Origin of the sequence: Pseudorhizobium endolithicum (assembly GCF_902153245.2) — a bacterium.
Classification (GTDB): Bacteria; Pseudomonadota; Alphaproteobacteria; order Rhizobiales; family Rhizobiaceae; genus Neorhizobium; species Neorhizobium endolithicum.
Genome location: NZ_CABFWF030000014.1, coordinates 330,001 through 387,671, shown reverse-complemented (window position 1 = coordinate 387,671; position 57,671 = coordinate 330,001). Strand labels below are relative to the sequence as shown.

At 61.9% G+C, this 57,671-nt stretch carries 43 protein-coding genes, 1 tRNA gene, 2 rRNA genes and 1 pseudogene (2 of these 47 only partly in view); 28 read left to right on the top strand and 19 right to left on the bottom strand.

The window, feature by feature from the left end:
• From cas3 to RTCK_RS16960, 7 genes are all read left to right on the top strand, one after another.
• Positions 1-761, top strand: partial view of a CRISPR-associated helicase Cas3' gene (cas3, locus tag RTCK_RS16990; RefSeq protein ID WP_142593651.1) — the end only. The gene continues 1,489 nt to the left of window position 1, outside the view; 761 of the gene's 2,250 nt are visible here — the last part of the coding sequence; its start codon lies off the left edge, out of view; it ends in the stop codon at positions 759-761.
• A gap of 350 nt (positions 762-1,111) precedes the next feature.
• Positions 1,112-2,104: a type I-C CRISPR-associated protein Cas5c gene (cas5c, locus tag RTCK_RS21260; protein ID WP_456239061.1), complete on the top strand. Its 993-nt coding sequence runs from the start codon at positions 1,112-1,114 to the stop codon at positions 2,102-2,104.
• A 126-nt stretch (positions 2,105-2,230) separates the two neighbouring features.
• Entirely contained in the window at positions 2,231-3,181 is a 951-nt protein-coding gene (bcsN, locus tag RTCK_RS16980; protein ID WP_235988738.1) for a cellulose biosynthesis protein BcsN, read from the top strand.
• A gap of 70 nt (positions 3,182-3,251) precedes the next feature.
• The gene (gene bcsA, locus RTCK_RS16975; protein WP_142593650.1) at positions 3,252-5,432 is read left to right on the top strand and encodes a UDP-forming cellulose synthase catalytic subunit; all 2,181 of its coding nucleotides are present in this window, start codon (positions 3,252-3,254) and stop codon (positions 5,430-5,432) included.
• Positions 5,429-7,888 carry a cellulose biosynthesis cyclic di-GMP-binding regulatory protein BcsB gene (locus tag RTCK_RS16970; RefSeq protein WP_142593649.1) on the top strand — a complete coding sequence of 820 codons (2,460 nt, stop codon included), beginning with the start codon at positions 5,429-5,431 and terminating at the stop codon, positions 7,886-7,888. The genes bcsA and RTCK_RS16970 overlap by 4 nt, the downstream gene beginning before the upstream one ends.
• Complete coding sequence (locus RTCK_RS16965; protein WP_235988737.1) at positions 7,885-8,934, top strand: glycosyl hydrolase family 8; 1,050 nt, start codon at positions 7,885-7,887, stop codon at positions 8,932-8,934. Before RTCK_RS16970 ends, RTCK_RS16965 begins: the two co-directional genes overlap by 4 nt.
• 11 nt (positions 8,935-8,945) lie before the next feature.
• Positions 8,946-11,174 (top strand): cellulose synthase, encoded by a 2,229-nt coding sequence (locus tag RTCK_RS16960; protein WP_408004559.1) that lies wholly within the window; start codon positions 8,946-8,948, stop codon positions 11,172-11,174.
• 130 nt (positions 11,175-11,304) lie between these two features.
• Here RTCK_RS16960 and RTCK_RS16955 read toward each other — a convergent pair whose 3' ends face one another.
• The 4 genes from RTCK_RS16955 to RTCK_RS16940 are packed head-to-tail and all read right to left on the bottom strand — an operon-like array spanning position 11,305 to position 15,139.
• Positions 11,305-12,450 (bottom strand): Gfo/Idh/MocA family protein, encoded by a 1,146-nt coding sequence (locus RTCK_RS16955; protein ID WP_142593647.1) that lies wholly within the window; start codon positions 12,448-12,450, stop codon positions 11,305-11,307.
• Positions 12,451-12,507: 57 nt separating this feature from the next.
• Positions 12,508-13,695 (bottom strand): NAD(P)/FAD-dependent oxidoreductase, encoded by a 1,188-nt coding sequence (locus RTCK_RS16950; protein WP_142593646.1) that lies wholly within the window; start codon positions 13,693-13,695, stop codon positions 12,508-12,510.
• Positions 13,696-13,698: 3 nt separating this feature from the next.
• Positions 13,699-14,013 carry a MocE family 2Fe-2S type ferredoxin gene (locus RTCK_RS16945; RefSeq protein ID WP_142593645.1) on the bottom strand — a complete coding sequence of 105 codons (315 nt, stop codon included), beginning with the start codon at positions 14,011-14,013 and terminating at the stop codon, positions 13,699-13,701.
• A 31-nt stretch (positions 14,014-14,044) separates the two neighbouring features.
• Positions 14,045-15,139, bottom strand: coding sequence for a fatty acid desaturase family protein (locus RTCK_RS16940; protein WP_408004563.1), 1,095 nt, complete (start codon positions 15,137-15,139; stop codon positions 14,045-14,047).
• A 144-nt stretch (positions 15,140-15,283) separates the two neighbouring features.
• Between RTCK_RS16940 and RTCK_RS16935 the strand changes: the two genes are divergently transcribed.
• The 12 genes from RTCK_RS16935 to iolB all read left to right on the top strand — a co-directional run bounded on the left by RTCK_RS16935 (position 15,284) and on the right by iolB (position 28,610).
• A complete protein-coding gene (locus RTCK_RS16935) occupies positions 15,284-16,315 on the top strand; it encodes a LacI family DNA-binding transcriptional regulator (protein ID WP_142593644.1) in 1,032 nt (343 codons plus the stop codon).
• 121 nt (positions 16,316-16,436) lie between these two features.
• Positions 16,437-17,270 carry a TIM barrel protein gene (locus tag RTCK_RS16930; protein ID WP_142593643.1) on the top strand — a complete coding sequence of 278 codons (834 nt, stop codon included), beginning with the start codon at positions 16,437-16,439 and terminating at the stop codon, positions 17,268-17,270.
• A gap of 173 nt (positions 17,271-17,443) precedes the next feature.
• Complete coding sequence (locus RTCK_RS16925; RefSeq protein WP_142593642.1) at positions 17,444-18,388, top strand: sugar ABC transporter substrate-binding protein; 945 nt, start codon at positions 17,444-17,446, stop codon at positions 18,386-18,388.
• 92 nt (positions 18,389-18,480) lie between these two features.
• The gene (locus RTCK_RS16920; protein WP_142593641.1) at positions 18,481-19,557 is read left to right on the top strand and encodes an ABC transporter permease; all 1,077 of its coding nucleotides are present in this window, start codon (positions 18,481-18,483) and stop codon (positions 19,555-19,557) included.
• A gap of 11 nt (positions 19,558-19,568) precedes the next feature.
• On the top strand, positions 19,569-20,348 hold the full coding sequence (locus RTCK_RS16915; RefSeq protein ID WP_142593640.1) for an ATP-binding cassette domain-containing protein: 780 nt from the start codon (positions 19,569-19,571) through the stop codon (positions 20,346-20,348).
• On the top strand, positions 20,335-21,114 hold the full coding sequence (locus tag RTCK_RS16910; RefSeq protein WP_235988736.1) for an SDR family oxidoreductase: 780 nt from the start codon (positions 20,335-20,337) through the stop codon (positions 21,112-21,114). The genes RTCK_RS16915 and RTCK_RS16910 overlap by 14 nt, the downstream gene beginning before the upstream one ends.
• 10 nt (positions 21,115-21,124) lie before the next feature.
• Positions 21,125-22,111 (top strand): inositol 2-dehydrogenase, encoded by a 987-nt coding sequence (gene iolG, locus RTCK_RS16905; protein WP_142593639.1) that lies wholly within the window; start codon positions 21,125-21,127, stop codon positions 22,109-22,111.
• Between the two features lie 7 nt (positions 22,112-22,118).
• Positions 22,119-22,946, top strand: coding sequence for a MurR/RpiR family transcriptional regulator (locus RTCK_RS16900; RefSeq protein ID WP_142523630.1), 828 nt, complete (start codon positions 22,119-22,121; stop codon positions 22,944-22,946).
• Positions 22,947-22,969: 23 nt separating this feature from the next.
• Positions 22,970-24,925: a bifunctional 5-dehydro-2-deoxygluconokinase/5-dehydro-2-deoxyphosphogluconate aldolase gene (locus RTCK_RS16895; protein ID WP_142593638.1), complete on the top strand. Its 1,956-nt coding sequence runs from the start codon at positions 22,970-22,972 to the stop codon at positions 24,923-24,925.
• A complete protein-coding gene (gene iolD, locus RTCK_RS16890; protein ID WP_142593637.1) occupies positions 24,922-26,757 on the top strand; it encodes a 3D-(3,5/4)-trihydroxycyclohexane-1,2-dione acylhydrolase (decyclizing) in 1,836 nt (611 codons plus the stop codon). The genes RTCK_RS16895 and iolD overlap by 4 nt, the downstream gene beginning before the upstream one ends.
• A gap of 70 nt (positions 26,758-26,827) precedes the next feature.
• The gene (gene iolE / locus RTCK_RS16885) at positions 26,828-27,730 is read left to right on the top strand and encodes a myo-inosose-2 dehydratase (RefSeq protein ID WP_142523627.1); all 903 of its coding nucleotides are present in this window, start codon (positions 26,828-26,830) and stop codon (positions 27,728-27,730) included.
• Between the two features lie 61 nt (positions 27,731-27,791).
• Positions 27,792-28,610: a 5-deoxy-glucuronate isomerase gene (gene iolB, locus RTCK_RS16880; protein ID WP_142523626.1), complete on the top strand. Its 819-nt coding sequence runs from the start codon at positions 27,792-27,794 to the stop codon at positions 28,608-28,610.
• A gap of 137 nt (positions 28,611-28,747) precedes the next feature.
• On the opposite strand, the pseudogene RTCK_RS20955 reads toward iolB, so the two are convergent.
• Positions 28,748-28,968, bottom strand: a pseudogene (locus RTCK_RS20955) (peptidase); the annotation flags it as partial.
• Here RTCK_RS20955 and RTCK_RS16875 point away from each other — a divergent pair.
• A complete protein-coding gene (locus RTCK_RS16875; protein WP_142523625.1) occupies positions 28,916-29,338 on the top strand; it encodes an FCD domain-containing protein in 423 nt (140 codons plus the stop codon). The pseudogene RTCK_RS20955 and the gene RTCK_RS16875 sit on opposite strands and share 53 nt — an antisense overlap.
• Before the next feature lie 22 nt (positions 29,339-29,360).
• Here RTCK_RS16875 and urtE read toward each other — a convergent pair whose 3' ends face one another.
• The 5 genes from urtE to urtA all read right to left on the bottom strand — a co-directional run bounded on the left by urtE (position 29,361) and on the right by urtA (position 35,068).
• Positions 29,361-30,056, bottom strand: coding sequence for an urea ABC transporter ATP-binding subunit UrtE (gene urtE, locus RTCK_RS16870; RefSeq protein ID WP_142593636.1), 696 nt, complete (start codon positions 30,054-30,056; stop codon positions 29,361-29,363).
• Positions 30,057-30,080: 24 nt separating this feature from the next.
• On the bottom strand, positions 30,081-30,842 hold the full coding sequence (urtD, locus tag RTCK_RS16865; protein WP_142593635.1) for an urea ABC transporter ATP-binding protein UrtD: 762 nt from the start codon (positions 30,840-30,842) through the stop codon (positions 30,081-30,083).
• 3 nt (positions 30,843-30,845) lie between these two features.
• On the bottom strand, positions 30,846-32,006 hold the full coding sequence (gene urtC, locus RTCK_RS16860) for an urea ABC transporter permease subunit UrtC (RefSeq protein WP_142593634.1): 1,161 nt from the start codon (positions 32,004-32,006) through the stop codon (positions 30,846-30,848).
• Positions 32,003-33,610 carry an urea ABC transporter permease subunit UrtB gene (gene urtB, locus RTCK_RS16855; protein WP_142593633.1) on the bottom strand — a complete coding sequence of 536 codons (1,608 nt, stop codon included), beginning with the start codon at positions 33,608-33,610 and terminating at the stop codon, positions 32,003-32,005. Before urtB ends, urtC begins: the two co-directional genes overlap by 4 nt.
• Positions 33,611-33,778: 168 nt before the next feature.
• On the bottom strand, positions 33,779-35,068 hold the full coding sequence (urtA, locus tag RTCK_RS16850; protein ID WP_142593632.1) for an urea ABC transporter substrate-binding protein: 1,290 nt from the start codon (positions 35,066-35,068) through the stop codon (positions 33,779-33,781).
• 207 nt (positions 35,069-35,275) lie between these two features.
• On the opposite strand from urtA, the gene RTCK_RS16845 reads away from it, so the two are divergent.
• From RTCK_RS16845 to RTCK_RS16810, 8 genes are all read left to right on the top strand, one after another.
• On the top strand, positions 35,276-35,713 hold the full coding sequence (locus RTCK_RS16845) for a DUF488 domain-containing protein (RefSeq protein ID WP_142593631.1): 438 nt from the start codon (positions 35,276-35,278) through the stop codon (positions 35,711-35,713).
• A gap of 86 nt (positions 35,714-35,799) precedes the next feature.
• Positions 35,800-39,180, top strand: coding sequence for a hybrid sensor histidine kinase/response regulator (locus RTCK_RS16840; RefSeq protein WP_142593630.1), 3,381 nt, complete (start codon positions 35,800-35,802; stop codon positions 39,178-39,180).
• Positions 39,173-40,093: a response regulator transcription factor gene (locus tag RTCK_RS16835; protein ID WP_142593629.1), complete on the top strand. Its 921-nt coding sequence runs from the start codon at positions 39,173-39,175 to the stop codon at positions 40,091-40,093. Before RTCK_RS16840 ends, RTCK_RS16835 begins: the two co-directional genes overlap by 8 nt.
• Positions 40,094-40,551: 458 nt before the next feature.
• The gene (locus RTCK_RS16830) at positions 40,552-42,273 is read left to right on the top strand and encodes an FAD-dependent oxidoreductase (protein WP_235988735.1); all 1,722 of its coding nucleotides are present in this window, start codon (positions 40,552-40,554) and stop codon (positions 42,271-42,273) included.
• On the top strand, positions 42,270-44,054 hold the full coding sequence (locus tag RTCK_RS16825) for a thiamine pyrophosphate-binding protein (protein ID WP_142593627.1): 1,785 nt from the start codon (positions 42,270-42,272) through the stop codon (positions 44,052-44,054). The genes RTCK_RS16830 and RTCK_RS16825 overlap by 4 nt, the downstream gene beginning before the upstream one ends.
• A gap of 27 nt (positions 44,055-44,081) precedes the next feature.
• Positions 44,082-44,447: a cupin domain-containing protein gene (locus tag RTCK_RS16820; RefSeq protein WP_142523614.1), complete on the top strand. Its 366-nt coding sequence runs from the start codon at positions 44,082-44,084 to the stop codon at positions 44,445-44,447.
• A gap of 38 nt (positions 44,448-44,485) precedes the next feature.
• Positions 44,486-45,943, top strand: coding sequence for an aldehyde dehydrogenase family protein (locus tag RTCK_RS16815; protein ID WP_235988734.1), 1,458 nt, complete (start codon positions 44,486-44,488; stop codon positions 45,941-45,943).
• Between the two features lie 20 nt (positions 45,944-45,963).
• Positions 45,964-46,815, top strand: a complete 852-nt coding sequence (locus RTCK_RS16810) for a sugar phosphate isomerase/epimerase family protein (RefSeq protein ID WP_142593626.1) — start codon at positions 45,964-45,966, stop codon at positions 46,813-46,815.
• 12 nt (positions 46,816-46,827) lie between these two features.
• Here RTCK_RS16810 and RTCK_RS16805 read toward each other — a convergent pair whose 3' ends face one another.
• The 9 genes from RTCK_RS16805 to RTCK_RS16765 form a co-directional block, all read right to left on the bottom strand.
• Positions 46,828-47,784, bottom strand: a complete 957-nt coding sequence (locus RTCK_RS16805) for a LysR substrate-binding domain-containing protein (protein WP_142593625.1) — start codon at positions 47,782-47,784, stop codon at positions 46,828-46,830.
• Between the two features lie 120 nt (positions 47,785-47,904).
• Entirely contained in the window at positions 47,905-50,430 is a 2,526-nt protein-coding gene (locus tag RTCK_RS16800) for a branched-chain amino acid ABC transporter ATP-binding protein/permease (protein ID WP_142593624.1), read from the bottom strand.
• 7 nt (positions 50,431-50,437) lie between these two features.
• Positions 50,438-51,316 (bottom strand): branched-chain amino acid ABC transporter permease, encoded by an 879-nt coding sequence (locus tag RTCK_RS16795; RefSeq protein WP_142593623.1) that lies wholly within the window; start codon positions 51,314-51,316, stop codon positions 50,438-50,440.
• Positions 51,317-51,385: 69 nt separating this feature from the next.
• Positions 51,386-52,645, bottom strand: coding sequence for an ABC transporter substrate-binding protein (locus RTCK_RS16790; protein WP_142593622.1), 1,260 nt, complete (start codon positions 52,643-52,645; stop codon positions 51,386-51,388).
• A 65-nt stretch (positions 52,646-52,710) separates the two neighbouring features.
• Positions 52,711-53,316 (bottom strand): glutathione S-transferase, encoded by a 606-nt coding sequence (locus tag RTCK_RS16785; protein WP_142593621.1) that lies wholly within the window; start codon positions 53,314-53,316, stop codon positions 52,711-52,713.
• Between the two features lies 1 nt (position 53,317).
• On the bottom strand, positions 53,318-53,998 hold the full coding sequence (locus tag RTCK_RS16780) for an SDR family NAD(P)-dependent oxidoreductase (RefSeq protein ID WP_142593620.1): 681 nt from the start codon (positions 53,996-53,998) through the stop codon (positions 53,318-53,320).
• A gap of 875 nt (positions 53,999-54,873) precedes the next feature.
• Positions 54,874-54,950 (bottom strand) — tRNA-Met (locus tag RTCK_RS16775).
• Positions 54,951-55,063: 113 nt separating this feature from the next.
• Positions 55,064-55,178 (bottom strand): 5S ribosomal RNA (rrf, locus tag RTCK_RS16770).
• 385 nt (positions 55,179-55,563) lie between these two features.
• Positions 55,564-57,671, bottom strand: a 23S ribosomal RNA gene (locus tag RTCK_RS16765); it runs 880 nt beyond the window's last position.

Sequence of the window (57,671 nt, the reverse complement as noted above, 5' to 3'; positions counted from 1 at the left end):
ATGCCGCCGATCGCCAAAGGATTCTGGGTGACGTGCGCGAACGCCTCAATGCGGGCAAACCCTGCCGGGTGATCGCCACCAGCCTGATCGAGGCGGGCGTCGATGTCGACTTTCCGAAAGCTTGGCGCGCCGAGGCCGGGCTGGACCAGATCATCCAGGCGGCAGGGCGGGTGAACCGCGAAGGCCGGCGGCCGGTCGACGACAGCGTCGTCACCGTCTTCTCGGCACCCGATTATCCGCCGCCATCCGAAATCAGGGGCCTGATCGGCGACATGGAGCGGATGCGCAGGAAGGGCCACGACCTGCAGTCTCTGGGGGCGATCGATGATTATTTCGGTGAGGTCTACTGGCGCGCCGGCAGGCAGGGCCTCGATCGGAAAGGGATACTCGCCGATTTCAAGTTTAGCGGCGAGGGAACGGACTTCTCCTTTCGCACCGTTGCCGAAAAGTTTCGAATGATCGAGAGCGAGATGGTGCCCGTAATTGTTCTTGGTGACGAGGTTGCACGGGAGGCTGTGGAAAAACTCCAGGTGGAGGGAATTGCGTCTGGCGGAATCGCGCGGAAATTGCAGACTTACGTCGTGCAGGTGCCGCCGAAAGCCCGTGATCTCCTGATCCGCAACGGTCACGTCGCCTTTGTCCGGCCAGACCTGCGGGGAGACCAGTTCGCCGTGCTTCAGACCGAGAGCCTCTACGACAGGGAAGTCGGGCTCCTGTGGGAGGATGCGCAGTATCTGGCCACGGAGAATTCGATCGTGTGATTTTTCTTCAGGACGCAGGGGGGGCGTCATGGGAGGAATGAAGGCAATTTCCCGCGTCACCTGGCCGAACGGCAAAATCTATACCGGAAGTGCTCTTACCGATTCAATCGCCTACCTCGGAAGCCCGGAGGCAGCACAGATCGAAGCTGACTTTCCCGCTCGGGAATCCCGAAATCTATCCGCGTTCAGCACAACATCCTGTAGGAATCGGCCAGCGCCACTGACGCGGAAGCCCGACACAGGGAGAACGAGCTGATCGTGCCCTGCGGGGCAAACAATCCTTCCGTGGGCTACAACCGAATGCCTCATGTTTAAGTGAAGAAAGCGCAACTTCCGGAAGAGAGGCTGCTTTGGGATACGGAATACGACTGAAAGTCTGGGGCGACTACGCCTGCTTCACCCGGCCGGAGCTCAAGGTCGAACGCGTCAGCTACGACGTGCTGACGCCTTCAGCAGCGCGCGGCATCATCGAGGCGATCCACTGGAAACCGGCGATCCGCTGGGTGATCGACGCCATCCATGTGCTCGAACCGATCCGCTTCCACTCGATCCGCCGCAACGAGGTGGGCGGCAAGGCTCCGGCCGGCAAGATCAGGAGCGCCATGAAGCGCGGTGACCTGCAGGACCTGCAACTGGTCGTGGACGAAGACCGCCAGCAGCGCGCCTCGACCGTGCTCGCCAAGCCTGCCTATGTGATCTGCGCGCATTTCGAGATGACCGCCAAGGCTGGGCCTGGCGACAACGAGGGCAAGCATCTCGACACCTTCAACCGCCGCGCCGCCCGTGGCCAGTGTTTCCATCAGCCCTGCCTCGGCACCCGAGAATTCGCGGCCGATTTCGAACTCCTGCCACCAGATGCGCCCATGCCTGAACCGAAGGAGGAGGCAAGGACGGCCGATCTACGTCGGCATGACGTGCCCCGGCTGTCGCCTCCCCCGCGGAGGCGTGGATCGAAACACCGTCTTCGACGGCCAGCACCGGGTCGCGGCTGCGTCGCCTCCCCCGCGAAGGCGTGGATCGAAACATATGCCCCGCTGGGCATCCCGCCTGACGCTCACCGTCGCCTCCCCCGCGGAGGCGTGGATCGAAACGGCTCCGTCGTGAGGAACGAAAACAGGTCGCAGGGTCGCCTCCCCCGCGGAGGGTGGATCGAAACCACGGCCCAACAGCGCGGGGTGCGCCGGCAATCTGTCGCCTTCCCACGGAGGCGTGGATCGAAACGAGCAAGTCGCGTTCGGAAGGTCGTCGATCTTGCGGTGCGCGCCCGGCCTTCCGGGAATGCGCCTCAGAAAGGCGCCGCACAGCGGCCGCGTATGACACGGATCGGCAATTCAACGTCCTGATATTAACCCTTGGTTAAGCACATCGGCGCCTAAAGTCGTATTCAAGCGGGTTCTTGTATTGATTTGCCGCGTCATTCCCCAAGGTTGACGAACAAGGATCGTATCGTGTCGGCAGCGAGAACCTTCATGTTGCACATTTGCATGGGACTGGTGGTTTCCTCTGCCGCCACCGGATGTAACTCCACCGGTACCGTCACGCGCCCTGTGGCTCCCTCGCTCGTGTCGGATGAACAAGCTCTCGCGCTCCCCCCTCCGGGCGGGCCGGCAATCGTCGGTGTGGTGGAGCGGCCGCGCCGCAATGGTGTGGAGCAGACAATCTCCCTGGCCACCACGGCGCGTGTTCCGGGGCAGAACTATCTAAGGATCGAGTTCTTCGGCCCAGCCGTTTCGCGCGGCCAATCGGCACCTTTCAGAGCCGTCCATGAGCGAGCCATCCTGAGGGAGGCGGCGCAAGCCATTCCAGGTGTACGGCTGACGCGCCGCAGCACCTTCCTGCAGAATAGTTACGGCCCCTTCGCCTATGCTGCCGGTCATAGCGGCCTCGGCGATACCTGCATCTATGCCTGGCAACAGATCCGTGCAGGGACGGCATCCGACGGCATCGGGCGCAACTTCGGCATGATCCAGGTCCACTGGCGGCTTTGCGATTTCCATGCGGGCGAACAGCAGCTCCTCAGCGCCGTCTACAACTACACGATCACCGGGACCTTCGACGGGAAGGCGTGGAACCCGTTCGGCGAACCGGGGCGCGCCGATTCCCGTATCGGCGAGACCGGCCACCCGATCTATCCGATGGCCGGCGCCCCCGCAGGAAGCCTCTCAATAGGCTATGCCGGAGGCGTGGAGCTTACGCCGACCGCAAGCGTTATGCATCGGTCCGCACCTGTGGCCGTACAGCGTCCACTGGCTAAGGCAGAGGCAAAGGTCCGTGAGCCCGGGCCACGCGTGCCGCTTCCGGGCAACGTAACGACAAGAGCGGGCGCGGAGAACTCCGCGAGCGCACCAGAACAACCGACCGCGCAGGCACCCCGCGTAAGAGTGCCTTCGCCCAGGAGTATTTCAGCGCCCCGGCCATGATGGCGGGTGCCAACGTAAGGCGTATCGCCAGCCGGACCTTCGGCTGGTCCTTTGCTGCCGAAGGATGTCAATGCACAAAGCCCGTAGCGTATTCTTGTGGGCAATGGGCGCGATCTGCGGGATCGTGCTGATCACGCTTCCCGTCAGCCCCCAGGCTCAGATGATCGCGGGTCTCGGCGTGGTGGCGCTTATGGGCATCATCAAACTGCTCAATGCGCATGGAGTGTGGAGGCTCATCTCTCTTGCGCTCGGCACGACGATCGTGCTCCGCTACGTCTACTGGCGCACGACGGAAACGCTGCCACCGATCGAGCAGATCGAGGACTTCGTACCTGGCATACTTCTCTATCTCGCCGAGATGTACAACGTCCTCATGCTGGGCCTCAGCCTCTTTATCGTTGCAATGCCGCTCCCCCCGCGCCCATCTCGCGCCGATCCGAGCGACTATCTGCCGGACGTCGACGTCTTCATTCCGACCTACAACGAAGACGCCAGGCTGCTGGCCAACACACTGGCCGCCGCCAAGGCCATGGACTACCCGCCGGAGAGGCTCCATGTATGGCTGCTGGATGACGGGGGTACGCTGCAGAAGCGCAAGTCTGCCGATGTCGCGGCGGCCGAGGCAGCGATCGCCCGCCATCAGGAACTGCAGGAGCTTTGCGCAGCCCTTGGGGCGAACTACCTTACGCGCGAACGAAATGAACACGCCAAGGCCGGTAACCTCAATAACGGGCTTTCCCACTCCAGCGGAGAACTGGTCGCCGTCTTCGATGCCGACCATGCCCCTGCCCGCGATTTCCTCCGCGAGACAGTCGGCTACTTCCAGAAGGATCCGAAGCTCTTTCTGGTTCAGACGCCGCATTTCTTCATCAACCCGGATCCGGTGGAGCGAAATCTCAAGACATTCGACGTCATGCCGAGCGAGAACGAGATGTTCTACGGCATCATCCAGCGTGGCCTCGACAAGTGGAATGCAGCATTCTTCTGTGGCTCCGCGGCCGTCCTGAGCCGGGAGGCGCTCGAGAAGACGAACGGCTTCTCGGGACTGAGCATCACCGAGGATTGCGAAACGGCGCTTGCACTCCATAGTGCGGGCTGGAACAGCGTTTATGTCGACAAGCCGTTGATCGCGGGCCTTCAGCCTGCAACCTTCGCGAGCTTCATCGGCCAGCGCAGCCGCTGGGCGCAGGGGATGATGCAGATATTGCGTTTCCGGTTTCCGCTGTTCAAACGCGGCCTGACGCTCCCTCAGCGTCTCTGCTACATGTCGTCTACGCTCTTCTGGCTGTTTCCCTTTACACGCGCGACCTTCCTGTTTGCGCCGCTCTTCTACCTGTTCTTCGACCTGCAGATATTCATCGCATCGGGTGGCGACTTCCTCGCCTACACCCTGTCCTACCTGATCGTGAACCTGATGATGCAGAACTACCTCTACGGGTACTTCCGCTGGCCATGGATTTCCGAACTCTATGAGTACGTCCAGACAGTTCATCTTCTGCCCGCAGTCGTATCGGTCATGCTCAACCCTCGCAAGCCAACCTTCAAGGTCACCGCAAAAGACGAGTCGATCACAGTGGCCCGCTTGTCTGAGATCAGCAGCCCCTTCTTCGTGATCTTCACTGTTCTTCTGATCGCGACTGTGTTTGCTGCGTATCGCATCTACACCGAGCCCTATAAGGCCGACATTACGCTTGTCGTCGCCGGCTGGAATGTCTTGAACCTGGTTTTGGCAGGTTGCGCGCTCGGCGTCGTTTCGGAACGAAGCGAGCGAGCATCCTCTCGCCGTGTAAAGGTACAACGGCGCTGCGAAGTTAACATCGAAGACCAGTGGTACACTGCCTCTATCGAAGACGTCTCGGTGGGCGGCGCCAGGGTCCACGTCCTGGCCAAGCACATCAGGGCTCTAACGAAGGGCAGGAAGGCACTCCTTCGTTTTCAGCCACACGGCAAGACTAACCTGGAAACGCTTCCCGTCATCATCCGAGGCATCGACCCCGTTGGGGACATGACAGTGATCGGCTGCGAATACGATCCTGCGGACGCATCGGACCACCGCTGGATCGCGGACCTGATCTTCGCGAATTCGCAACAGTGGTCGCAATTCCAGCAGTCGCGCCGGACCAACCCAGGCATCATCAAGGGCACCGTGCTATTCCTGAGCGTAGCGCTCTACCAGACGAGCCGTGGCCTGCTCTACCTGTTGCGCGGACGGCGGACCGGCGCCGCGGCCGACATGGGAAGATCACCATGACCCAGCTCGTCATTTCCTGCCTTCTGGCGATCTTCCTGCTCGGACAGTTTGAAATCGAGAGAGCTGAAGCGCAGCCGGCGCCGTTCGATATGTCGCCCGAAAGGCCGCGCCAGGAGGCTCCCGCTCCCCAACTGCCGCGCCCTCGCGTCGTGCCCTCCGAGAGGCCACAGCCGGCGCCATCTCCTGACAATCCTGCCGCTGATGCGGGGGCGGAGGAGCCAGCAGTCACGGCGCAGCCAGAGCCTCACGTGACGACGCCTGGTTCCAACAAACCCGAGAAGCGCGCTGCAGCAGCCGAAGCGTCGGGGCCGGCGCGGCGCTTCGTCATCCCGGCAGCGAGCCTTACGCTCACGGGCGAATATGCCCGCAGTTCCTGGGCGGTTTATCTGACGGCCGAGCAGGCGCAGGCAGGCCGCTCATTCACATTGAGCTATCAGAATGCCATCGTTGTCGCCCCCGAAGCTTCCAGCCTGTCGCTTTTCGTCAACAACCGCAGAATCGGCGATGAGAAGATCAGCGCGACAAACGGCGTCAAGGCCGTCACATGGATGATCCCGCCCAGCCTGCTTCGCCCGGGAAGCAATGACTTCGATCTTGTGGTCAACCAGAGGCATCGCACCGACTGCGACATACGTTCTACATACGATCTATGGACGGAAGTGGACGGCGCCGGCACCTATATTGAATTCGGACCGGAACTGAAGACCACCACATCGGCGATCGAAGCCGTACAAGCGTTCGGCGCCGATGCCGAAGGACGCACGCGGTTTCAGATGATCGTGCCATCGGTGGGCGCCTTGGAACAGGTTGCCCCGCTGCTGCGGCTGTCGCAGGCATTGGCGGTCATGAGCGGCATGCCGAACCCGCAGTTCTCGTTCCAGCGGCAGATCGAGAACGGGGCGCCTTCCACAGCACAAATGACCGTCGCGATAGGAACGGCGGCAGATCTGGGAAAGATCCTGCCGAAGCTGCCACCGGGTGCCGAGGCGGGACCGGTGACGAGCGTCATGTCATCCACCGATGGTGCCGGTCCCATGATCGTCGTCACCGGTCCGACATGGTCCGATGTCAGCAGGGCCATCGACACTTTCATTGCGCCGGTGCTTCGACCGGTCACCGTACGCCGGGAGTCTCTGACCACCGACCGATGGCACCGCCCGAACGCGCGCTTTGTCTTCGGGGGAGAAATGCTTTCTCTGGCCGAGCTCGGCGTCCCGTCAATCGAGTTCTCAGGCCGACGCTTCCGATCCAGCTTCACTATAGCGCTGCCGTCGGATTTCTATGCAGGTGCCTATGGCGAGGCGGTGCTTTATCTCGATGCTGCCTATAGCGCGGCTGTCGCCGGGGGCACTCACATAGACATCTACGTGAATGGCGACATCGCTTCGACGGTTCCTATCACAGAGGAAGGTGGGGGAGTTTTCCGGCAGGCCCCCATTCGCATCACAATGCGGCATCTGCGCCCCGGATCGAACCGTATCGAGATCGAAGCCGTGTTGATTTCTGACGCCGACGCCATCTGTGCGCCCGCCAGCAATGCGTCGTCAGAGCCACGTTTCGCGCTGTTCGACAGCTCGTCGTTCCATATGCCGCGATATGCCCGCCTTGGCCAGACGCCGAATCTTGCAGGGCTATCGGGAACCGGATTTCCTTATAGCCGGCAGGAGCAGCCGACGGCACTTTTCATGGATCGGATTCGGGAGGAGACACTTACGGCCGCAGCGAACATCTTGGGCAAGATGGCGCAGGTCGCCGGAGCGCCGATCGTTATCGAGCCGGTATCCGCTGCCAATGCTATTGGCGCGCGCAATGCCATCTTCATCGCCCCCGCGGCGCACATCCCACCGAATGTGCTCACGCAACTGAACCTCGATCAGAACCTCGCCTCCACCTGGAGGCAAACGGACAGCACGGACTTGTCCCGCGACGACAACGCAGCCACGCTGGACGACTGGCGTGAGCGAGTCGAGGGGGGGCCCGTTATCCGGCGGATCGAAGCTATCAGGGCGTGGCTGCGTGAGAAGCTGGATTTTACCGAGGGAGCTCTTAGGTTCCTCCCCGGACGAGAAGCTCCCTTCAGCCCGGAGGCCCAGGATGAGCTTCTGCTGGCGCAAGGTCCGGCCTTGAACGGAACAGGAATTTGGACGGTGCTTACGGCGCCGGAATCCAGCGAACTTGCTGCCGCAACTGGCGAACTCGTGCGTCAGGATCTATGGCAGCAGGTCGAGGGCCGCGCCTTCACTTACTCGCGGACCAGCAACGAAGTCCGTGCCATCGAGGCAAGGAACCTTTCCTTTCTCGCACCTGTTGACACGTCACTCTCCAACTATCGCCTCGTCGCTGCAAACTGGCTCTCAAGCAACTTGCTTTCGTATGCCACGGCGATCGTCATACTGTCCTGCTTGCTGGGCTTGACGACAGCCGGCCTGTTACGTTGGCTGGGGAGACAAGAATGACGGTATCGAAGCTGATGGCGATCGTGGCAGTTTTGAGCATGCTTGTTTCCGCTTCGCCGGCTGCATCTCAACAAGGGTCCCTACGCTCTGCGCTTTGGGAAACCTACAAGGAACGCTTCCTCGACCGCAGTGGCCGGATCGTCGACAATGGAAACGGCGGCATCAGCCACAGCGAGGGACAGGGCTACGGGCTTTTGCTGGCATTTCTGGCGGATCGTCCTGCCGATTTCGAACAGATCTGGACATTCACGAACACGGAACTGATGATCCGCTCCGATGGCCTCGCAGCCTGGAAATGGGATCCTAAAGCCGAGCCTCGAGTGACGGACCTCAACAATGCGTCTGACGGCGATCTGCTGATTTCCTATGCGCTTGCGATGGCCGGCTCTGCCTGGGACCGAGAAGACTATCTGCGCAGTGCCGCAGCGATCGCTCGTGCGATTCTTGACAACCTCGTTGTGGAGCGGGGCGGACGGGTGTTGCTTCTGCCGGCCGCCAAAGGGTTCGATGCGGGGGAGCGCCCGGACGGTCCGGTCATCAATCCCTCCTATTGGGTATACGAGGCATTTCCGATCATGGAGATCCTGGCCCCTTCGGACCGCTGGACACAACTGCAAGAGGACGGGCTGGCTCTCCTTCAAATGATGGAGTTCGGGCCCCGCGAGTTGCCGGCGGAATGGGTAAGTCTCGCCCGTCAACCCAAGCCGGCCGAGGGGTTCCCGGCCGAGTACGGCTACAATGCCCTTCGCATCCCGCTCTACCTCGTGCGCGCACCCTCCGACATAGGTAAACTGGCGCAGCAACTGCAGAAGAATGCGACGCTGGACAATGGCAATGGAGCAATCTTCGATCTTACCACCGGCGACCCGAAGGAGCCTCTTGGAAACTCGGGTTATCGTTTCATTAACCATATTCTGGCCTGTGTGGAGGACGGTACGAGCGTGCCGGTAGCCGAACGGGATCTGACGTCGGAGCTTTACTACCCGGCGACGCTGCATCTGCTCGGCCTGGCCTATGTCGTGGAGAAACATCCGTCGTGTCTCTAAAGCTGCCCGTGATGATGGTCACAGCTACGCTCGTCGCGGGCCTCTACGTCACGCAGTCTGACCAACCCTTTTCAAGCCGTTTGCATTCCTCTGCCGTTGGACAGGAAGGCGGAGCGCTTCGGACTGCGCAAATTGCATCCGAGGAAGGCGAGGACATCAGGCATCTAGAGGACGCTGCCAGAAACATCCGGGCTCTGCAGGAAGGTTCTGGCAAGACCGAACGCTTGGCACAGCCATCCCGGATCGTGCCCTTCCAACTCTCCCAGGTCGATTATCCAGACATGCCGCCTGAAGGGACCGGAAACGAAACCGGTGCGGAGCAGCAGCCACCCCAGGTGGATGAATCAGCCCTTCGTTATTTCGCTGCGCAGGGGGATCAGGAGCGGCTGGCCGCCGAGATTGCCCGCCTGCGACAGCTTTATCCGGACTGGACGCCTCCCGAGGATCCTCTTGCCGTGCCGCAGAACGCCGACCGCCAGCTTGAGTCGATGTGGCAGCTCTATGCGGAAGGTCGTTATCCGGAGGTCAGAAAGGCGATCGTCGAGCGACAGGCGGCCGAACCCGCTTGGCAGCCGCCCGCCGATCTCCTCGACCGCCTGGGAATAGCCGAAGCGCGGAGCCGTCTGGTAAACGCTTCCAACCTCAAGCAGTACCAGACGGTCATAGAGGTCGGGGCGTCAAACCCGGCTCTCCTAAACTGTACAGAGGTAGACGTGCTCTGGCGGGTAGCCGAAGCCTTCGCCAACACGGAGCGTCCTCAGCGGGCGGTCGATGCGTATAGCTATATCCTGGCCAACTGCACCGATCCGGGTGAGCGGGCGGCGACGGTGCAGAAGGCCGCCGGCACTCTTCCATACGGTCAGGTGCAGCCACTGCTGGCGCTCGAGAAGTCGACCGCGGATGGTGGACGGGAGTTCGACGCCATCCGGGACGATCTCGCGCGCCGCTTTGTTTCGGAAGCAAACGAAGAGCCGGCGCTGGAGATTGCACCGGAGTATGTGGAACGGTTGAGGGATCTTGCAGCCGGCCGAGGTACGGCAGCGGATGCAGTTCTGCTGGGCTGGTACCACCTGCGCCGCGACAATGCCGGCGAGGCGGAAACCTGGTTTCGCCGTGCCAAGGAACGTGAAGACAGTGCGGAAGCTTCACAGGGGTTGGCGCTCGTGCTGCTGGAGGGCGGCAAACCGGCAGAGGCGGAGGCGGTGCTTCATCGCTGGAGGGAGAGTTCCGAGGACACGATGGCTACCTATCTCGCCGCGACTGCAAATCTCCTTGCGGCCGACCCACCGCCCACCATCGAGGATGAGGTGCTCACGCGCATGGCGCAAGCGGTCATCGCCCGGCGCTACGCCCCATCGGCACAACAGTTCGGGTGGTATGCTCGGGCATTCGATCAGCCGGAGACTGCGGCGCAATGGTTTGAGACGGCGCTTCAGTGGGCGCCGGAGGACGAACCCTCGGCCTACGGTCTTGCCTTGACCCGTCAGCAGCTCAACGACCGTGCGGGCTTTGCCGAGATCCAGCAGGCATGGGCGGAACGGTCGGCCCGCATCGCGGATCTGGCAGCCACGCCTTCCAGCTCTGCGAGGGTTGGCGATGGTGCTGCCCCAGCCCCGGCACAGGTTGCGAATGCCCCTGCTGCCGTACGCGCGGCCCGAAACGGTGTGCCAGAAAGCCGGAATGTCGTCGCGCAGTCCAAGACGATGACAGCGAGATCGGCCCGGACCTCATCCTGCACAAGCCGTGTCGACATCTCTCGCCTCTCCCCGGGAGCTGCCTTGGCCAGGGGATGGTGCCTGATGGAGCTCAACCGTCCCTTGGAGGCAGCCGATAGCTTCGGGGTTGCGATCCTTAGCAACAACCGCACCGTCAGCGAGGATGCCGCTTACGGCCAGAGCCTTGCCTACCTGCGTCTCGGACTGACCGACCGCGCGGCGGTCGCCGCGACAAGGGCTCCGATGGCCGCCGCGCGGGCCCGCGAACCGCAGGCCTCCATCCTTGCCGACCGCGCCATCCAGGCTTTCCAATCCGAGCGCTTCCGAGAAGCGCTGCTCTATCTCGATCAGCGAATGCAGGTGCAGCAGGAACCCGTGGATCTGATGGTGCTGCGCGGCTACAGCTACATGAACCTCAACAGGCCCTATGATGCGCTGCGTATCTTCGAGGCCGCAGCCGCCACCGGTAGCCGCGACGCAAGCCGCGGACTGGCGGACGCGAAGGAGGCCGTCGGCCTGAACTGATGCGCGCTTCGGCACCACGTGCGGACTGCCGGCGAGAGCAGACACTCAGGTTTCGGTAGCCGGCGCCGGAGATCCCGGAAAACCGTCATCGTTCGAATGGCCACTCCACACTCCTGGGTCACCCGGATGTCTACTTTGGATTGCCACCAGACACTTGGCCGATTGAAATCAACTCCTTGCGGGCTGCAGAGCGATCGATCGCGTGAATGACCTTCTCGAACTCCAGAGCCCCTTCGAAGTCCGGATAGGCGCGGTCACCGCCGGCGATTGACTTCAGGAAGTTCCAGACCTCGATCGTCTTCAGGTCGTTGAAGCCGAGTTGATGCCCAGGAGCCGGACAGAAGTTGCCATAGGGCGGATGCGCAGGCCCGGTCAGGATCGTGCGGAAACCGTCCGCCGCCTTGTTTCCGGTGTTCTGGTAGATCTGCAGCTCGTTCATCCGCTCCTGCTCGAAGCAGATCATTCCGGCTGTGCCATGAACCTCCCAGCCGATGCGACTCTTCCTGCCCCAGGCAGAGCGCGACGTGGAGAGCAGACCGGTGGTGCCGCTCTCGAAGCGGATCAAGGCGCTTGCTATATCCTCGTTCTCCACCGGCCTGCGTTCGTCCGACCCTTCGACGGGCCTCGTCTTATGGACCGTGTCCACATCCGCGACAACGGTCGCGACCGGGCCCATCAGACCCTGCATCAGCGACACGAGATGGCATCCGAGGTCCCCCAGAGCGCCGAGCCCGGCCTCTGCACGGATCGCACGCCAGGTCCAGGCTGTCTCCGGATCCGCCTGATAATCCTCGTCCACGAAGCCCCGGAAGTGAACCGGCTTGCCGATCGCACCCTCACGAACCAGTTTGCGGGCGTGCTGGTAGATCGGATTGGCGAGATAGTTGTAGCCGACGATGGTCTTGCAGCCGGAAACCTTCGCCGCGGCTTCCATTCGTGACGCCTCCTCCAGCGTCAGGGCCATCGGCTTTTCGCAGTGAACATGCTTGCCTGCCTCAAGAGCGGCCACGGCCATCTCGGCGTGCATCTTGTTTGGAGTGGTGACGCAGACGATATGGACGGCAGGGTCGGCCACAACCTCCCGCCAGTCTCCCGTCGCCCGCGCAAAGCCGAACTGCCTCGCCATGGCGTCGGCCTTGTCTGCGGGCTGATCGCACAAGAGCTCCAGCCGCACCTCCGGAACATCACCGAAAACGGCATTGACTGAGCGATAGGCGAGAGCGTGAGCCTTGCCCATGAAACCGGTCCCGATCAGACCGATACCGATCGATGTCATCTGCAATTCCCTCCACCCACCCTCACGGTCGGTCTGTTGTGGCGCATGTCTTTCCCGCTAAGCTGCTTTGAGCAGGCTTTTGAGGTTGAAGGTCGGATCCGCCAATTGATCGGCGGGAGGACGAGCCTCACGCAAGATCAGCATCTCGGCCAGCCGGATGTCCTTCGCCACGCGGTTGCCCCGTCCAACCCCAGCGGCACAGATGAGCCGTCCCTCGTCATCGTGCTGGAAGGCCACCGCCGCATCGTCGCTCAGATGACGGATGGTCGTCTTGGCCTCCGCCGCAGCCCATCCCGCCACCTGCAGGCCGAGATCGTACTGATCCGACCAGAACCACGGAACCGTCGTCCACTCGCCTACCGCTCCAAGCATCGCAGCCGCGGCATGAGCCCCCTGCTCCTGCGCGACGCGCCAGCTTTCAAGCCGCAGCCAGTCCCCCCGATACGGCATGGAGCAGCAGTCGCCGGCGGCGAAGACGTCGGGAGCCGATGTGCGGAAACGGCTGTCGACCATGATACCATTGCCCACGGCTAGACCTGCCTTTTCAGCCAGTTCGGTGTTCGGCGTGGCGCCTGTTCCAGCGACGACGATGTCGGCCGCCACGGTCGACCCGTCGGCTATCTCGACTCCTCCAGCCACCAATGCGGCCACCTGCATGCCAAGTCGCAGATCGACACCCTCGGCGCGATGCCGCGCTTCGACGATTGCAGCGATCTCAGCCGGCACCCCTCGGGCCATCAGCCGCGACGCCGCCTCGATGACCGTGACCTGAACATCCATCGCGCGCGCGGCGGCGGCAAGCTCCAACCCGATGAAGCCGCCGCCGATGATCGCGAGCCTTGCACCGGCGCGCAGCCGCTCGAAGATGCGGCAGGCATCGTCGAAGGTACGGAGAGTGGCAGCGCCTTCCATACCGGGAAACAGCCTTGCCCTCGCTCCTGTCGCCAGCAGAAGCTTGTCGTAGATCCGGCTCGATCCGTCGCGGCCGAGAAGTCTGTGACCGGCGAGATCGAGCGCCTCTATCCGCGTTCTCAGACAAAGCTCTATCCCGGCCTGCTGGTAGTCAGCCTTTGGCCGGATCGGCTTGTGCGCCGGGAGACATTGCTTGGAGAGCGGCGGTCGCTCGTAGGGAAGATGCATTTCCTCCGATAGAAGGGCGACGGACCCCTTATACCCGTGTTCACGAAGGGCAAAGGCTGCCCGCACCCCGCATTCGCCCGCGCCGACAATGACGATACCGGACATGGCTCAGCCCACATCGATGAAGACGGCGCCGCCTTCCACCTTGACCGGATAGGTCTTGAGGTTCACGCAAACGGGCGCGCCCAATGCCTGCCCGGTCTTGTAGTTGAAGCGGCCGTTGTGCTTGGGACATTCGATCACGTCGTCCATCACCAGCCCGTCTTCCAGGTGCACCTGTTCATGGGTGCAGAGACCATCGGTGGCGAAATACTCATCCTCCGGCGACCGGTAGATGGCGTAGGTCCGCCCGCCGTGGTCGAAGCGGATCAGGTCCTCTTCCTCGACCTCGTCTGCGCCGCAGGCCTCGATCCAGTTGCTCATCGTCTCCTCCTCCTGAAGTCTTTCCTTTTGTCTAATGCCCGGCCAGCGGGAGCGCATCGAGATCGTGGAATTCGAAGCGATAGGGCTTTGCCGTCGGCGGCAGTTCCCGCTTCAGGAAATATTCCTCGTTCCTGAGTTGCCGCTTCACCGCCGGCCACATCTCCTTGTAGGCGGCCCAGATCGATGGGTTCGGCGCCGGCAGATCATCCTTGATCAAGTCGTGAAGACGCGGCAGCGCGTGATAGGGAACCATGGGAAACATGTGGTGCTCCACATGGTAGTTCATGTTCCAGTAGATGAATCGGGAAATGGGGTTCATATAGACCGTGCGGCTGTTCAGCCGGTGATCCGTAACGTTGTCGGCAAGCCCGCCGTGCTGCAAGAGCCCGGTCATGACATGGTGCCATGCCCCATAAAGGCGAGGCAGGCCCACCAGCATCAATGGCAGGATCGACTGTGTCACGATTGCCAGCGCAATCGTGCCGGCGTAGATCGCAAACCAGATGCGCGCGATCATGACCACCTTCTGCTGCTCCGTTTCCGGAACGAACTCCCTCTCCTCCGGATCCAGCACGCCAAAGGCATTGATCACCATCGTCTTCATTCCGTGCCAGGCATCGAGGACTCCGAAGAAATTGAGGAAGATCCGGAACAATTCGATCGGCTTCATGAAGACGATCTCCGGATCCCGACCCACGATGATCGTGTCGGTATGATGGCGGGTGTGGCTCCACCGCCAGGTGACGGGGTTGCGCATGATCATGAAGGAGGCGATCTGGTAAACTGCATCATTCATCCAGCGCGTCTTGAACGCTGTTCCATGGCCGCACTCGTGCCAGCGGGAATCGGAGGCGGATCCATACAGCACGCCATAAGCGAGAAAGAACGGCGCCGACCACCAAGTCGGCCATAGCCAGATGGCAGCCGCCACCAGGAGGACCATTGACCCGAGCCAGATCACCGTGTCCCGGATGGCCGCAGCATCGGTTCGCTTCATCAAATCCTTCATTGCCTTCCGTGGAACGTCGGTATGATACCACTCCGCTGACGCCAGCCCGATCTCGACCGCGCGACGGGCGCTGTGGCCAAGCATGCTGTAATCGCGTTTGACGCCAGGCTGCATCATGTTCATCGCGCATCCTCCTCGCCGAGCCTTGGTAACAACAGGCGTAATGCGAACTGACGACAGCGGGCAACCGCGATGATGGACTTCCTATCAATCCTGATGCATCATCTTTTGACAAATGATAAAAACTATCGGAGCAGCAAGATGGCGTACCGCCCCACCATCCTGGATGTTGCAAATGCAGCCGGTGTTTCCGTTGCCACGGTTGATCGAGTCCTGAACGGCCGCCTGAAGGTGCGGGAAGAGACTGCACGGAAGGTCTATGATGCCGCACGGGCCATAGGCTACCACGGCTCCGAATTGATCCGGCACCGCATGCAGGCCGACCTGCCTCCAATGACCTTCGGCTTCCTGTTTCAGAAGCGCCGGCAGCCATTTTACCAGGCCTTCGCCGAGGAAGTCCGAAAGGCGGTCGAAGCCTGTTCCAAAGTTCGAGGCACCGCGCTCGTGGACTTCACCGACGAACCCTCTACGGAGGCGGTGCTGGACAAGCTCTCCGACCTCTCCCGGCGCGTCGATGCCCTTGCCTTCGTAAGCCCTGATCATCATTCCATCACCACGCGCGTCAAGGAAATGCGTGCGGAGGGGAAGCCGGTCTTCTCGCTTTTGTCTGACTTCGCGCAGGGTGTGCGCAATCACTATATCGGGCTCAACAATATCAAGGTGGGCCGCACGGCTGCCTGGTTTATTTCGAGAACCGCTCGACGGCCGGGCAAGGTGGCACTCTTCGTCGGCAGCTTCCGCTGGCATGGGCACGAACTGCGGGAAACCGGTTTCAGGAGCTATCTGAGGGAGTTCGCGCCAGAGTTCGAGGTTCTCGACACCTACGTCAATCTCGACACGAGAGCGGTCACCGAAGAGGCCGCCAGCGGACTGCTCCGCCGTCAACCCGATCTGGTCGGCCTTTACGTCGCCGGCGGCGGCATGGAGGGGGCCATCAAGGCGCTGCGGGAGAGCACGACGAAGCCCCTGCCCTCCGTCGTCGTCAACGAGCTTACGGCGGACTCGGCGGCAGCCTTGCAGGACCACCTGATCGTCGCCGCCATCTCAACGCCGCTATCCCTGCTCAGCCGCCGCCTCGTCGATATGATGGCGCAGGCGAAGCTGGAGGGGCAGGAGGAAACCCCCGGACAGCTCTTCCTTCCTTTCGACCTGCATGTGCCCGAGAGCCTGTAGCTGCAAGATTTCCATCATGTCATGCGGCCGATCTTTCAGCTTTGCAATGATCGGCCGCGGCGCGGATTGACGCTCCGGACGGGCCAGGTTCTATGCTCTCGCCTACACAGGGAGAGGGACAATGAGAACATCCATTCCATTCGCGCTGAACCATGTCACCGCACCCCGCCTCACCTGTCGGCAGTTCATTGATCTGGCGGCTGAGTTGAATTGTGTTGGGGTGGAGCTTCGCAACGATCTGGCCGACAAGAGACTGAGCCACCGTCCCTTCTTCGACGGCGAGGATCCGGCGGAAATCGGCGCCTATGCTCGCGGGAAAGACATCCGCCTTCTGGGCCTGTCGGAGGTCTACGGCTTCAACGATTGGAGCCCTGAAATGGCGAAAAGGGTTCGCACCCTCATCGCCCAGGCGGTAAGAAGCGGGGCCGAAAGCATCAGCCTCATCCCCCGGAACGACGGGCCAGCCCACAGCCCGGCCGAACGTGCAGGTCATCTAAGGACTGCGCTTGCTGCCATCCTGCCGATGGTAGCCGAAGCGGGCATCATCGGCCTGATCGAGCCTCTGGGATCTTCGACTTCCTCATTGAGATACAAACGCGAAGCCGTCGAGGCAATCGAAGCCGTGGGCGGTGAACGCTGCTTCCGCCTCGTCCACGACACCTTCCATCATCACCTTGCCGGAGATGCCGATTACTTCCCGGAATATACCGGCATCGTCCATGTTTCCGGAGTTGCCGATCCGGAGCCGACGGTAGACGACATGCGGGATGACCACCGTATGCTTGTCGATGAGCGAGACCGGCTCGGTAGTGCCGTCCAGATCGAGGAATTGATCAGGCTTGGCTACAACGGGGCCTTCTCGATCGAGGCGTTCTCGCCACAGGTGCATGCCGTCACGGACCCTGCAGGCCGTCTCGGTCAGTCCTTCGACCACATCCGTTCAGCAATCCCCTAACCCGCCACGCCTGGCGGAGATGGGTTGACTCCGCGCGAAAATGGAATAACCATTTCATTGGCACGCGACCAAGAACTAAAATTTCCACGGGGAGGTGGAAGATTGGGCGCGGTCATTAGAAACAAAAATCCGGCGAACAAGGGTGAACCGGCACCCGCAGTGGAGGAGAAATCATGAAAAGGCTCGTTCTGGGCGCCATCACGGCCGCTCTCATGTCGACTGCTGCCCATGCCGAGAATATCGGGGTGTCGATGGCGCTGTTCGACGATAATTTCCTGACCGTGCTGCGCAACGGCATGAGCGACTACGCAAAGACCCTGGACGGCGTAAACCTGCAGATCGAAGACGCGCAGAATGACGTCGCCAAGCAACTGGACCAGATCAACAACTTCGTCGCGTCCGGCGTCGATGCCATCATCGTCAATCCGGTCGACACATCCGCCACTGAAGCCATGACCAGGGCGGCCGAGGCTGCCGGCGTCCCGCTTGTCTACGTGAACCGTGAGCCGATCAACGTCGACACGCTTCCGGACAACCAAGCCTTCGTCGCCTCCAACGAGCAGGAGTCGGGGACGCTCGAGACAAAGGAGGTTTGCCGCTTGCTCAGCGAGAAGGGAAAGAACCCCGCCCGCATCTACATCATGATGGGCGAGCTCTCCAATCAGGCTGCCGTGATGCGGACCCAGGACATCAAGGACGTGATGAAGTCGGGCGAGTGCCAGGTTGAACTGCAGATCATCGACGAGCAGACCGCCAACTGGTCCCGTGACGAGGCACAGGACCTGATGACCAACTGGCTCTCCACGGGCGAAAGCTTCGACGCCCTGATCTCCAACAATGACGAGATGGCCTTGGGCGCAATCCAGGCGATGAAGGCCGCGAACCTCTCTATGGAAGACGTAGTCGTGGGCGGGGTCGATGCCACCCAGGACGCACTGGCAGCGATGGAAGCCGGCGACCTCGATGTCACAGTGTTTCAGGATGCCGCCGGCCAGGGCAAGGGGGCAGTCGATGCAGCCCTGAAGCTGGCGAAGGGCGAAAGCGTCGATCAGAAGGTCTACATCCCGTTCCAGTTGGTCACGCCGGCCAACATTGCGGACTACAAGTCCAAGAACTGATCTCCGCAGAGAACGCGAGGGCAGTCTCTCGGCGCCCTCGCCAGAACGACCGGCGGCAAAGGCTGTTGCTGCCGCACACCGGAGTTTAAGCGATGGCGACCTCTAACCTGCACGGCGTCGGCGGCCTTGCCTTCGATAGTTCGAAGCGCCGTTGGCCAAACGAGATGAACGTACTGATCGCGCTCATCCTCATCATCGGCATCTTTGAACTGCTTGGCCACCTGATGATGGGTCAGAGCTTCCTGTTCGACACCTCGGGGCGAAGCAGTTCGATCTTCAACGAACAGCGTCTGCGCATCATCATCCTTCAGGTTGCGATCGTCGGCATCATTGCCATCGGCGTGACGCAGGTTATCATCTCCGGCGGCATTGATCTGTCCTCGGGTTCGGTGGTCGGTGCAGCCGCCATGATCGCCATGAGCTTTGCGCAGGTGGCGGAAGTCAATGGCAACCCCAACCCGACACTCGCTCTCGGGCCATGGGCCGCCGACCTTCCCGTCCTCGTTCCGATCGCCGTTGCACTCCTGTTCGGCCTCCTGGCCGGGGTCATCAACGGAGCACTCATTGCCTATACGGGCATACCTCCCTTCATCGCGACGCTCGGGATGATGGTCACCGCGCGCGGGATCTCGAAATGGTGGACGGCCGGCCGGCCCATCTCCTTTCCAACCGAAGGCTACCGCGCCGTCGGCGAGGGGCTGATGCCGGTCATCATCTTTGTCGCTCTCGCCATCCTCTTTCATTTCATCCTGCGCCACACGGTGTACGGGAAGCACACCTACGCGATCGGATCGAACGAGGACGCGGCCCGCATGTCGGGGATCAAGGTCGCGCGCCACAAGGTACTCGTCTACATGATTGCGGGCGTGCTTGCCGGGGTGGCCGCAATCGTCCTTTCGTCAAAGAACCTCACGGCCCAGGCCGGAATGGGGATGATGTACGAACTCGACGCGATCGCCATGGCCGTGATCGGTGGCGTTTCGCTCTCCGGCGGGCGCGGTTCGATCGCCGGCACCGTCCTCGGCGCGCTCATCTTCGGCGTCATCATCTCGGGCTTCACGTTCCTGAGGCTGGATGCCTACTACCAGGAGATGGTGAAGGGCGGGATTATCGTCGCAGCCGTCGTACTGGACCAGTGGCGCCAACGCCGTGCTGCGTGGGGTCCATGAGGGAGGACGTCATGACCAATAGCAACATCATCCTCGAAACGGTCGACCTGACGAAGCACTACGGCGGCGTCCACGCCCTCGAAGGTGCCAACTTCACGATCCGAAAAGGCGAGCACGTCGCCATCATGGGCGACAACGGCGCCGGCAAATCGACCTTCGTCCGGCAGATCACCGGTGTCGAGAGGCCCACCCGCGGCCAGATCATCTTCAGCGGCGAACCGGTGACCTTCGACAACCCGATGCAGGCGCGTGAGGCGGGCATTGAGACCGTGTTCCAGTCGCTCGCCCTCGCGGACGAGCTGGACGTCCCCGACAACCTCTTCCTTGGCCGGGAGTTAGTCCGTTTCCGTCTCGGCCCCTTCTCGATCCTCGACTACAAGGCCATGCGGCAGCGTACCCTGGAAGCGCTGGAGAAGACGGCCGTGAAGATCCCCAATCTCAAGAACACCATCCGGAACATGTCCGGCGGTCAGCGGCAATGCGTGGCCATTGCCAGGACCGCGACGTTCCACTCCAAGCTCACCATCATGGACGAACCGACGGCGGCTCTCGGAGTTCAGGAAACCGCTCAGGTGGAGAACATCATCCGCACGCTGAAGCATCAGGGAGAACCGCTGATCCTTATCAGCCACAACATGCGGCAGGTCTTCGATCTCGTCGACCGCATCGTCGTTTTCCGGCGTGGTCGCATCGTCGCTGACCTGAACAAGGAAGACACCAACGGTCAGGATGTGGTTGCCTATATCACGGGCGCCAAGACCGGCACGGAATTCCGGGATGCGGCGGCGTAAGATCATGCATGGTTCGACGCGGGCGCTTATCATCGGAGGGACGCAAGGCTTGGGACTTGCCATCGCTCGCCGCTTGCAGGGCGAAGGCTGCACGAGCCTCGTTGTCTCCGGACGGGACGGGGCCAAGGGCGAAGCCGTTGCAGGGTCTCTCGGCGCGTGCTTCGTGGCCTGCGACCTTGAGGACACGTCATCCGTCGAAAGACTCGTGGATTCGGCGGCAGATCGACTGGGAGGATTGAATGCCCTGGTCGTAGCCGGCGCGCTGACGGATCGCGGCTCGATACTGGATACCGATCACACGACCTGGGATCGCATGATGGCAGCCAACGCCCGCTCCCCCTTCTTCGCGATCCAAAGGATGGCAAAGCTTGCCATCGCGGCTGGAGAACCCGCCTCGATCGTCAATATCCTCTCGATGGTCGTGCATTGCGGACAATCCTTCCTGGCTCCCTACGCAGCCTCCAAGGCGGCGCTTGCCAACATCACGAAGAATGCCGCCAACAGCCTCCGGACACAGCGGATACGTGTCAACGGCATCAACTGCGGCTGGATGGACACCCCCGGAGAGGATGCCGTTCAACGGAAGTTTCATGGCGCAGGTGACTCGTGGCTCGAGCAGGCAGAGGCGAAACAGCCGTTCGGCATGCTCGTAAAGCCTGAGCATGTGGCCGGACTGGCGTCATTCATGCTGTCGGGCGCTGCCGGTGTCATGACCGGTTCTATCGTCGATTTTGACCAGAACATCGCGGGTGCTTACCCGGAATAAGAGGATAGACATGACTTTGAAATTCGCCCTTCTCGGCGCTGGTCGCATCGGCAAGGTTCACGCTCGCGCTGTTTCCGGCAATCCCGATGCCGACCTCGGCTTCGTGGCGGATGCCTCAGGCGACGCGGCCAAAGCGATCTCCGAGCAATACGGCTGCCGTGTATCGACTATTGACGAGATCGCCGCCGATCCGGCGGTCGATGCCGTCATCATCTGCACGCCCACCAATACCCATGCCGATCTGATCGAGACGTTCGCGCGCGCCGGAAAGGCCATTTTTTGCGAGAAGCCGGTGGATCTTGATGTCGCCCGTGCCGAAGCGTGCCTGAAGGTCGTTCGGGAAACGGGGGCAAAGCTCATGCTTGGCTTCCAGCGCCGCTACGATCCGCATTTCTCGGCGGTCAGGAAAGCCATTGCCGATGGTCGGATCGGAGAGGTCGAGATGATACAGATCATATCCCGCGACCCAGGCGCCCCGCCCATGGACTACATCAAGAGCTCCGGTGGCATCTTCCGGGACATGACGATCCATGACTTCGACATGGCCCGCTTTCTGCTGGGCGAGGAACCCGTGACCGTCTATGCAACCGCCTCCGTCCTCACCGACAAAGCGATCGAAGGTGTGGATTTCGACAGTGCCTCCGTCACGCTCACCACAGCCTCCGGCAAGCATTGCACTATCTCGAACTCCCGTCGTGCCACCTATGGCTATGATCAGCGGGTGGAGGTGCATGGGTCGAAAGGCACCATCTCAGTCGAAAACCAGCGCCCCGTAACGATCGAACTCGCGACCGGCGCCGGCTTCACCCGCCCCGCCCTGCACGACTTCTTCATGACCCGCTACGTGGAGGCCTATGCCGCCGAGATCGCCGCCTTCGTTTCCGTCGTCAAGGATGGTGCCTCCCCCTCTCCCAGCGGCGAAGATGGCTTGCGCGCCCTCATACTCGCGGACGCGGCCTTCCGTTCAGTAAAGCAGGGCGTCGTGGTCACGCTTTGAGGATCTGATGGTCAAGGGCAAGAACAGTTTCGAGATTCTACGCAGCCGCATCGTCGGCGCGCAGGACACATTGCCGAAGCGCCTGGCGGAGGCGGCAGGCTATGTGCTGGCCAATCCCGACGAGATCGCCCTCGGCACGACCGCCTCCATTGCCAAGGCGGCGCAGGTGCAACCGTCGACGCTGGTCCGGCTTGCTCACCATCTCGGTTATGAAGGCTTCTCGGACCTGCAGCAGGTCTTCCGCGAACGATTGATGGCGCGCGCATCCAGTTACGAAGAGCGTCTCAGCCGGCTAGAAGCGAAGGCATCCCCGGGGACGTTCGACGGCACCGTCATGCATGGCTTCATCGATGCGGCCCGCAATTCCGTGGACAAGCTCTCCGCACAGGTGACGGATGCGGAATTCGCCAAGGTCGTGACGGTGCTGGCCCGCGCCCGCACCATCTATCTCATTGCCCGCCGACGTTCCTATCCGCTTGCCGCACATCTTGCCTATGCGTTCGGCAAGCTTGGCATCCGGGCCATCATGGTCGGCTCCACGAACGGCATAGACGAGGAGATCGCCGACATGGCGCAGGCTGACGATGCAGCCTTCATCTGCTCATTCGCACCTTATGCCTCAGACACGGTGGATCTGGCAGTTCGCCTGCACGACCGGGGCGTGCCGATCGTAGCGCTGACGGACTCGCCGCTCTCGCCCCTCGCTCCGCTGTCCAAGGTCTGGCTCGAGATCGCCGAGAACGACTACGCGGGCTTCCGCTCCATCGCTGCATCCATGGCCATCGTGTCCGCCCTGCCGGTCGCGATCGCCGAGCGGCGGCGGCACATGCAATGAGAACCGACGGAGAAGGTAGCGCTATGCCGAAGGACAACAGCAAACCTCTCGACCTGATCACCATCGGCCGCTCGTCGGTCGATCTCTATGGAGACCAGGTCGGAGGCCGGCTGGAGGATATGCGATCCTTCTCCAAATACATCGGTGGCAGCCCCACCAATATCGCAGCCGGCTCTGCACGACTTGGCCTGAAATCCGCAGTGATCACACGGGTCGGCGACGAGCACATGGGCCGGTTCATTCGCGAACAGTTGCTTGTCGAAGGGGTGGACGTAACCGGGGTAAAGACGGACCCTGCCCGGTTGACCGCTCTGGTTCTGCTTGGCATCCGCGACGAGGACAGCTTCCCGCTCATCTTCTACCGCGAGAACTGCGCGGACATGGCTCTGTGCGAAGACGATATCGAGGAGGAGTTCATCGCCTCCGCCAGTTGTGTCTGCGCCACGGGGACGCATCTTTCCCATCCGCGGACGGAAGCCGCCGTCCTCAAGGCCCTCAACCTCGCCCGCAAGCATGGCGCCAAGACCGCTCTCGACATCGACTATCGCCCGAACCTCTGGGGCCTCGCCGGCCACGGGGCTGGCGAAAGCCGGTTCATCGAATCCGCTGCGGTGACCAGGAAGCTGCAGTCCACCCTCCATCTCTTCGACCTCATCGTCGGGACTGAGGAAGAGTTTCACATCGCCGGCGGCTCTACCGACACCCTCGAAGCGCTGCGGAACGTACGAAAAGTCTCGTCCGCCACCCTCGTCTGCAAGCGCGGCCCTATGGGTGCCGTCGCCTTCGAGGGCGAGATCGGCAGCACGCTGGATGAAGGGCGCTCGGGGCCAGGCTTTCCCATCGAGGTCTTCAATGTCTTAGGCGCCGGAGATGGCTTCATGTCCGGCCTGTTACGCGGTTGGCTGAAAGGCGAAAGCTGGGAGACGGCACTCACCTACGCAAACGCCTGCGGTGCCTTTGCCGTCTCCCGCCATGGCTGCACGCCCGCCTATCCATCCTGGGAGGAACTGCAGTTCTTCCTGAAGCGTGGCGTCAGGCGCCCGGACCTGCGCAATGATCCGGCGCTGGAGCAGATCCACTGGTCGACCAACCGCAAAGGCGAATGGCCGCATGTACGCATCTTTGCCTTCGATCACCGGATGCAACTTGAAGCCCTTGCCGAGGAGGCGGGGGGTCCGCCGGGACGGATCGGGCAGTTCAAGACGCTCTGCCTGCAGGCTGCCTTGGAGGTTGCGGACGGTCGGCAGGGTTACGGCGTCCTCTGCGATGACCGCCTGGGACGCAAGGCGCTGCATGCTGCGGCGGGCACCGGGCTTTGGGTCGGGCGCCCGACCGAATGGCCGGGCTCGAGGCCGCTTGCGCTGGAGCCGGACCTCGGGCCGGATTGCGGCGGGCTCGAAAATTGGCCGAAGGATCACGTGGTCAAGGTGCTGTGCTTCTGCCATCCGGACGATGACGAGGAATTGCGGGCAAAGCAGGAAGAAACCCTGTTGCGCCTTTTCACCGCCGCTCGGCGCAACGATCTGGAGTTCCTGCTCGAGATCATTCCGTCCAAGGTGGCGCCAGTCACGGATGGCGCCACGGCGCAGTTGATCCGTCGCTTCTACGAGATCGGCATCTACCCGGACTGGTGGAAGCTCGAGCCGATGCGCTCTTCAGCCGCTTGGCAGTCCGCCTGCGAGGCGATCCAGGAGAACGACCCTCACGTCCGCGGCATCGTCATCCTCGGACTGGATGCGCCGGAGGCAGAGCTGGCCGACAGCTTCCGCGCCGCGGCAGGGTTCCACCTGGTGAAGGGATTTGCAGTGGGCCGTACCATCTTCGCCGATGCGGCGCGCGGCTGGATGAAAGGCGAGATTGGTGACGGGGAAGCGGTCGAGATGATGAAGGAGCGGTATGCACGCCTGTGTGCCATCTGGGACGAAGCGCGGGCGCCTCGACTGGACGCTCGTGGAGAGATTGCGGGAGAAGTAGCATGACGACCATCCGTCTGACGGCGGCGCAGGCCGCGATCCGGTTTATCGCCAACCAGCTGAACGAGGACGGCGTCCCCTTCATCGCCGGCTGCTGGGCCATCTTCGGCCACGGAAACGTGGCGGGGATCGGCGAGGCTCTCCACAGCGAACGTGAAAATCTTCCGACCTGGCGCGGGCACAACGAACAGACCATGGCGCATGCTGCGATCGCCTATGCGAAGCAGCTTGGCCGGCGCCGGGCGATGATGGTCACCTCCTCCATAGGGCCCGGCGCCACCAACATGGTGACGGCCGCCGCGCTCGCGCATGTCAACCGGCTGCCGGTGCTCTTGATGCCCGGCGACGTCTTCGCCGGACGAGGCCCGGATCCGGTTCTGCAGCAGATCGAGGATTTCGGCGATGGTACGGTTTCGGCCAATGACTGCTTCCGCCCCGTCAGCCGCTACTTCGATCGCATCATGCGGCCGGAGCAATTGCTCACGGCGCTCCCGCGTGCGTTCCGCACCATGATGGACCCCGCCGAATGCGGACCGGTCACTCTGGCATTCTGTCAGGATGTCCAGGCGGAAGCCTACGACTGGCCCGAGTCGTTCTTCGACAAAAAGGTGTGGCGCATCCGTCGCCCTCAGCCGGATCCCGTCGAAGTCCGGCAGGTTGCCGACATCCTCAGGACGGCACAGAACCCGGTCATCATCGCCGGCGGCGGTGTCCACTATGGACGCGCCCATGCCGAATTGGCGGCATTTGCCGAACGCTTTCGCATCCCCGTCGTGGAAACCCAGGCTGGCAAGTCCTCGCTTCCATGGGACCATCAGCTGAACTTCGGTCCGGTCGGCGTGACAGGGGCATCGAGCGCCAACGCGGTCTGCGCCGAGGCCGACGTCGTCCTCGGTGTAGGAACCCGCTTCCAGGACTTCACGACGGGCTCCTGGGCCTTGTTCAGCAATCCGGCCTGCAGGCTGATCAGCCTCAACGTCCAGGCCTATGATGCCGCAAAGCACGGGGCCGAACCTCTTTGCGCCGATGCAGCGGCAGGGCTTTCTATCCTTGCCGAGGCCCTTGGCGGCGCTCGTTTCGCAGCGCCCGATCCTGCTCTCAAGGCGGACTGGTTCAGAGCCGCCGATGAGGTGACCGCCGCACCGGATCCCGAGGAAAAAAACGCGCTACCGACCGACATGCAGGTTATCGGCGCCGTACAGCGATCAGCAGGTCCGGATACCGTGGTGATGTGCGCCGCCGGGACAATGCCAGGAGAACTGCACAAGCTCTGGAAAGCCGGCCGGCCGATGTCCTACCACATGGAATACGGCTATTCCTGCATGGGCTACGAGATCGCCGGCGCGATCGGCATCAAGATGGCGGAACCGGACCGGGATGTCGTGTGCATGATCGGCGACGGCTCCTACATGATGGCCAATTCCGAACTGGCGACGGCCGCGATGATGGGCATCAAGATCACCCTGATCGTCACCGACAATCGCGGTTTCGGATGCATCAATCGCCTGCAGATGAGCACCGGCGGCGCGGAGTTCAACAACCTTCTCGACCATGCCCGGCACGTTAACCCGTCACGGATCGATTTCGCCGCCCATGCAGCGTCCATGGGGGCTGAGACGCGCAAGGTCAGCAGAATCTCGGAAATGGAAGCAGCCCTTAAAGATGCGCGTGAGGCAAGCGGGCCATTCGTCATCGTCATCGATACCGATCCCTATCCGTCCACAGAGGCCGGCGGCGCATGGTGGGATGTGGCCGTGCCCGAGGTCTCGGCACGCGACACGGTGCGCAAGGCGCGGGAAAATTATCTGGAAAACCTGAAGCGCCAAAGGACCAACTGAGTTCAGTGCCTCGGGCAGTTGAACACATTGCACGACAACCGGCCGCTACGGGAGCGGCGAGAGGATTCACATGAGCGTCAAGATCGGCATCTCTCCCATAGCCTGGCAGAACGACGATCTGCCGGACCTCACCGCTGCCTACTCGATGGAGCAGGCGCTAAAGGAGGCACGGGAGATCGGCTATACCGGCGTTGAACGCGGCCGGCGCATGCCGCAGGATACGGAGGGCCTGAGGCTCTTTCTCGAGCGCTTCGACATAGCCCTTTGTGGCGGCTGGTGCTCCGGGAATCTGCTTGTTTCGGAGGTTGCGACGGAACGTGCCGCGATTGCTCAGCAAGTCGAACAGTTCGGGGCGCTGGGAGCCCCTTGCATCGTCTATGCCGAATGCTCCAACACAGTGCAGGGCCAGATCGGCGTGCCCGTCAACGACCGGCCGAAGCTGTCGCGTGACGAGGTCTACGCCTATGGCCGCAAGCTCACCGAAATCGCCAAGTGGACGGCAGGTCAGGGCGTCACCCTCTCCTACCACCACCACATGGGCGCCTTTGTCGAGGATCAGGATGATATCGACTGGCTGATGGCTTCGTCGGGACCCGAGGTAACCCTCTGCTTTGATACCGGCCACCTCGTCTTCGGCGGCGGCGACATCGCAAGGACCATGGATCGCTGGGGCGACCGCATCCACCATGTCCACTTCAAGGATATCCGCCCGGACGTTGTCCGGGACGTCCGGAAAAACGACAGGAGCTTCCTGGATGGCGTGGTTGCCGGTGCTTTCACGGTGCCCGGCGACGGTGCCATTGATTTTCAGGAAGTGGCCCAACGCTTGAAGGCAATGGATTACGAGGGCTGGATCGTAGTCGAGGCGGAGCAGGATCCAGCCAAAGCACCACCTTACGAATACTCGAAGAAGGGTTACGAGCACATCCTGGCCGTTTGCGCCAAGGCAGGACTGACGATCGGGACTGGGTGATGAGCGAGCATCAGCAACCCACTCCCGCCGGGGCCATCATAACCAGCCGAAGGAACAGCCAATGTCCGATCTTTTGATCAAGCCGAAGGGCACCACCGGCAAGGTTCACGACATCACCGTGAACAGCGCCCGAACGGGAAAGTCTCCTGATTGGGCCTATGTCGGCTTCGGCCTATACCGTCTGAAGGCAGGCGACCGGGTGGAGGAGCGGACGGGAGACCGCGAGGTGATCCTCGTGCTCGTTGAAGGCAAGGCGGAGATATCCGGCGTAGATGGAAACTTCGGCACGCTTGGCGACCGCATGAACGTGTTCGAGCGCAGGAAGCCCGCCTGCGTCTATGTCCCCAACGACAGCCAATGGGCTGCGGCTGCTGTCACGGATTGCACCCTTGCCGTCTGCACCGCACCCGGCAGGGGCAGCCACAGGGCGCGCGTCCTCAATGTCCCGGATCTCGTCACCCGCGGCAAAGGTGCCAATACGCGATACATCTTTCCGATTGCCATGGAAGAGTCCGATGTGGCCGACAGCCTTCTGGTGACCGAAGTCTTCACCCCCGCCGGCAACTGGTCCTCCTATCCCCCGCATCGTCATGATGAGGACCGGTTTCCGGAGATGACCTATCTCGAAGAAACCTACTACCACCGCCTGAACCCTGAGCAGGGCTACGGCCACCAGCGCGTATTCACCGAAGACGGTGAACTGGACGAAACCCTGAGCGTCTCAAATCACGACGTCGTGCTGGTCCCGAAAGGCCACCACCCCTGCGCCGCCCCCTACGGCTATGACATGTACTATCTCAACGTCATGGCCGGGCCGCTCCGCAAGTGGCGCTTTCAGAACCACCCGGCCCATGACTGGATCGCGAAGCGGGATGGCTGAGCATTCGCCGAAACGACAGCGGCGCGCCGGGTTGGAGGATGACGATAAGTCACGCCATCGGCTTCGCATTGTCCACAGTTTCCAGGAAGGTCCGATGTGGTGAGAAACCTCCGGCAGGGAGCGGGCAAACAAGACCGCTAGAACTTGAGATCGGCGAGGCTCTTGAAGGCGGCTTTGAGAGCGTGCGACCAGCCCTCCGAGATCGCACGAAATGAAGGATCATCATGTTCGACCCGTTTCTGGTGACACCGCTTGAAGCTGTCGGTGGCGTAGCAAAGTAGGTCGATCGGCATCCGACCGACAGGTTGGACTTGAGCGTTGAATCAAAGGAAACCAGAAGTACTGCCGCCGACATCGCGCGCTTCAGGCGCCAGCTGGAGGAAGAGGCCCATGGTATTTCGCAGAATGGTCCTGCCGCCCGGCGCGCCGAAATCAAGGCCTCCGGCGACTTCCACCCGATACCCGCGTCTCTGTCCGGGAACGACATATTGAAGCGGTTCATGGAAGAGTTGGTCGCACGCTACTCACTCGTCATCGCGCTGTACGGCCGTTCAGGCGCATCCAGTTGCGGCCATGATCACCATACGGAACTGCTTGATGCGCTGGCAAAAGGCGATGAAATACTGGCCCAAGACGTGATGCTTCGTCATATTGCTCACCTGGAGGCAGACCTTGATTTGCGAACACGGGAGCCAATGAGTCTGAGGGATGCGCTCTTTCTCCGGTGACTACAGCACATCATGCTGCTTCTCAGACCGTGAGGTGCCGTCTGACTTCTGGCGTATCCAACGTTTCAGCAAGTCCTTCATGCACGATCTCGCCACGATCCATGATGTAGACCCGATCGGCGATTTCACGACAGAAGTCGAGATACTGTTCCACCAGCAGGATCGCCATGCCGGTTGAGTCCCTCAGGTAGCGGATCGCCCGGCCAATATCCGTGATGATGGATGGCTGGATGCCTTCCGTGGGCTCGTCGAGCACGAGGATCTTCGGTCGCATGACCATGGCCCGGCCGATCGCCAGTTGCTGCTGCTGGCCGCCGGAGAGATCGCCGCCGCGCCGCGACAGCATGCTGCCGAGCACGGGAAACAGACTGAAAATCTCATCCGGGATGAAACGGTCCTTGCGCGGGAGCGGAGCAAAGCCGGATTCGAGGTTCTCCTGCACCGTGAGGAGCGGGAAGATCTCGCGGCCCTGAGGCACATAGCCGAGCCCCTGTCTGGCCCGCGCGTAAGGAGCGAGACCGTTCAGCGTGGCGTTTTCGAAAGTGATCGTGCCGGCGCTAACGGGATGCTGGCCGGTGATGGCGCGCAGGAGCGAGCTTTTTCCCACACCGTTGCGGCCGAGCACGCAGGTGATCTTGCCCCTATCGGCGTTGATGGAGACGCCGCGCAGCGCCTGCGCAGCCCCGTAATGGAGGTTGATGTTGTCGACTGCCAGCATGGACACTCCCCTTTCGGCTGCGCCTCAGCGCCCCAGATAGTTCTCGATCACCTTCGGGTTGTTCGACACGAAATCGATCGATCCCTCGGCCAGCACCGAGCCTTCCGTCAGGCACGTCACCTTGACCCCCAGGTCGCGGATGAAGCCCATGTCGTGCTCCACGACGACGACGGAGCGCGTCTTTGCAATCTCGCGCAGCAGGATGGCCGTCTCCGCCGTCTCGGCGTCGGTCATGCCGGCCACAGGCTCGTCGACAAGCAGAAGCTTCGGCTCCTGCGCGAGCAGCATGCCGATCTCCAGCCACTGCTTCTGGCCGTGCGACAGGTTGGCGGCAAGCTCCTGCCGGCGATGGGTGAGCCGGATGGTGGACAGGATCTCCTCGATCCGGTCGCGATCCTCGGGCGTCAAGCGATAGAAGAGCGTGGCGAAGACGCCGCGCGAGCGGTTCAGAGCCAGTTCCAGATTGTCCCAGACCGTATGGCTCTCGAACACGGTCGGCTTCTGGAATTTGCGACCGATACCCAGTTGCGCGATATCGGCCTCGTCCTTCTTCGTCAGGTCGACGGAATCCTCAAACAGCACCCTCCCCGTATCCGGCCGCGTCTTGCCGGTGATGATATCCATCATCGTAGTCTTGCCGGCGCCGTTCGGGCCGATGATCGCCCTCAGTTCGCCCGGCTCCACCACGAAGGAGAGCCCGTTCAGGGCCTTGAAACCATCGAAGGCGACGGAGACGTTGTCGAGGTAGAGCAGGCTCTTCGCTCGGGTTTCGGAAACGGTCGTCATCGGTTACTCCGCTGCCTGCGGCAGGACGTCGGCATCCCTGCCCTTCTCTGCATCCTCTGCAGCCTTCATCGCCTTGCGCCCGCTCCAGCCCTGCTGGATCGTCCCGACAATGCCCTTCGGCAGGAAAAGCGTGACGGCGATGAAGAGCCCGCCCAGTGCGTAGAGCCAGAATTCCGGGAAGGCGCCGGTGAAGTAGCTTTTGCCGGCATTGACCAGAACCGCGCCGATGATCGGCCCGATCAGCGTGCCGCGGCCCCCGACCGCCGTCCAGACGACGACCTCGATGGAATTGGCCGGCGCGAATTCGCCGGGGTTGATGATGCCGACCTGCGGCACGAAGAGCGCACCGGCGATCCCCGCCATCATCGCGGAAACGACGAAGGTGAACAGCTTGATGTTCTCGACGCGGAAGCCGAGAAAGCGCACCCGGCTTTCAGCGTCGCGCACGCCGACCAGCACCTTGCCGAACTTGGAGCGGACGATGCCCGATGCGAGCAACAGGCAGAGCGCCAGCATCATGGCCGACATCGCAAACAGCACGTTGCGTGTGCCGGCTGCCTGGACCGGGAAGCCAAGGATCTCCTTGTAGTCCGTCAGTCCGTTATTGCCGCCGAAACCCATGTCATTGCGGAAGAAGGCGAGCATCAGCGCATAGGTCATCGCCTGCGTGATGATCGACAGATACACGCCGTTGACGCGGCTGCGGAAGGCAAACCAGCCGAACAGGAAGGCAAGCAGCCCCGGGACCACCAGCACCATCAGCATGGCGAAGGGGAACATGTCGAAGCCGTACCAGAACCACGGCAGTTCCCGCCAGTTCAGGAAGACCATGAAATCCGGCAGGACTGGATCGCCATAGACGCCGCGGCTACCGATCTGGCGCATAAGGTACATGCCCATGGCATAGCCCCCGAGCGCGAAGAAGGCGCCATGGCCAAGCGAGAGGATGCCGCAATAGCCCCAGACCAGATCAAGCGCCAACGCGAGCAGCGCGTAGCAGAGATACTTGCCTAACAGCGACACCGCGTAAGTCGGAACGTGGAAGGCACTTTCGAGCGGCACCAGGAGATTCAGTGCCGGCACAAGCAGAGCGATCGCAAGCAAGATGCCGATGGCGACGACGATCTTGCCGTCGAGCGCGCGAAGAACAAAACGGGTGATCATGCTTCCACCGCCCTTCCCTTGAGCGCGAAGAGGCCGCGCGGTCGCTTCTGGATGAAGAGGATGATCAGCACCAGTACGAAGATCTTGCCGAGCACCGCGCCAGCCCAGGGCTCCAGGAACTTGTTGAGGACGCCAAGCGACAGCGCCCCGACCAAGGTACCCCACAGATTGCCGACGCCGCCGAACACCACCACCATGAAGCTGTCGATGATGTAGCCCTGGCCAAGGTTCGGCGAGACGTTATCGATCTGCGAAAGCGCCACGCCGGCGATCCCCGCGATCCCCGAGCCGAGCGCGAAGGTAAAGGCGTCAACCCAAGGCGTGCGGATACCCATGGAAGAAGCCATGCGCCGGTTCTGCGTCACCGCCCGCATCTGCAGTCCGAAGAAAGACTTCTTCATCAGCACCAGCAGCGCAAAGAAGATCGAAAGCGAGAAAAGGATGATCCACATGCGGTTCCAGGTGACCATCATGCCGCCAAGCGGAAACGAGCCGGACATCCAGGAGGGATTGCCGACCTCCTGGTTCGTCGGCCCGAATATCGAACGGATCGCCTGCTGCAGGATCAGCGAGACGCCCCAGGTGGCAAGCAGGGTCTCCAGTGGCCGGCCGTAGAGGAAGCGGATGACGCCCCGCTCGATGGCAAGGCCCACGGCAGCCGTCACCAGGAACGCCACCGGCAGGGCGATCGCCAGCGACCAGTCGAACAGCTGCGGCGCACTGGAGCGGATGACGTCCTGGACGACGAAGGTGGAATAGGCGCCGAGCATCACCATCTCGCCATGCGCCATGTTAATGACACCCATGACGCCGAAGGTGATGGCAAGGCCGATCGCCGCAAGCAACAGCACCGAGCCGAGCGACAGGCCGTACCAGACGTTCTGCGCCATGTCCCAGAGAGCGAGTTCGCCTTCAATTGCGGTGATCGCCTTGTCGAGATCGTCCTTCAGGCCCTCATCGACCGATGATTGTGCCGAACGCAGCACCGAAATCGCCTTGCGGCCGCCCTTGGCCGCTAGCGTTTCGATTGCCGCGCGCTTCTCCTCGAGCGAACGGTCGGAGGATAGCAGCGACACCGCCCTCGCCTCCTCCATGCGAGTCTTCACCTCGGCATCGGTTTCCTTGGCGAGTGCGGCTTCCAGAAGCTGCAGGTTCTCGGCGCTCGGCGCACCCAGAATGGCGGTTGCCGCCTGAAGCCGCGCGCCGCGATCCGGGCTCATCAGCGTCAGCCCCCCGAGCGAGGCCCGGATCGCGCGCCGCAGATTGTTATTGACCTTGATCTTCGTCGCCGCCGATTTCGCCACCTCTCCGGCCTCGGCGCCGGTCAACGGATCGACCAGCGCAATCTGGGATCCAGCAGACCTGCCGATGAACACCACACCATCGGCCTTGCGGGCATAGAGATCGCCTTCCGCAAACGCCTCGAGCGGCGCGACGACACGCGGATCGCCTGTCGCGGCAACTTCGGCGATCAGTTCTTCCGCCTGCTTGAAGTTCGCCTTGGCCAGAGCATCGATCAGCGGCTTGGGATCGGTGCCCTGTGCCAAAGGGGGTACGGCCGATGCGAGAACGAGAAAGATAAGACTGAAGATACGGATGAGCATAGGTGTCCCCGTGGAAGCGGCTGGTTGCCCTTGCTCCCTCTTCTCCCCGTCGGGGAGAAGTGCCGAGCGAATGCGAGGCGATGAGGGGGAAGCCGTCAGGCTTCGCCTCCCCCTCATCCGGTCCTTCGGACCACCTTCTCCCCGCGGGGAGAAGGGGAACCGCCGCTATCAGCTCCCCTTGCCGCCGCATTTGCCGGTGGCGACGTTGAAGTTGCCGCACTCCATCGGCTTGCGCCAATCGGCAATGAGGTCTTTGGAGTCCGGCAGGTAGTCGGACCACTCGTCGCCGACGACGGCCGGCGTTTCCTGAACGACCTCGAACTGGCCGTCCGCCTGGATCTCGCCGATCAGCACCGGCTTGGTGATGTGGTGGTTCGGCATGACGGTGGAGTGGCCGCCCGAAAGGTTCGGGACGGAAACTCCGATGATGCTGTCGAGCACGGCGTCGGTATCCGTAGTGCCGGCGGCTTCGACGGCCTTCACCCAGGCGTTGAAGCCGATATAGGCGGCTTCCATCGGGTCGTTGGTGACGCGCTTGTCGTTCTTCGTGAAGGCGTGCCAGGTCTCGATGAACTCGGCATTTGCATCGCTTTCCACGGACTGGAAGTAGTTCCAGGCGGCCAGATGGCCGACCAGCGGACCGGTATCGAGGCCGGCCAGCTCTTCCTCACCGACCGAGAAGGCGACGACGGGTATGTCTTCGGCCTTGACGCCCTGGTTGGCGAGTTCCTTGTAGAAGGGCACGTTGGCGTCGCCGTTGATGGTCGAGACGACGGCGGTCTTCTTGCCGGCGGAACCGAAGTTCTTGATGTCCGTCACGATCGTCTGCCAGTCGGAATGGCCGAAGGGCGTGTAGTTGATCATGATGTCTTCCTCGGCCACGCCCTTCGACATCAGGTAGGCCTTGAGGATCTTGTTGGTCGTCTGCGGATAGACGTAGTCGGTACCGGCCAGCACCCAGCGCTCGACGCCTTCGGTCTCGGCCAGATAGTCGACGGCCGGGATCGCCTGCTGGTTCGGGGCGGCACCGGTGTAGAAGATGTTGCGCGAGGATTCCTCGCCCTCGTACTGAACCGGGTAGAACAGGATCGAGTTCAACTCCTCGAACACCGGCAGGACGGACTTGCGCGACGAGGACGTCCAGCAACCGAAGACGGCGGCTACCTTGTCCTGCGAAATCAACTGGCGGGCCTTTTCAGCGAAGAGCGGCCAGTCGGATGCGGGATCGACGACGACGGCTTCGAGCTTCTTGCCGAGAATGCCGCCCTTCTTGTTCTGCTCCTCGACGAGCATCAGCATGGCGTCCTTGAGAGTCGTCTCGGAGATTGCCATCGTGCCCGAAAGCGAGTGCAGAACACCGATCTTGATCGTGTCTTCCTGGGCAAAGGCGCCGTTGAAGGCCGTGGTGGAGAGTGCTGCGGCAAGCAGTGCGCCGCCGAGCCTTGCGCAAATCTTCATGATCGAACCCCTCTTCTTGTTCGTTCGCACCGGAAGCGTCAGGCCTGACCGTTGCTACGCGGACTATCCGATGCTGCATCGCAAACCCGTATACGTAGAATGACGTACCGGAGGGGGAGAAACGGGAAGCCGGCCGTCAGCCCTGCGGCAGCAACATTGACAGCGGCCATCACCTGGCCCGATATGCTCGGCAGCGGAGGGAGATCCATGCAGGTCAGCACGATCGGGTTCACCAGGACCAGCGCCGAGCATTTCTTCGGCCGGATCAGGGACGCCGGGGTGAAGAAGGTGATCGATGTGCGGCTGCACAACACTTCTCAACTCGCGGCCTTCGCGAAGGCGGATGACCTGCCCTTCTTTCTCAAAGAACTTTGCGGCGCGGGCTATGTGCATGAGCCGCTGCTTGCTCCGACGGAAGAGATCATGACGGCCTTCAAGAAGGAGAAGGGCAACTGGGAAACCTTCCGGCACGACTTCCTCGGCTTGATGTCCGACCGCAAGGTAGAGACCCGATTCAAAGCAGAAACCTTCGACGGTGCCTGCCTCCTCTGCTCAGAGGACAAGCCGCACCACTGCCACCGCAGCCTCGTCTGCGACTATCTGAATGCCAGGTGGGGCGGCCGGCTTTCCATCCGGCATCTCTAATCTCCCCTCGGGGCTTGCAAAATTGGACGGCCCACACGAAAGTGCCTAATAGATAGACACACCATCAAGGGCGCCAGATATTAGGCATGGCCGCACGCCAACGCATCATTCCGGTCCGCCGGGAGTATAACCGCTGGGTCGCGGACCAGACGCTGGAGGATTACGCGCTGCGCTTCACCGCCAAGAGCGCGCGCCGTTTCTCGTCCAGCCGCATCTCGCACACCGCGATCGGCGCGATCTCCTTCCTGGCGCTGGAGGCGATCGGCGGGGCGATCACCCTGTCCTACGGCACGACCAATGCCTTCTTCGCCATCATCGCCGCTGCCGTCGCCATGCTGGTGGTCGGCCTTCCGATCAGCCGCTATGCCATCCGCCATGGCGTCGATATCGACCTCCTCACCCGCGGCGCGAGCTTCGGTTATATCGGCTCCACCGTCACCTCGCTTATCTATGCGGGCTTCACCTTCATGCTGTTTGCGATCGAAGCGTCGATCATGACGGGTGCTCTGGAGCTTGCCTTCGGTATCCCGCCCTGGATCGGCTACATCATCAGCGCGGTGGTGGTGATCCCGCTGGTGATCTACGGCGTGCGGCTGATCTCGCGGTTCCAGCTGTTGACCCAGCCCTTCTGGATCATCCTCAACATCCTGCCTTTCGTCTTCATCGCCTTCCTTGACTGGGAGAAGTTCGATCTCTGGCGGGCTTTCGCCGGCATCAATCACTCGAATGCCCAGGTGGGAGGCGCAGCACCCTTCGACCTGCTTGAGTTCGGCGCCGCCTCTGCGGTCATTTTGGCCCTGATGCCCCAGATCGGCGAGCAAGTGGACTTCCTGCGTTTCCTGCCCGCGGAGGGCCAGAGGCGCTGGCGCCATCGGCTCGCAGTCTTCCTGGCCGGTCCCGGCTGGATGGTCGTCGGCGTTCCGAAACTTCTTGCGGGCTCCTTTCTTGCAGTCCTGACCTTGTCGACTGCCGTGCCCGCGAGCCAGGCGGCCGATCCGGCCCATATGTACCTCACCGCCTTCGGCTACATGATCCCGAACGAGACGGCCGCGCTCCTGCTGATGGCGGCATTCGTGGTCGTGTCGCAGCTGAAGATCAACGTGATGAATGCCTATGCCGGGTCGCTCGCTTGGTCGAACTTCTTTTCCCGGCTGACGCACAGCCATCCGGGCCGCGTCGTCTGGCTGATCTTCAACGTCGCGATCGCGCTTCTCCTGATGGAACTCGGCATCTACCGGCTGCTGGAAGCCACGCTCGGGATCTTCTCCATCATCGCCATGAGTTGGCTCTGCACCATCTCGGCCGACCTCTTCATCAACAAGCCGCTAGGCCTGTCACCGCCCGGCATCGAGTTCAAGCGGGCGCATCTCTACGACATCAACCCGGTGGGACTGGGCGCGATGGGCGGTTCGGCAGGCATCGCGCTCGCCGCCCATTTCGGCTTGTTCGGCCCTGTCATGGCCTCGCTCTCCACCTATCTGACGCTCATCGCTTTCCTCCTATCGCCCGCGATCGCCTTTGCCACGAAGGGCCGCTTCTATCTCGCGCGCAAACCGCGCCACAGCTGGAAGAGCCTCGGCTCCATCACCTGTTCGATCTGCGAGCATCCGTTCGAGCCGGAGGACATGGCATGGTGCCCGGCCTATGCCGCGCCGATCTGCTCGCTCTGCTGCTCGCTCGACAGCCGCTGCCATGATATGTGCAAGCCCAACGCGCGCCTCCACGCCCAGGTGGGCTCGGTGGCGAAAACCGTGCTGCCCCAGACCGTCCTCGCCAAGCTGACCACGCGCCTCGGCCGCTACGGGGTGGCGGCGGCTGTCTCCATTTCCATGATCGGCCTCATCCTCGGCATGATCGCCTATCAGGCGGGCCTTGCCGCACCCGCCAATGCCGAGGTGATCTACAGCACCATTCTGATCGTCTTCTTCGTCTTCGCCGTGATCGCCGGCATCGTCTCCTGGTTCTACGTGCTCGCCCACGACAGCCGGGTGGTGGCGGAGGAGGAATCCTCGCGCCAGAACACGCTGCTCCTGCGCGAGATCGCCGCCCACAAGAAGACGGACGCTGCGCTGCAGAAGGCGAAGGAAACGGCGGAAGCGGCCAACCGCGCCAAGAGCCGCTACGTCGTGGGGCTGAGCCATGAACTGCGCACGCCGCTCAATGCGGTGCTCGGCTATGCGCAGATCCTCGAGCGCGACGAGTCCATCCCCGTGCCGCGCCAGTCGGCGATCAAGGTCATCAAGCGTTCCGCAGATCATCTGTCCGGCCTGATCGACGGGCTCCTCGATATTTCCAAGATCGAGGCCGGCCGGCTGCAGGTTTATTCGAACGAGATCAACATCCAGGACTTCCTCGACCAGATCGTCGAGATGTTTTCCCTGCAGGCGCAGGCCAAGGGCCTCAGATTCGAACACGAGCGCGCCCGGGGCCTGCCGCTCTATGTGCGCACCGACGAGAAGCGGCTTCGGCAGATCCTCGTCAACCTGCTCTCCAACGCCGTCAAGTTCACCGATACAGGCACCGTCCGCTTCGAGGTTACCTACCGGAGCCAGGTCGCGACCTTTACTGTAAGCGACACCGGACGCGGCATCCCGGAAAAGGATCTGGCGCGCATCTACGAACCCTTCCAGCGCGGCGAGGCCGACACGGTGAAGCCCATGCCCGGCCTCGGCCTCGGGCTGACGATCACGCGGCTTCTCACCAACACCCTGGGCGGCGAAATCTCGGTAGAAAGCACCCAGGATGAAGGTTCTACCTTCAGGGTGCGGCTGATGCTCTCGGCCATCGACCGCCCGAGCACCGCGCCCGCTCCGGAGCGCCGCATCGTCTCCTACAGCGGGCCGCGGCGGACGATCGTCGTGGTCGACGACAACGAGGACCATCGCGACCTGATGCGGGAACTGCTGGTGCCGATGGATTTCGTGGTGTTGACGGCCGCGAGCGGCCCGGACTGCCTGACGCTGATCGAGGGCATCAGGCCCGACCTATTCCTGGTCGACATCTCCATGCCGGGCATGAGCGGCTGGGATCTGGTGACGAAGCTTCGCGACGGCGGACAGACGGCGCCGATCATCATGCTGTCCGCCAATATCGGCGACGGCTCGGCCGCCACGGCAGAGGGCCATAACGATGCGATCGGCAAGCCGGTCGACCTGCGGCAACTGAGCGACCGGCTCGCAGCCCATCTCGGACTGGTCTGGATCTACGAAGGCGAGCAAGCGGGGGCCGCCGCCCTCCGCTCCCCGGCAAAACTGGTGAGTCCTGGAGAAACTCATCTCCATGACCTGTTGCGTCTCGGCGAGATCGGCTACGTGCGGGGTATCGAGACGAAGCTCGCCGATCTTGCTCAGGCGGAGGAACTGAAGCCTTTCGCTGCGGAACTCGGCGCCTATGTCCAGGCCTTCGACTTCGACGGATACATGACCTTCCTCAACCGCTTCACCGGAGACCGTGCTGCCAATGGCTGACGCCGCCCAATCCCGCGACATCGTTCTCCTGGTGGACGACAGCCCGGAGGCGCTCGGCTTCCTGACGGACGCGCTGGAACAGTCCGGCTTCTCGGTGCTGATCGCTACCTCCGGGCAGGCCGCACTCAACATCGTCGACCGGATTACGCCCGACCTCATCCTACTCGACGCCGTGATGCCGGCCATGGACGGCTTCGCTACCTGCCGGCGGCTGAAAGCCCATCCGGCGATCTCGGAGATCCCGGTGATCTTCATGACCGGGCTGACGGAGACGGAGCACGTGGTCAACGCACTTGATTCCGGCGGCGTGGACTACCTGACGAAGCCGATCAACATCGACGAGTTGCGGGCCCGCATCCGGGTGCACCTTTCGAACGCGCGATCGGTGCAAAGCGCCCGCGTCGCCCTCGATGCAGCAGGGCGCCACCTGCTGGCGGTCAAAAGCGACGGCAGCATCCATTGGTCCACGCCACAGGCAACGCGCCTGGTGAATGCCGCAACCGGCAACGACGACGGTCTCCACATGGTCGCCCAACATATCGCCTGCTGGCTTGCCGCGCGGAACCTGACCGGTGCTCCGTCCGGCGACGCCTTCACGCTGAAACTTCAACAGCCCGCACTGGAGTTGACGTTCTTAGGCGCGATCGGCCCTGAGGAATTCCTGTTCCGGCTGACCGGTTCAAGCCAACATACAGGCGCCGAGGCGCTGCGCCGGCACTTTGCGTTGACCCTGCGGGAATCAGAAGTCCTCGAATGGATCGCCAAGGGCAAGTCAAACCGGGACATCGGCGATATCCTCGGCCTCTCCGCCCGCACGGTCAACAAGCATCTAGAGCAGATTTACGTGAAGCTTGGCGTAGAGAACCGCGCTTCCGCGGCGGTGAAGGCAACGCATGTCATGCATGCGATGTGAACGTTTGGTCCTCTTCGATGGTGTCGACCCCTTAAAAGGTTGACGGAGGTGAAGGGCCTGCTGAAACATATTGTGCTTGGCCAGAACCCTCTGATGAGGTGCCGGCCGTGCCGCGCTGCCAGCCGGTACGCTCAGACGAAAGCTCGCTACCAAGTGGACGTCCCTGCTTGGCGGTAGCAAGGGAGCCGGACGAGCGAGGAAGCATCCTCATGTTGTCAATGAAGCGAGTCGAAATGCAGAAATGCATTGCCGTGGTTCGAGAGGCCGCAGAAATCCAAACGGAGGGCACCTGCGCACCTCGGGGTTATTTAGGGCCCGTTCGCCAAGCAGCTATAGTCACACCCTATGAGGTTCAAAGAAAACCTTATTAGCCCATTCCCTTGTTTCCCTTTACTCATGACCGCCAGCGATGCTTGAGACCAGGGGAGGATTGGCAGGCGATGCGGTTGGATCCTTCGATGCAGCGGTCGCTTGCGGAGTTGGGCGAGGTCGATCTCGTCGTGCTCGGCTCAGGCGCGAGCGGCCTTTCGGCTGCACTGACTGCGACGCTCGAAGGCCTCACGGTGGCCGTCCTGGAGGTCGCACCCGTCTTCGGCGGCACCACGGCCCGCTCGTCTGGAACCGTCTGGATCCCCGACAACCAGTTGATGCGGGCGGCAGGTTTCGCGCCTGACGCGGAGACCGCAGAAGCCTATCTTGCAGCACTTGTCGGGGATGACAGTCCTCGTGAGAGGTGGAAGGCCTTCCTCCATCAGGCTCCGGCAATGCAGGCGGACCTTGAAGCACGCGCGGGCATCGTCTTCCGACCCTACCTGAGTGCGCCCGACTACCGGAGCGAACTCGAAGGCGCGGCTCCGGGCGGGCGGGCGCTGGAACCGGTGGCATTCGATGGCCGGCTTCTAGGTGGCTGGTTCGAGACGATTGCCGAACCCATACGCGAACTGACGGTTATGGGAGGCATGATGGTGACGCGCGCCGAGGCCCAGCGGCTGATCCGCGCGGAGCGTTCTCCTGCAGCCATGCTGGAGGGGCTGAAGCTTGTGGCGCGGCATGTGGACGATCGCAGGCGCTACCGACGTGGAACGCGGCTCGTCATGGGCAACGCCCTGGTGGCACGGCTGCTTCATGGAATGCTCACGCGTGGCGGACACGCCTTCCCTAACGTTCACGTGCGAAAGATCGAGATCTCGGACGGGCGTGCGGTGGGCGTCAACGGCGTCCATTGCGGACGTGACTTCAGCCTGGCAGCACGGGCCGGCATCGTTCTGGCGGGAGGCGGGTTTCCGTCCGATCCGGAGATGCGGTCGAAGTACCTGCCCGCGGCGACCCCGGACTATTCGCCGGCCAGTCCATTCGCGCGCGGTTCAACCATCCGTCTCGGTATCAAGGCGGGCGGACAACTCGGACCCGACTTGGGCTCGAACGCCATGTGGTTTCCATCGTCACTCTGGGCAAGGCCGAAGGGAGGGCTTGCGGTCTTTCCCCATATCGCCCTCGATCGCGCCAAGCCGGGTTCGATTATCGTGGATCAACAGGGCGAGCGGTTCGCGAACGAGGCCGTGAGCTACCACGACTTCTGCGAGGCGATGTTTCGTCATGGGCCGACGGCCTTCCCTGCGTGGATCGTTGCAGGGAGGGACTTTATCCGGCGCTACGGACTGGGCGTCATCCGCCCGAGAACGCCGTCCCTCACGTCCTTCCTCCGCTCAGGCTATCTCAGGACGGGGGAAAACGCAGAAGCTCTGGCGCGGGCGCTTGGTCTTCCGTCCGGCTCCCTCGGCCACAGCATCGCCCGTTTCAACGACTTCGCACGCCGGGGCCACGATGCCGACTTCCAGCGCGGGGAGACCGCCTACGAACGATCGAATGGCGACCCCGACCGCGGATTGTCGAATCCTTGCCTGGGGGAGGTCGGCACCGGCCAGCTCTATGCCGTAGCCTTGTGGCCGACACCGCTGGCAACCGCGCGCGGGTTGGTGTGCGGGAAAGAGGCAGAGGTGCTGGACCGATCCGGACATCCCATCCCCGGCCTTTATGCGGCGGGCAACGACATGCAGTCCGTATTCGGAGGGCACTATCCGGGAGCGGGAGCCCAGATCGGCCCGGCAATGACATTCGGATGGGCAGCCGCCCGTCACGCAGCACGTCACGTGCAGAAATCAAACAGGAGGACGACATGAGCAAGCAGAAGGGCGGCACCTATATCGCCGAGGCGCTGGTACGGGAGAAGGTTCCCTATGTATTCGGTGTCTGTGGTCATGGAACCGTCGGCCTCATCGATTGTCTTCACGAGGTAAAGGACGAAATCCCGATGATTTCGCCCCGCCACGAGCAGACTGCCGTGCACATGGCGGACGGCTTCTTCCGTGTATCGCACAAGGTTGCGGCGACCCTCACCTCGACCGGCCCCGGCTCCTGTAACCAAATCATGGGTCTTGCGGTTGCGCAGACCGACAGCTCGGCCATCCTCGCCATCACTGCGAATGTGCCGACACAGCAGTTCAACCGGGCGCCGTTCCAGGAACTGAACATGCACGGCCAGGCGGACTTCAACCAGGTCATCAAGCCGGTCGTCAAGCGCAGCTTCCAGCCTTCACGCGTGGAGCAACTGCCGCTGATGATCCGGCAGGCCACGGCCACGATGACCACCGGACGCCCCGGTCCGGTCAACCTGGACATCCCCTACAACCTCTTCCAGGAGGAGGCGGAGCTTCAGCCCGAGGCCGCCGGCTCCGCCTTCGGTCAGCGCCGTTCCGGCGCCTCGCCTGCCGATATCCGGCAAACGGTCGACTGGCTGCTCTCCGCCGAACGGCCGGTGATCTTCGTTGGGCACGGTATGGCCTTGTCGGAAGGCGGAGCTGAACTCACGACGCTTGCGCACCGGCTGCAGATACCCGTCATCTCCTCGCCCAACGGTATGGGCACGATCGACATGGAAGATCCGCTGTCGCTCGGCTTCATCGGCCGTAACGGCGCATATCAGGCCAACCAGGCAGGCCGTCACGCCGATCTGGTTCTTGCTGTGGGTGCCCGTTTCGACGACCGCTCCGCATCGAGCTGGCGGCCCGGTTATTCCTGGAATTTCCCGCACACCAGACTGGTGCACGTCGATCTGGACCACGCGGAACTGACGCGCAACTATACGCCCGATCTCGCCATCCTTGCCGATGCGCGAACATTCCTGTCCCAGATCCTCGGTGAACTCGACGCCCGCGCCGTGGGCGCCGACGGCAACCGTCTTGCCGCGTGGAGAGACGACATCGCCGGCTGGCGAAAGGAATGGGAGGCCTTCGTCGCACCCAACTTCTCCCTGCACCAGACCCCGATCCGCCCCGAACGTATCGTCGAGGATTGCCAGAAGGTACTGCCGCAGGATGCTATCCTGTCGTTCGACGCCGGCATCCACCACAACTGGTTCATGCAATTCTGGAAGGCCCGCCGCCCGCAGAGCATGCTGAACTCCTGGGGCTATTCCGGCATGGGCTTCGGCCCCTCCTCCATACTCGGAGCGAAGCTCGCCGCCCCCGACCGCGTCTGTGTCTCCGTCTGCGGCGACGGTGGCTTCACCATGGTTCCGCACGTGCTGTGCACGGCAGTGGAATACGACATCCCGGTGATATGGGTCGTGTGGAACAACTTCGCCTGGGGGGCCATCCGCGACCTCCAATACGGCTATTTCGAAGGCCGCGAGTACGGCACGGCCTTCTATCAGGGCGCCAATGCGGCTCCATACAATCCCGACTTCGCGGCCTGGGCCCGCGCAGCCGGCGTTGCCGGGTTTACCGTCACGCGATCGGAGGATTTCGCGGCAACCCTGGAAGAAGCCGTCCGTCTCAATCGCCCGGTTCTGATCGACGTGCATGTCGACGCCGATATCCGTCCGCCCGCAACGGGCTCCTGGGCTCTGCCGCCCCTGCAACCCAAGGAGCCTGCATTCGGCTCCGCCTGGCAGCCGGCCTGACGCCATCCGGAATCGAAGGAAAACAAGATGACCGACCGCAAGAGCATCATTCGCAACATCGCCGAAGAACCCTGGCAGGAATTTCCTGGCCACTTCGGCGGCGCCCTGTCCAAGGCCCTGGTCGCTCCGGCGACCACAGGCGCCCGGCTCCTGGACTACCGCATCTCTACCTATGCCCCCATGGCCTATGTCGAGCGCCATGTGCACAAGGTCCAGGAGCAGGTCTACCACATTCTCGACGGCGAGGGGCTCATGGAGATCGACGGCGAGAAGCGTGTGGTCCGCAAGAATGACGTGATCTTCATCGCTCCCGGCAGCTGGCACTCGATCACCAATTCGGGCCTCGGACAACTGACGTTTATCGTCGTCACCACGCCTGTGTCGGACGCGTGAACCTTGTCGGGCAATCATCAGTTGGGAAAGGATGTCGGATGAGGCTTCCGTTTGATTTCTCCATGTCGGCGACGGATCTCCCCCGCGTGGCGATGCTGCTCGAAGGGCAGTGGCGAGAGGGAGAAGGCGCTGCGCAGCCGGTTTATGACAAGTTTCGTCTCGCCCCCTTTGCCGAACTGCCTGCAAGCTCGCCGCAGCAGATCCGCCGCATGATCGACGCGGCTCAGGCAGCCTTCGAACAGGATCGTCTCACCCCCCATGAGCGTGGACGCGTGCTGGAGCGTGTCGCCGAGCTCCTCGAGGCACGAGGCGAGGAGGCGCTGACGATCATGCAGCGCGAGACCGGCTTTACCACCCAGGACTGCAGGGGTGAGATCAACCGGACGATCGAGACACTGAGGCTGACGGCCGAGGAGGCGCGCCGGCTCTCCGGCGAGATCGTGCCGGTGGCGGGGGCGGCTGGGCAAGGCAACCGGATCGCGTTCACGCTGCGAGTTCCGCTCGGCGTCCTGCTGGCCGTGACGCCGTTCAACGCGCCCCTGAACACGGTGGCCCACAAGATCGCCCCCGCGCTCGGTGCCGGCAATGCCGTGATCCTCAAGCCCGCCGGGCAGACGCCCCGCACCGCCTGCTTCCTGGCAACGCTTTTCCTAGAGGCGGGCCTACCGTCCAACCACCTTCAGATCTTCCATGGCGGCGGCGATGCAGTCGGGCTTGCCATGGAGGATGATCGAGTTCGCTACATCGCCTTCACGGGATCCACCGAAGTCGGCCGGATCATTCAGTCCCAGGCCGGCCTGCGGCGAACACAGATGGAACTCGGCTCCATCGCATTTACCGTTCTGGCCGAAGACGCCGACCTGGAAAGCGCTCTTCCCAAGGTGGTCAGCGCCGGCTACCGGAAGGCCGGTCAGGTCTGCACATCGGTGCAGATCCTTCTGGTTCACGAGCAGGTTGCAACCGAGGTGGAAACACGCATGGCGCAGATGGTGTCAGCGCTGATCCACGGCGACCCCGCCCAGCCGAACTGCAGCACCGGCCCGTTGATCTCGTTGCGAGACGCCGAGCGCGTGGAGGCCTGGATCCGGGAGGCCCGCGAGAAGGGGGCACGACTTCTTGCCGGCGGAGAACGGGAAGGAGCGGTCGTCGCACCGACCCTGCTGGCCGACGTGACGCCCGAAATGAATGTCGGGTGCCGGGAGATTTTCGGTCCGGTCGTCTGTATCGAACGATACAACGATTTCTCCGACGCGATCCGGCGCATCAACGCGACCCCGTACGGGCTTGCGACCGGTCTGTTCACCAACAGCCTGGACACGTCGTTCAGGGCTATGCGGGAACTGCGGGTCGGCGGCGTGCACATCAACCAGACATCCTCTTCGCGTGTGGACATGATGCCCTATGGAGGATCGAAGGACAGCGGTTTCGGGCGCGAAGGGCCTCGATACGCGATGCACGAGATGACCGAGGAGCGGGTCATCAGCTTCACGGGGTAGGACAGCGGGGAAGCAGGACGGTGGACAGACATCTATCCACGGCGCGCGCGCCAACGATCAATACCTATGGCTTTCTCTGGAGCCACAGGGCGGACGATGCGGTGCGGCTCCTGCTTCAGGAAGGATACCGGGAATTCGAGCTGATGCTGCAACCGCCGCATCTGTCGCTTGATCCGCAGAGCCCGGAAGGGCAGGCCATACGCTCGATGGTCGATGATGGGGCAATCGTGCTGCATTCCCTCAACATGCCGAGCCTCGATACCAACCTTGCCTCAGCGATGCCTGAGATGCGAGCCTATTCCATCGAGATGTTCGTCCGCCAGATCCGGCTGGCGGGTGCGCTGGGTGCAAGGAATCTCGTGATTGCGCCCGGGCGGGTCAGTCCCCTCTTTCCCGCGCCTGCCGAACTGCTGCGGCAATGGCTGGCAGATGCGCTCGATGTGCTGCTTCCCGTGGCGCGCGAGGAGGGAATCGTGCTCGCCCTTGAGAATCTTCCCATTGCCGCCCTGCCGCGAGCGACGGACCTACTGGGCTTCCTGGAATGCCTTGGCAGCCCCTCCAATCTCGGCATCTGCTACGATGCCGCGAATGCCCACTATGTCGCCGAGGATCCTCTCGAGGGCCTGCTGCTTTTGCGGAATCATCTTCAAATCATCCACTTTTCCGATACGAGGCGGGACAGGTGGCGCCATGACGTCATCGGCGAGGGCGAGATCGGCTTCCAGCGCATCTGCGACCTTCTCGACGAGCTTGGATGGGAAGGGCCCCTGGTCATCGAGATCATTTCGAGGGCGAGCGATCCATTGGAGGCCATAACGCGCAGCCATTCTGCGCTGGCGAACGGCCGGCACGGTTTCGGACTGCACGCCTGAAGATCTGACGTCTCAGGCCGCCCGGTCCGGCCCCGTCCAGGTCACCCCCCTCCACCGCCGCGACAGGATCTCTTCGCTTGCGATGTTGAGCAGTTCCTCATGCACGACGCTCACCGCCGGAGCGACGGTTTCCCTGGGCGGAGCATACAGGTAGTTCAGGCGGGTCATCGACATGCCGCGGAAGGGCAGACAGCGCCATTGCGATGCCTGCGCCGGCCCGTGGACATTGACGGCCGCCATCGGTTTGACCGTGGCGCCCATGCCGCGCTGGAGACACTGCATCAGGATCGACAGGCTGTCGATTTCCGCAACCGGATTGCATGTCAGGTTCAGCCGTTCGAACTCCAGATCGACGCGCCGCCGCAGACCGTGCTGGGGGCTCGGCAGAATGAGCGGCACTTCGAGCAGATCGCGCACCGTGACCGAGGTGATATCGTCCGGCAGGAGCTTGCGATCCCGCGGGTAGACGAGGAACAGCTCTTCGCGAAGGAACTCGGTTTCCTCCCAGCTCGGCACGGCCGAGGGAGTGAACAGGACGGCGAGGTCAAGATCTCCCGCCACAGCAAGATTCCTCAGGTTTCCGCTCAGCCCTTCGATCAGATTGACGACAATTCCGGGATATCGCCGGTTCAGGCGCTCCACGAGGCCTACTCCTATCTGGGCCGATGTGGTCGGCGGCAGACCGAGCGTCACGCGTCCAGAGATCTGCGTCTCCGCTTCACGGGTCATGGTAATCGCCTGCTCGATCTGGCGCAGAATGAACTTGGCCTGCCGGTGCAGGGTAATACCCTTGGCAGTGGGCGTTACACCGCGGCTCGAGCGCACGAAAAGCGGCGCACCCACCTCGTATTCGAGGCGGGCAATCTGCTGGCTCAGGGCAGGTTGGGCGATGTTCAGCTCACGCGAGGCCTGGGAAAAGCCGCCGCAGTCCACGATGGCGACGAAGTACCTGAGCTGCTTGACATCCATCTTGACCCATCGCTCCCGCTGTCGCCGTACTACCCCTGCCCGAGCCAGCCTCCGTGCCAGGCGAGGAGGCGACCGCCGACCCTCGCCGTCCGGGTCGCCTCAGCATTGCATCGGCGAATGCTAAAGCCAAAGTATCTGCTTGCGATAGCACATATCCTCCAGCAGCGGCTTCGCCGGGCCGGTATGGAACACCTTTCCGTTTTCGAGCGCAAACACGCGGTCGGCAAGCGCCAGGACGAGATCGAGATTGTGCTCCACGATGATGATCGGCACCTCCTGGCGCAGCCGGTCGAAGGTACGGAACAGATCCTCAACGATGGCGGGTGCAAGACCTTCGAACGGCTCGTCGAGCAGCAACAGGTTGACGTTGCCCGATAGCGCCCGTGCCACTGCCAGCATTTGCTGCTCGCCACCCGACAGATAGTCAGCATGGCTGTTGATGCGCTCCTTCAGGCGTGGGAAGTAGTCGAAGATCTTGTCCTCACTCCATACCGTCCCGGTTTCACCGTCGGTGCGCCGCGCCAGGCGGCCGAGCGCCAGGTTGTCGCGGACCGTCATGCCGGCGAACACGCCCCTGCCTTGCGGAACATAGCCGACCCCGGCTCGCGCCATCTCCCAGGGGGAGAGTCCTGTGACCTCCCGGCCACGCAGGAGCAGCCTGCCATCCGCCGGTTTGACGATCCCCGCGATCGTCTTGAGGAAGGTCGACTTGCCTGCGCCATTGCGGCCCAGCAATGCGACGATCTCTCCCCTCCGGGCCTCCAGGTTGGCGCCGTTGAGGATGTGGCTCTTACCGTAGAATGTGTGCAGGTTGTCCGCCTGCAGCACAAGTTCGCCGTCACCAGCGGTCGTCCCGGATCGCCCAACAACGGCCGGGGTCCCTGTGCCGGTATAGATCTCCTGCACCTTCTGGTCAGCACGGACCACCTCGGGCGTGCCGTTGATCAGCACCTTGCCTTCGTTCATCACCGTCACCTCCTGGCAGAAGGAGAGGACGCGGTCGATATCGTGCTCGACGATCAAGACAGGGACGTAACGTGCCATGGTCACGATCAGGCGGCCCACCCGCTCTCGCTCGGCCGCCGCAAGACCGGCGAGCGGTTCGTCAAGGAGAATGACCTTCGGCTTCGAGGCAAGCGCTATCCCAAGGTCGACGAGCCTCTGCCCGCCATAGGACAGGTCGCCACCCTTGACCTCTTCTATGCCTTCAAGCCCGAGGAACCGGATCAGTGCTGCGGTATCGCGATTGACGTCGCCAAGGGTCGCAGCGTCACGCCAGACGGCATAGCGGTTCGGATCCTTCGCCTGTCCGGAAAGGCGCAGATTCTCTTGGATGGTGAGATCGTTGAAAAGCGACGTGATCTGGAACGACCGCGCCAGGCCCGCATGGCAGATCTCCTGCGGCGAAAGCCCCTGGATCGACTGGCCGAGCAGACGCACCTGTCCCGAGGTCGGCTTGTAAAGCCCGGAAATCAGGTTGAAGAGGGTCGTCTTGCCAGCGCCGTTCGGCCCGATAAGGACATGGATCTCACCCGGCTTCACGGAAAGCGAAGCGTTTTGGACGGCTTTGATGCCCCCGAAATTGATGGAGACCTGCTCAGCGACCAGAACCTCACCGGTGGCCGGGTCCGGCCGAAGGGTTTCGGGAAGCTCCAGCCCTTCATAGATCTTGCGACGGCTCATGGCCGCCGTTTCCTCCGGAAGCGGATGAAACCTGCGCCAGATCTTCTCGCCGAGGCCGACCAGACCGCCGGGGAGATACATCACGAAGGCAACGAACGTAACGCCAAACCAGAACATCCAGTCCGACGTTGCAATCGAGAAAAGCTCTCGGAAGAGGATGAAAAAGATGACGCCCACGGCCGGGCCGAGAATATGGGCATGCATGCCGCCGATCACCACCATGGCCATGAGCTCGCCGGACATCTCAATCGAGGTGCTTTCGGCAGTGACGATGTAGTGAAGGAAACCGGAAAGGGCGCCGGCAAGTCCGGTAAGCGAGGCCGATAGGATATAGGCAATATGCTTGTAGCGCTGGACGTTGTAGCCTTGGAATTCCGCGCGCAAGGTGTTTTCGCGGATGGCCAGAAGCACGGTTCCGAACGGCGAGCAGGTGAGGCGCAGCATTGAATACAGGACGGCGAAGCCGATGGCTGCGACGACGATGTAGTAGGCGAGGTTGTCGGCAAGATCGAGCGGACCGATGCTGCCGCGGGTGAACCCGCCCAGGCCGTCTTCCCCTCCGGTCAATGCCGTCCACCGATAGGCGACCGTGAATGTCAGGGCGGTGAAGGCGAGAGTGAGGAGGGAGAAATAAACGCCCCGCCGGCGGAGGATAAACCAGCCGATGACCGCTGCAATCGCGGCTACCGCAAGTATCGAGCCAAGGACCGGCAGGATAAAATGTCCGGGGAGGAAATTCTTCTGGATCAATGCTGCCGCGTAGCCGCCCATGCCGAACCAGGCCGCATGGCCAAAGCTGACCAGACCGGTGTAGCCCATCAGCAGGTTCAGGCCCAGGACCGCGATGCAGAGGGCGACAACCATGGTGGCGGTCGTGAGGGTCAGGCCGATCATCGGCAGGACGATCGGCAGCAAGCCGAGGACCACCGCGCCGATGACGAGGGTTTTCGCGTTTGAGCTCATCGGGTCCTCAGCCTTCGAATTTCGCCATGCGTTCGCCCAGCAGCCCGCGGGGACGCAGCAGCAGGACCAGGAACATTAGGATGTACATCGACGCCTCTGAGGCGGCCGGCAGGTATTGGATGGTAATCGACCGGACGACCCCAACCAGGACCGCTGCGAGCACGACTCCCCAGAAGGAGCCGAGACCGCCGATGATGACGACGATGAAAGCGATGGTCAGGATTTCGGCGCCCATGGCCGGATGAACCGTCGTAATGGGTGCGAAGAGAGCACCGCCGACTGCGGCAAGGCTGACCCCGATCATCACCACGGTCGTCATGTAGGGCTGGAGGCGGATTCCGAGTGCCCCCACCATGTCGGGGTTTTGTATTCCGGCGCGGATCACGCGGCCAAAGGAGGTACGGTTCAGCAGGAGCCAGATGGACGCAAGAATGGCAAGCACCACGCCCAGCATTGCGAGACGATATTTGGAAAAGAGAAGCGGCCCCAGTTCAACCCCGCCCTTGAGGGCAGACGGCAGCGTCTGTGACAGGGGTGAGGCTCCCCAGATCATCCGTATGGCCTGTTCCGCAACCATGGCCAGCCCGAAGGTTACCAGCAGGCTCAGGATGGGATCCTCCCGATAGAAGCGGCGCAGGATGAAGCGTTCGAACAGGATACCGAGACACCCCACCAGCACGGGTGAGATGATTACCGCGGGGGCAAAGCCGAGGCGGGGCGTAAGGGTGACGGCGAGGTAAGCGCCGATTGCGTAGAATCCGCCGTGAGCAAGGTTCACAATGCCGCCGACCGAGAAGATCAGCGAGAGGCCCAGGGCGATCAGCAGGTAATATCCAGCGAGAACGAGACCGTTCACGACCTGCTCGAAGAGGAAGAAGAGTTCCATTTGGTTTTCCTGGCAATGGTGCCCCCGCGGAGTGAACTCCAGCGGGGGCGGGTCCGCCGCTTAGCGGGCTCAGAGTTTGCAGGCGCCGGTGTCGTCCGGATAGATGCTCGTCAGTTTCTCGCCTTCGGCCGGCACGACTGCGCCCAGTTCAAGCATGTCGTGAACCGTGGAATAGCTGCCTTCCGGCTTGACGGAGAACGAGTATGCTTCCTGCACCAACTGATGGTCGAACTTGCGGAAATAGGCCGGACGCTTCTTGAGGATGTCGAACTCGGCTTCTGTCTCGAAGTAGTCGATGATCTTCTCGTTGTCGGTGCCGCCGGTCGCCTCGAAAGCCTTCGCCAGGATGTTTCCGGTAATGTACTCGATCCAGGCGTGGTTCTCCGGAATCTCCCCGCCATATGCAGCCTTGTAGTCCTCGACGAACTTCTTAGTTCCGGGCGTGTCAATCGTGTCGAACCATACGGTCGGCCAGACGCCGCCAAAATTGCCCATCCCTGCCGCCCAGGCATCGGCCGTGTTGAGATTGAAGCCCACCGTTGGCGTCGAAAGGCCGAATTCGGCGTATTGCTTCAAGAAGTTGGTGACCTGGTTGCCGCCGAGATTGAGGCAGACGACGTCGGGCCGAGCCTGGCGGATCTTGAGGATGTTGGCCGAAAAGTCGGTCGCGTCCGTCGGCACCAGTTCGTCACCGACGAGTTCGGCCTTGTTCTCAGCGAAGAATGCCTTCGCCGCCTTCAGCAGATCATGCCCGAAGACGTAGTCGGAGGTGACGGTGAAGAACTTCTTGCCTTCCACCATTCCCTGTTGCTTGAGCGCGGTACCGACGGCGTTCACCATCACCGCATTCGGAATATCGGAGCAGAACATGTAGCGACTGCAGCGGTCGGCACGCAGCACGTCGGACCGTGGGCCAGTGGCAATGAAGAGTTTCTTGTTGCGGGTCGCCACTTCGGAGATGGCCAGTGCCGAAGCGGACGAGATTTCGCCGACCAGGACATCGACATTGTCGCGCTCGATCATGCGCTGCGCCTTGGTCGCCGCAGTCTCCGGATTGATCGAGTCTTCCGCGATGATCTGCAACTTGCGGCCGTTGATGCCGCCTGCGGCATTGATCTGGTCGGCAGACAGCTTCAGGCCGTTGATCGCATATTGCCCCAAGGTACCGAGAAAGCCGGTGAGCGGCACCAGATGACCCAGCACGATGGGCTGCTCCTGAGCGCGCAATATTCCCGGCGCAGTCAATCCGGACGCCATGAGGATTCCGGTTCCAACGCTGGTCTTGAGAACCTGACGCCGGGACATGATGAATTTCTTAGTCTCTTCCATTTTGCTTCCTCCCTCTGAGCTACATGGACGTCTATGCCGCCAGGCTCCCTCCCGCGGCGTGGAAATCAGGTCGATGGATAGGCCGTCATTTGCATGATCTTTTCCTGCGCAAAGCGGCTTACCCATTCGGACAGCGTCGGATGGGCAGTCCGCCATTCCTGCTCGGGATGCCGGAAATCGAGATATTCGAGGGCCGCTGCAACGGCGATTGTCCCCATATGAGGCGCCGCCAGTTGCGCAATTCGCCCCGTCAGATGTTCAAGCGCCGCATCAATCCTGGTCCGCTGCGCTTCCACCCAAGCCGGCCAACGTAGTTCGGGGGGCCGGTTGGCCAGCTCGTAACGCAGGCTGACCGCGGCATCCATCAATCCGTCGGCCAGCGATTCCAGAACCAGGATTTCCCAGATGTCGGCCGTCTCCGAGCCGTAGAGGCTAGGCCCCTCCCCCCTCCGGTCGATGAAGCGACAGATGACTCGGCTGTCGTAGAGCGAACCATCCGGAGTATGCAGCACCGGCACCTTGGCGAGGGGGTTGGTCTTGGCAAGTTCGCCATTGCGGTCGACGGGATCCACGCGGACGAGTTCCAGATGGAGCGGAACCTGCCGCTCCATGGCCGCCATCCGCACTTTTCTTGCATAGGGGGATGCGGGAGAGTGAAGAAGCCTCAGCATGTCAGACCAAGCCGCCATTGGGCTGCACGACCTGACCCGATATCCAGCTTGCCCGATCAGACGCCAGGAACGCGATGACGGCGGCGACCTCCTCGGGCGTGCCAACGCGGTTGAAAGGCGACATCGCCGCGGAGCGAGCGATGGCTGCTTCATCCTTGCCGGCGCGGAACAGATCGGTGTCCACCGGCCCTGGCGCCACCGCATTGACCCGAATCCCGCGACCCGCGACTTCCTTGGCAAGCGAACGCACAAGCGCTTCCACAGCGGCCTTGGTCGCTGCATAAGGCCCCACGCCAGGCACGGCATGCCGGACCAGGGAGGTGGTCAGGGCGATGATGGAGCCATTGTCCTGCACCTGAGCAGCAGCGGACCGCAGTACGTTGAAGGCGCCGACGATATTGGTTTCGACCAGAGCACGCATACGATCGCTCGGGAAGGAGGCGATAGGTCCAGGGGGGACGTTGATGCCCGCATTCGCGATAACGCAATCAAGCCCTCCCAGACGCTCCCGCGCGGCAGCAAAGGCCTCCTCCACGCTCGCGGCATCACGGATGTCGACGGCAATGGAGCCATCTGCCCCGGAGGTGGACGTGGATTCCACCTTCCACCCCTCGGCACGCATCGCCTGCACGGCGGCGGCACCGATGCCACGCGATCCACCCACAACCAGAACAGTCTTCACAACTCTCTCCCACCCGATCGGCCAAGCGAAGCGTAAGGTGTCTGCGATGACTTCCGCCCGCAGTACCCTCTCTACGATGACATTCCTTCTCCTGGCTGGAACCTGCGCCTTTTTTTTCACGACCGCCAATAGGGTTTGCGATCAGGTCTATAAGAAGATCGTATAGTCGTAAGGCGCTGTTTCGACGTCCATTTCCTCAAAGCCAGTCCATCGCCGTCTCCTGCCGCGACCAAATTTTGCCGGTGGCACCGAACGCGCACGGGCGCCTACCCGGATGTGCTGCTATTTCGCCGACATGAATGCCGACCTGCCTCCGGCAGCGGAATGTGACGTGGCCGCAGAGCCATAGCGGTGTCCTATGGGACCACCGTCACTCCCTATTATGTGAGGCTCTCGGAGTGCTTTAGGGTCTGACTCGGCTGGCTGTCACCGAGGAGATCATCAGCCAGATGTCGCTGCTTGAGATGCGACATCGCCATCACGTGCAACCGGGAGGAAATCATGAAAAGAACCGTGTTTATCACCTCGTTGGCGGCAGTGATCGTGCAGGTTGGCTTTCCACCGCGGCACTCACACCGGCATCTGCTGCGCATGGTCGCTCCCGGCCAGCATACGAGAAGAGGTTGACAAACTCTCGGCAAACCCGAGCCGTCCACCCATGGGATGCAGGCTGGCTGGAAGCTCGCTGAAGCCGAGCGCGGATCGCAGGCATTGAGGGCATCAATGGTCTCGACAGCATACAGGCGGCCCAAAACGACTTCATGGCCTGGCTCGCGTCCGAGATCGGCACGGAGGCCAAACAACAAAAGCTCCTCGAGGTTTATGCGGAGGAGCTTTCAAGGACGTATCGAGAGTGGGGGGATTTGCAGGTTTGTTGGTTGCGGGGGCAGGATTTGAACCTGCGGCCTTCAGGTTATGAGCCTGACGAGCTACCGGGCTGCTCCACCCCGCGTCACCAAGGATACGGGCTTTCTTGCCCGGGTTATGCTTTTGACGGACGTTTCGTCCTGGACTGGGTATTTGTTTTCGTGAGTTTGAGAAGATTGTTTTGATTGCCTTTAGCAGACCTGGCAGCGACCTACTCTCCCGCGTCTTGAGACGAAGTACCATTGGCGCTGGGGCGTTTCACGGCCGTGTTCGGAATGGGAACGGGTGCGGCCGCCCCGCCATGACCACCAGGTCGGCTAAGGGCAATGTTGATGTTCCGACAGGCGACTGTCGGAACAAGTTGAGAAGCTGGATTTTTCGGAACATCGCCGGTTGTTTTGTCCTAACGGGCTGTTCGCAGCCTGCCGGCTGCTGCCCTGCGGACGGCCCGCCAAACGATTGGCGACGGCCTTTGGCCTGTATGGCTGCCTGCTTAAAGTCGAGCAAGGAGCCAACAGTTGGCAATGGTCTTTTTGAACACGTCTTTGAACCTTTTTGCGAGCCACCAGCAGCCGGCAGAGCCGAGCCGCCGGGCGTCCGGCGCGCTGTCCGCAGCGTAGCATCCGCAGGATGCGACAGCGTGAGGACAAAAGGTCGATGCATCATCAAGCTTTGCTTGATGAGCATTTTCAATGAGAACGATCAAGTCGATCGGGCGATTAGTAAGGCTAAGCTTCATGCATTGCTGCACGTCCACACGCCTCCTATCAACGTGGTCGTCTTCCACGGCCCTGATAGGGAATACTCGTTTTCAGGTGGGTTTCCCGCTTAGATGCCTTCAGCGGTTATCCCTTCCATATATAGCTACCCTGCTATGCCCTTGGCAGGACAACAGGTCCACCAGAGATATGTCCATCCCGGTCCTCTCGTACTAGGGACAGATCCTGTCAATATTCCTACACCCACGGCAGATAGGGACCGAACTGTCTCACGACGTTCTGAACCCAGCTCACGTACCGCTTTAATTGGCGAACAGCCAAACCCTTGGGACCTGCTCCAGCCCCAGGATGCGATGAGCCGACATCGAGGTGCCAAACAACCCCGTCGATATGGACTCTTGGGGGTCATCAGCCTGTTATCCCCGGCGTACCTTTTATCCGTTGAGCGATGGCCCTTCCACGCGGGACCACCGGATCACTATGACCGACTTTCGTCTCTGCTCGACTTGTCAGTCTCGCAGTCAGGCGGGCTTATGCCATTGCACTCGACGACCGATTTCCGACCGGTCTGAGCCCACCATCGCGCGCCTCCGTTACTCTTTCGGAGGCGACCGCCCCAGTCAAACTACCCACCATACACGGTCCCGGATCCGGATGACGGACCGCGGTTAGACATCCATGACGATAAGGGTGGTATTTCAAGGATGGCTCCACCGAGACTGGCGTCCCGGCTTCAAAGCCTACCACCTATCCTACACATGCCGACACGAATGCCAGTGTAAAGCTATAGTAAAGGTGCACGGGGTCTTTCCGTCTGACCGCAGGAACCCCGCATCTTCACGGGGAATTCAATTTCACTGAGTCTATGTTGGAGACAGCGGGGAAGTCGTTACGCCATTCGTGCAGGTCGGAACTTACCCGACAAGGAATTTCGCTACCTTAGGACCGTTATAGTTACGGCCGCCGTTTACTGGGGCTTCGATTCAAAGCTTGCACCTCTCCTCTTAACCTTCCAGCACCGGGCAGGCGTCAGACCCTATACGTCGTCTTTCGACTTCGCAGAGCCCTGTGTTTTTGATAAACAGTCGCTACCCCCTGGTCTGTGCCACCCCTTCCTGGTTGCCCAAAAAGGGGTCACGCTTCTTCCGAAGTTACGCGTGCAATTTGCCGAGTTCCTTCAACATAGTTCTCTCAAGCGCCTTGGTATACTCTACCTGACCACCTGTGTCGGTTTCGGGTACGGTCTATAATGATGGAGCTATTTCCTGGAACCTCTTCGCCGCCCATCCAATCCAATAAGGTTGAACAACACACGAGATCCGTCACTACCACCAGGCCCACGAATATTAACGTGGTTCCCATCGACTACGCATGTCTGCCTCGTCTTAGGGGCCGGCTAACCCTGCTCAGATTAACTTTAAGCAGGAACCCTTGGTCTTTCGGCGAGAGGGTCTCTCACCCTCTTTGTCGTTACTCATGTCAACATTCGCACTTCCGATACCTCCAGAGGCCCTCACGGGTCCTCCTTCACAGGCTTACGGAACGCTCCGCTACCACTTGCAGTAAACTGCAAATCCTCAGCTTCGGTGCATGGCTTTAGCCCCGTTACATTTTCGGCGCAAAGACCCTTATTTAGACCAGTGAGCTGTTACGCTTTCTTTAAATGATGGCTGCTTCTAAGCCAACATCCTGGTTGTTTTGGGATCCTCACATCCTTTCCCACTTAGCCATGACTTGGGGACCTTAGCTGGAGGTCAGGGTTGTTGCCCTCTTCACGACGGACGTTAGCACCCGCCGTGTGTCTGCCGACTAGTACTCCCCGGTATTCGGAGTTTGGTTAGGATCAGTAAGACGGTGAGTCCCCATAGCCCATCCAGTGCTCTACCCCCGGGGGTATTCGGTCGACGCTCTACCTAAATAGATTTCGCGGAGAACCAGCTATTTCCGAGTTTGATTGGCCTTTCACCCCTAGCCACAAGTCATCCCAATCTATTGCAACAGATGCGGGTTCGGCCCTCCAGTTGGTGTTACCCAACCTTCAGCCTGCTCATGGCTAGATCACTCGGTTTCGGGTCTAATGCAACATA

What these genes read in the sequence shown, in the direction of transcription:
- bcsN (WP_235988738.1), top strand. Translation starts at nt 2,231, where the DNA reads ATGTTGCACATTTGCATGGGACTGGTGGTTTCCTCTGCCGCCACCGGA.
- bcsA (WP_142593650.1), top strand. Translation starts at nt 3,252, where the DNA reads ATGCACAAAGCCCGTAGCGTATTCTTGTGGGCAATGGGCGCGATCTGC.
- RTCK_RS16970 (WP_142593649.1), top strand. Translation starts at nt 5,429, where the DNA reads ATGACCCAGCTCGTCATTTCCTGCCTTCTGGCGATCTTCCTGCTCGGA.
- RTCK_RS16965 (WP_235988737.1), top strand. Translation starts at nt 7,885, where the DNA reads ATGACGGTATCGAAGCTGATGGCGATCGTGGCAGTTTTGAGCATGCTT.
- RTCK_RS16960 (WP_408004559.1), top strand. Translation starts at nt 8,946, where the DNA reads ATGATGGTCACAGCTACGCTCGTCGCGGGCCTCTACGTCACGCAGTCT.
- RTCK_RS16955 (WP_142593647.1), bottom strand. Translation starts at nt 12,450, where the DNA reads ATGACATCGATCGGTATCGGTCTGATCGGGACCGGTTTCATGGGCAAG.
- RTCK_RS16950 (WP_142593646.1), bottom strand. Translation starts at nt 13,695, where the DNA reads ATGTCCGGTATCGTCATTGTCGGCGCGGGCGAATGCGGGGTGCGGGCA.
- RTCK_RS16945 (WP_142593645.1), bottom strand. Translation starts at nt 14,013, where the DNA reads ATGAGCAACTGGATCGAGGCCTGCGGCGCAGACGAGGTCGAGGAAGAG.
- RTCK_RS16940 (WP_408004563.1), bottom strand. Translation starts at nt 15,139, where the DNA reads ATGATGCAGCCTGGCGTCAAACGCGATTACAGCATGCTTGGCCACAGC.
- RTCK_RS16935 (WP_142593644.1), top strand. Translation starts at nt 15,284, where the DNA reads ATGGCGTACCGCCCCACCATCCTGGATGTTGCAAATGCAGCCGGTGTT.
- RTCK_RS16930 (WP_142593643.1), top strand. Translation starts at nt 16,437, where the DNA reads ATGAGAACATCCATTCCATTCGCGCTGAACCATGTCACCGCACCCCGC.
- RTCK_RS16925 (WP_142593642.1), top strand. Translation starts at nt 17,444, where the DNA reads ATGAAAAGGCTCGTTCTGGGCGCCATCACGGCCGCTCTCATGTCGACT.
- RTCK_RS16920 (WP_142593641.1), top strand. Translation starts at nt 18,481, where the DNA reads ATGGCGACCTCTAACCTGCACGGCGTCGGCGGCCTTGCCTTCGATAGT.
- RTCK_RS16915 (WP_142593640.1), top strand. Translation starts at nt 19,569, where the DNA reads ATGACCAATAGCAACATCATCCTCGAAACGGTCGACCTGACGAAGCAC.
- RTCK_RS16910 (WP_235988736.1), top strand. Translation starts at nt 20,335, where the DNA reads ATGCGGCGGCGTAAGATCATGCATGGTTCGACGCGGGCGCTTATCATC.
- iolG (WP_142593639.1), top strand. Translation starts at nt 21,125, where the DNA reads ATGACTTTGAAATTCGCCCTTCTCGGCGCTGGTCGCATCGGCAAGGTT.
- RTCK_RS16900 (WP_142523630.1), top strand. Translation starts at nt 22,119, where the DNA reads ATGGTCAAGGGCAAGAACAGTTTCGAGATTCTACGCAGCCGCATCGTC.
- RTCK_RS16895 (WP_142593638.1), top strand. Translation starts at nt 22,970, where the DNA reads ATGCCGAAGGACAACAGCAAACCTCTCGACCTGATCACCATCGGCCGC.
- iolD (WP_142593637.1), top strand. Translation starts at nt 24,922, where the DNA reads ATGACGACCATCCGTCTGACGGCGGCGCAGGCCGCGATCCGGTTTATC.
- iolE (WP_142523627.1), top strand. Translation starts at nt 26,828, where the DNA reads ATGAGCGTCAAGATCGGCATCTCTCCCATAGCCTGGCAGAACGACGAT.
- iolB (WP_142523626.1), top strand. Translation starts at nt 27,792, where the DNA reads ATGTCCGATCTTTTGATCAAGCCGAAGGGCACCACCGGCAAGGTTCAC.
- urtE (WP_142593636.1), bottom strand. Translation starts at nt 30,056, where the DNA reads ATGCTGGCAGTCGACAACATCAACCTCCATTACGGGGCTGCGCAGGCG.
- urtD (WP_142593635.1), bottom strand. Translation starts at nt 30,842, where the DNA reads ATGACGACCGTTTCCGAAACCCGAGCGAAGAGCCTGCTCTACCTCGAC.
- urtC (WP_142593634.1), bottom strand. Translation starts at nt 32,006, where the DNA reads ATGATCACCCGTTTTGTTCTTCGCGCGCTCGACGGCAAGATCGTCGTC.
- urtB (WP_142593633.1), bottom strand. Translation starts at nt 33,610, where the DNA reads ATGCTCATCCGTATCTTCAGTCTTATCTTTCTCGTTCTCGCATCGGCC.
- urtA (WP_142593632.1), bottom strand. Translation starts at nt 35,068, where the DNA reads ATGAAGATTTGCGCAAGGCTCGGCGGCGCACTGCTTGCCGCAGCACTC.
- RTCK_RS16845 (WP_142593631.1), top strand. Translation starts at nt 35,276, where the DNA reads ATGCAGGTCAGCACGATCGGGTTCACCAGGACCAGCGCCGAGCATTTC.
- RTCK_RS16840 (WP_142593630.1), top strand. Translation starts at nt 35,800, where the DNA reads ATGGCCGCACGCCAACGCATCATTCCGGTCCGCCGGGAGTATAACCGC.
- RTCK_RS16835 (WP_142593629.1), top strand. Translation starts at nt 39,173, where the DNA reads ATGGCTGACGCCGCCCAATCCCGCGACATCGTTCTCCTGGTGGACGAC.
- RTCK_RS16830 (WP_235988735.1), top strand. Translation starts at nt 40,552, where the DNA reads ATGCAGCGGTCGCTTGCGGAGTTGGGCGAGGTCGATCTCGTCGTGCTC.
- RTCK_RS16825 (WP_142593627.1), top strand. Translation starts at nt 42,270, where the DNA reads ATGAGCAAGCAGAAGGGCGGCACCTATATCGCCGAGGCGCTGGTACGG.
- RTCK_RS16820 (WP_142523614.1), top strand. Translation starts at nt 44,082, where the DNA reads ATGACCGACCGCAAGAGCATCATTCGCAACATCGCCGAAGAACCCTGG.
- RTCK_RS16815 (WP_235988734.1), top strand. Translation starts at nt 44,486, where the DNA reads ATGAGGCTTCCGTTTGATTTCTCCATGTCGGCGACGGATCTCCCCCGC.
- RTCK_RS16805 (WP_142593625.1), bottom strand. Translation starts at nt 47,784, where the DNA reads ATGGATGTCAAGCAGCTCAGGTACTTCGTCGCCATCGTGGACTGCGGC.
- RTCK_RS16800 (WP_142593624.1), bottom strand. Translation starts at nt 50,430, where the DNA reads ATGAGCTCAAACGCGAAAACCCTCGTCATCGGCGCGGTGGTCCTCGGC.
- RTCK_RS16795 (WP_142593623.1), bottom strand. Translation starts at nt 51,316, where the DNA reads ATGGAACTCTTCTTCCTCTTCGAGCAGGTCGTGAACGGTCTCGTTCTC.
- RTCK_RS16790 (WP_142593622.1), bottom strand. Translation starts at nt 52,645, where the DNA reads ATGGAAGAGACTAAGAAATTCATCATGTCCCGGCGTCAGGTTCTCAAG.
- RTCK_RS16785 (WP_142593621.1), bottom strand. Translation starts at nt 53,316, where the DNA reads ATGCTGAGGCTTCTTCACTCTCCCGCATCCCCCTATGCAAGAAAAGTG.